Raw genomic sequence first — 57,671 nt, forward strand, 5'->3', positions numbered from 1 at the left:
AACCTGAATCCAAACGAACAGAACGCGGAAAACGGATTTGGAATAAATACGGTATGCCTGGCCTCGCCTTACTCGGTCCGATTCTCATCGGAACCCATATCGCTGCATTTATCGGGTTACTATTTGGTGCGACGAAAGTAAATACAACGGTCTGGATGACGATTAGTATCACACTATGGACGCTCGTTTTCGGGCTCGCGACAGCAGCCGGTTTTGATATTTTTGTGCGGAACTTTAATTGATCGTTCGAGAAAAGTCCAGATTATGAAATGAAATGAAATGGAGAAGCGAGTAGGGGGGATTCCTGTACTCGTTTTTTTGTGGGCTTCTCTCAGAGATTTATTGCTTTTCGATAAGAGGCGTGAGTGTTGCGGTGCGAACAGTTTATGTTGCGATACGTTTGGAGTATTGTGATGCGAAGGCTGAGTGTTGTGATACGAGCCGTTTACGTTGTGATGCGCGGGGTTTATGTTGTGATGCGGTTGGAGCATTGTGATGCGAAGGCTGAGTGTTGCGATACGAGCCGGTTAACGTTGTGATACGCACAGGTTATATTACAATTGCATAATCACCTCTAGATCCAGGCGGTTCATCTCCACCTAAAAAGCACGATAAGAAGTTGCTTCTCATCGTGCCGTTCATCCTATTGGAGCTTTCAATGATTGTCTACTTAACCAGCTGTAAATGCTTGAGCGAGTTCGCCGGTGATTTTTGCTTTTTCCTGCTCGTCCGCATTGACCCACAACTTTTCAAAGAACACGCCTAATCCTGGCAAAAGGTGCTCTTCGCCACGGTTCAATGCATCTTCTACTACATTTCGAATATCGTCCGCGGAATTGTTTGTCATGTTTGCTGTAATCGCGTCACGAATTTGAAAGTTCATATTATCAATCCTCCTGCAATCATTTTGGACACAATGATCGCCAACTATACAGACATTTGTTACACTGAGAAAAAAGATAAAAAGGATGTCAACAATACATGAAAAGAATTGAATCCACTCAAAATGGGCTTGTGAAACATTGGAAAAAACTTGTCTTGTCAAAGAAAGATCGGGACAAATCGGAAGAATTTATCGTTGAAGGCTTTCATTTGGTGGAAGAAGCGCTAAACACCAATGGTACTGTTGTCCATTTAATGGTGACTGAAGGAATAGAACTCCCTGCTAATTGGAATACGGAAAACGTGCAATTGATTGAAATGACAAAAGCTGTTGCTAAAGAGCTCATTGAAACGGAGCAATCACAAGGCGTATTTGCTCACTGTAAACAGCCTCATTATTCGCCTGAAGAGGTCAAGCATTGGAAAAAATATTTATTAATTGATGCGGTGCAAGATCCAGGCAATATCGGGACAATGATTAGAACGGCGGATGCTGCAGGAATTGATGCGGTTATTCTTGGAAAAGGCTCCGCTGATCCGTATAATCCCAAAACCGTCCGATCTGCTCAAGGTTCACATTTTCATATACCGGTCATCAAGGGTGATTTGAATGAATGGTTAGCGCAACTAAAACAAGCAGGTATACGCATTATCGGAACGGGCTTGCAACAAGCATCCGAACATTACGCAATTGAACCGATGCAAGCATTCGCACTTATTGTTGGGAATGAAGGAAGTGGTGTATCTGAAGACTACTTGCGACAAGCAGACGAAGTCGTGAAAATTCCGTTGTATGGCAAAGCGGAATCTTTAAATGTAGCGATCGCAACGGGCATTCTCGTCTATTCATTCGGAAGAAGATAAACCTTAACCCAATCTTGATGAATGAAACGGAATAGGCTATACTAATACTTATTATACATTGTAAAAGCTGTGACCGGGAAAAGTAGACGGTATTTCTCCTACAGGAAGTTAGTGCCTTGACTGTGAGTGCTAATAGGAAGAGAGCTGTTGAAGTTCACCCCGCGAGCTGCCGCTTGGACCAGCGAGAGCTGTAAAGGTGTGCCGGTAGAGGGCCGTTACTCCAAATGAAGTGATTATGCGTTTCTTTGCATAATAATCAGGGTGGTACCGCGAACTCGTCCTCGTCCCTTTTTGGGGGCGAGGTTTTTTTATTTTGAAAGGAGAATGACGATGGAACAACAGTTGCAGCAATTAAAAGATGAAGCGTTGGGGAAAATTCAAGATGCTCAGTCCGTAAAAGAGTTAAATGACGTTCGTGTCGCTTATCTTGGGAAAAAAGGACCGATTACTGACTTATTGAAAGGAATGGGTAAGCTCCCTGCTGAGGAGCGTCCGAAAATGGGTGCACTCGTCAATGTCGTGCGTGAAACCGTAACGGCATCTTTAGAAGAAAGAATGGCGTTGCTGGAAGCGGAAGCAATTAATACGCAATTAGCGAAGGAAGCAATCGATGTTACACTTCCGGGTCGTCCAGTGCAAGCAGGCAATCACCATCCACTAACGCGTGTCGTTGAAGAAATCGAAGACTTTTTCATTAGTATGGGATACGAAATTGCAGAAGGACCGGAAGTGGAAAAGGATTACTACAATTTCGAAGCGCTCAACTTGCCAAAAGGGCATCCTGCGCGTGATATGCAGGATTCCTTCTATATTTCTGAAGATATTTTGCTGCGTACACATACATCTCCTGTGCAAGCTCGGACGATGGAGGCAAAAGGTGGAGAGGCGATTAAAATCATTTGTCCGGGGAAAGTGTACCGACGTGATAATGATGATGCAACACATTCACATCAATTTACACAAATTGAAGGTCTTGTCGTTGGTGAAGATATCCGCATGAGTGACTTGAAAGGTACACTTGATTTATTCGCGAAAAAGATGTTTGGTGCAGAGCGTGAAATCCGCCTACGTCCTAGCTTCTTCCCATTCACTGAACCGTCCGTTGAGATGGATATATCTTGCTTTAAGTGTAGTGGTAAAGGATGTAATGTGTGTAAAAAAACAGGCTGGATTGAGATTTTAGGTGCCGGAATGGTGCATCCGAATGTATTGGAAATGGCGGGTTATGATCCGTCTGCTGTTACTGGATTTGCATTTGGTATGGGACCTGAACGAATTGCAATGTTGAAATATGGCATTGAAGATATCCGTCATTTCTACACGAATGACAGCCGGTTCATATCACAATTCCATCGGACGGAAGCGTAAGGAGGAGAAAACATGTTAGTTTCAACGAAATGGCTAAATGAATATGTAAATACAGGCGGGATTACACCTGCAGAGTTAGCGGAAAAAATCACACGTTCAGGTATCGAAGTCGATTCCATTATCGATCGCTCTCACGGTATGACAAACGTCGTTGTCGGGTATGTAAAAGAATGTGTCAAACATCCTGAAGCGGATAAATTAAATATTTGCCAAGTGGACGTCGGAGAAGAAGTGACACAAATCATTTGTGGAGCTCCTAACGTCGCTGAAGGCCAAAAAGTGATTGTTGCACGTCCAGGCGCAGTTCTGCCTGGCGGTATGAAGATAAAGAAAGCGAAACTTCGTGGCGAGGAATCGAACGGCATGATCTGTTCATTACAAGAACTCGGGATTGAAGGGAAACTTGTTGCCAAAGCATACGCTGAAGGGATTTATGTGTTACCTGAAGGAGCGGTACCTGGTGAAAGTGCGTTGCCTTTACTCGGTTTGGATGATACTGTCCTCGAATTTGATTTGACACCGAACCGGTCAGATGCATTAAGCATGTTAGGTGTAGCTTATGAAGTGGCGGCAATTTTATCTGAAGAGATCCATCTCCCGGAAATTGATTACAAAACATCAGAAGTAAAAGCCGAAGACATGTTGAAGCTGCGTGTCGATGCACCTGACGTCAACCCGATGTACGTTGCTAAAGTCGTGAAAAACGTGAAGATTGCTGAATCGCCACTTTGGTTACAAAATTACTTAATGGCTTCAGGCGTGCGACCACACAATAATGTCGTCGATATTACAAACTATGTACTCATGGAATACGGTCAACCGCTTCATGCATTTGACTATGACCGATTGGAAACGGGTGAAATTGTCGTCCGCCATGCACTTGAAGGGGAGAAAATTACGACGTTAGATGAAGTGGAACGTACGTTACAACCACATCACCTCGTCATTACGAATGGTCAACAACCAGTAGCACTTGCTGGTGTAATGGGCGGAGCCAATTCCGAAGTGCATGATGGTACAACAACAGTTGTCATTGAATCTGCTTATTTTGCAGGGTCTTCTGTCCGACAAACTTCTAAAGACGTCGGTTTGCGAAGTGATGCAAGTACGCGATTTGAAAAAGGAGTCGATCCGAACCGTGTCCTTGAAGCAGCTGAACGCGCTGCGCAATTAATGTCGGACATTGCTGGCGGAGAAGTATTGGCAAACTCGGTCCTGTTTGATGAACTCGACAAAACAGCTGAGCGCATTACCATTTCACCAGACTATATTAATAGCCGTCTCGGCATGAAAATTTCGATGGATGAAATGCTCACAATTTTGGAGCGTTTGCGTATACCGACACAAGCAATCAATGGTCAACTTGTCATTGACGCGCCAACTCGTAGACAAGACTTGCGTATTAAGGAAGACATTATCGAAGAAATCGCCAGAATGCATGGCTATGATGAAATTCCTAAAACACTACCAATAACGGAATCAACACCTGGTGGACTTACTCCTTATCAGGCGAAACGCCGTATTGTGCGCCAATATCTTGAAGGTGCGGGCTTCTATCAAGCCATTACGTATTCATTAACTTCCAAAGAGCAGGCTCAAGCGTATGCGTTAGAAACTGCGCCTGTAACGGAATTGCTCATGCCGATGAGTGAAGAACGAAGCGTATTGCGCCAAAGTTTGGTTCCTCATTTACTAGAAGTGGCAACGTATAACGTCGCACGTCGGATTGATTCTGTTGCATTGTATGAAACGGGTTCTGTATTCCTTGGGATGGAAGAAGACGGCCTCCCACGTGAAGTGGAGCATGTAGCTGCAGTGATGACAGGAAAATGGGTCGATCATGCTTGGCAAGGCGAAACGAAAAAAGTCGACTTCTTCGTGCTGAAGGGCATTGTGGAAGGGATGATGAACCGTCTCGGACTAGCAGATCGCCTTTCATTTGAACAATCGGTTGTAGACGGTATGCATCCTGGCCGTACGGCGACGATTTTGTTGAATGGTGAGCGTATCGGTCTAATTGGACAGATTCATCCGACAGAGCAAAAGAAACGTGACTTGAAAGAGACGTACGTGATGGAAATGAATCTCAAGCAAGTGTTGACAGTAGCGACGGAAGACTTGATCTATGTTCCAGTCCCACGTTTCCCATCGATTTCAAGAGATATCGCGCTAGTTGTTTCAACCGAAACATCTGCAGGTGCTCTCGAATCGGTTATTCGTCAAGCAGGTGGAAAATTACTGAAAGACGTCAAGTTATTCGATTTATATGAAGGTGAGAACGTTGAAGAGGGCAAAAAGTCACTCGCGTTTTCATTGACATACTTCGATCCTGAACGGACATTGACGGACGAAGAAGTCGTTAAAGCGCACGATAAAGTGCTGAACGCTTTAACAGAAGCGAATGCTCAACTTAGAGGATAACTCACAAGGGTAAGGAATATCCTGCTGAATCTGTGATAGAAAAGAGAAATGGAATTGCATTCGTGCAATTCCATTTTTAAATTCTCTACGTGAGTAGCGATTTTATCAATCAAAGTTTCTAGCAGCAACACTTCAAAAAATATAACATTTTGTCTTAAGGTCACTGGAAGAGTTCCCAAAAGAGGGCTTATCCTAGAACTGTTGATTTGCATTCCGTGCGGACGCTTTCCGGGGGCTTGCCCTCAGCCTCCTCGCCGCTTCGCGTCTGCGGGGTCTTCACGCTGCGCTGATTCCCCAGGAGTCGTCGCTCTACACTCCAATCAACGTAAATCGCCTATATTTAAAGTGAAAAAAATACAGTGATCTTTTTAAAAGGAAAGAATCACTGTTTTAATTGAATTATCATAGTACCAAGTTAAGATTGTATGTTGCGTCACATTGGGTGCTAATTCGTTAAAATTCCACCTAACGAACATCAAAACCAATATTTACTCGCATGTCATAGCTATTAGGATTCTCTCCTTCAATGCTGCTTTCCACATAAAACTGAGCTGAACCACTCACAACGTATTTTCCAGTCGGAAACCCTTTGTCCACAATCGTTTGAATGAACTCGCGTTTTGCAGCTTCATCCTCGTCACTATACCCACCGGCAAATTCATATTTCACCTTGAGAGGGACACCCTTTTTCAACGTTGTGTGAATCAATGGCTCGTTCATCGCATAATCGATCTCGTAATTACGAGTTAGCTCTTTAATTGGGAAATAAAAAGGGGAGGCGGCGTGTGAAATGACGATGGATTCTTGATCACCTACGTACGTCAACTCTGCGTAAATTGCAGTCTCTTCGAATTCATTATACGTTTCTTTTTCCGTATATAATTTGTATACGAAATCATCCGCTTGCATTTCCGCCTCTTGAGGGTAGGAAACGTTTTTACTAGGGGTATTCCCCTTAATAGACACACTACATCCGGCTAATAAACCAATGATTGCTAAACTTACTAATCCCTTTTTCAAGTAGAATCACTCCTTGTTTAGTAGACGGTAGCCTATCAAATAAGTTACATTCTCTTCATTGCTGCAAGTTTTTTCGCTTTTTGTGCATTTGCAAAGTGCCATTTGGTCATGGAACGTAATGCTGCTTCTCCGTCCTTTAGAAGAATTTTAGCAGCAACTTCATCCACTCGGGGACCCGCCCCTTTAGGCAATGTCATGCCAGCGAGTTGACTGAGACGATCCATCTCTTCTAAAAAAGCGACACGCGCGATGATTGATGCGGCTGCTACCGAGACGTGCAATCCTTCTGCTTTGGTGGAAAATAATACATTTTCACGGATAATCTCAGGTTCGTTCTTAATGTGGTTATAATAGATTCCACGTTCTGCGAATTGATCAATCAAAATATATTCCGGTTTTTGTCCATCCATTTTGCGTAAAACGTGTTTCAGTGCTTGGTTATGCAAGAGTGCTTTGATTTTTCCTTGTGACCAGCCTTTTGCTTGCACGTCATTGTATTTCGGGTTGGATAAAGTTAATACACTATGCGTCAAAGTCGCTTGTAAGTCGTGGGCTATTTGTCTCATCAGATCATCCGTTAGTTGTTTTGAGTCTTTTACACCGAGTTCTCGGACAAGATTGATCTGTTCAGTACGCACATAACAAGCTGCTACAGTAACTGGACCGAAAAAATCGCCTGTTCCTGTTTCGTCTGATCCTAGTACTGATAACCCAGCAAAATTATCTGGCAACAATTCACCTTTAGGAGATGCTACCTTTTTAGCTGTAGACGTCGAACTTGCATGTTGTGTTGCCTTTGACTTTCCCCATTGTGTAGCTTCACGTTCAGCTCCATTACCTTGAAAGAGCACTTTTCCGGATTTGTAAACTGTAATGGCGGTATCTGGAAGTTTTGCTGCAAATAAAACCCCTGGAGCATTTCTCGTCACTTTAAATGACAGATAATGTTGTGTTAGTGCTGAAATGGTTGACTCATCTAATAGAAGTACGCTTTGTCCCATTGTTTTCATCCTCTCGATTCACTTGTCTATATTGTACAGGAACAGAACGTGTAGGTCTGTCTATAAAGTCGTTACAGATCCCAAAACTATCCCTTCTCTTTTCAAGTAAAAGAGTTTCATGGTATGATTGGGTACAGAGTCGTTATTTGGGAGGTTTCAACATTGGCAGACGAACAGAAGACGCGCGTTGCGGTTGACATATATGGGCAAACTTATACAATTGTCGGCAGTGAAACAAGTAGTCACGTTCGCCATGTCGCTTCGATGGTTGACGCAAAGATGAAGGAAATTAGTGCCCGTAATCCTTACTTGGACAGTTCCAAAATTGCTGTGCTCACCGCTGTCAACAGCGTTCATGACTATTTACTGTTAAAAGAACGTGTCGAAGAGTTGGAAGAAGAATTGAATAAGTTGAGAGGTTGACTGACGTATATGCTAGATTTACTCATTGTGTTCCTATTAGTAGGAGGATTGATTACTGGGTTCCGTCGAGGGCTCATCGTGCAACTCATCCATATGACAGGTTTCATCATTGCACTTATCGTAGCGTACATATATTATAAACCGTTAGCTGATAAATTCGTATTATGGATCCCTTATCCAGGGGTGACAGCTGGATCGAAATTGAGCTGGACAGTAGAGCAACTTGATCTTGACCAAACTTTTTATCGGTTATTAGCATTTGTAATTATTTTTATTGTGGTGAAATTTGTTCTGCAATTGATTGCCTCAATGTTTGATTTCCTGAAATACTTACCAGTACTAGGTTTCGTTGCTCGATTTGGAGGGGCTGCATTAGGATTTGTAGAGTTTTATATACTAATTTTCCTTGTCCTCTATTTAGTTGCAATGCTCCCGCTAGATTTCATACAAAATTGGATTGAACATTCAATCTTAGCAGAAGCGATGTTCGAGCATACACCGATTTTTTCGGAGACTGTGAAAAATTGGTGGTACATTTATACGAAGTGATCTTTGTTGAAAATCGAACTGTTCACGGCTTCCCCCCTTCGCTGGAGGGAAGCCTTTTTCACAGCAACTAACAACCCAATGGAGGTATGGATGATGAATAAAAAGACGATCATTCGCACGTTCGAAAAAATTGCATTGTATATGGAATTACTAGGCGAGAATCCATTTAAAGTAGGTGCTTTTCGTAAAGCGGCGAATGTTCTCGAGCTCGATCCTCGTAGCTTATCCGAAATGGATGATATTTTGAAGTTGAAAGGGATTGGGAAAGGGACAGGCGCTGTAATCATTGATTTGCTTGAAAAGGGTGAATCGGATCTATTGAAAGAGCTGGAGCATGAAGTACCAAAAGGCTTGCTCCCCTTATTAAAAGTTCCTGGCCTAGGTGGCAAGCGCATTGCGAAACTTCGTGAAACGCTTGGCATCGATTCAGTGGAATCCCTACGCCAAGCTTGTGAGTCAAATAAAGTAAGTGAATTGCCGGGTTTTGGTAAGAAGACAGAAGAAAAGCTGCTACATGAACTACAACAACTCGGTACACGTAAAGAGAAGTTGCCAGTTTGGCAAATTGAGTCAATTGTTCACGCTATTGAAGAAGAGTTAAGAGGAATTCCCGAAATTACTCGCTTTTCGGTTGCTGGAAGTTTCAGGCGTGCTGAAGAAATGAGCAGTGACGTGGATTTCATCATCGTTACAGACAATCCGGCCGTTGTAAGGGAAAAGGTCGTTGCTGCTTTACCTGTTGAAGAGACGGTAGCGGCGGGAGATGCAAAGCTATCGATTGTGCTGGACATGACAGATGCGGTCGACGTCGATTTTCGCTTCGTGACGGATGAACAGTTTGCTACCGCACTTCATCACTTTACAGGCTCGAAAGACCACAATGTAAAAATGCGGCAGTTGGCGAAATCTAAAGGGATGAAAATTAGTGAATACGGTGTAGAGCAGGAAGACGGGACAACGAAAACATTTAGCTCTGAAAAAGCGTTTTTCGCGTTCTTTGATCTGCCTTATATACCTCCTTCCGTTCGGACAAATGGTACTGAAATTGACCGAGCGGATGAAATTGCAGAACTTGTAACGGTACATGATATTCGTGGCGATTTCCATATGCATACAACGTGGTCGGACGGTGGCTACTCCATACGTGAAATGGCGGAAGCGTGTCGAGCGAAGGGGTACACCCACATAGTTATTACAGATCACACGCACTATTTAAAAGTAGCAAATGGTCTTACACCTGAGCGCGTCCGTGAACAAATTGCGGAAATTCGAAAAGTGAATGCAGAATTTGATGATATTGAGATTTTTTGTGGCACTGAGATGGATATACTGCCGGATGGAACGCTTGATTTTGAAGATGATTTATTACAAGAATTGGATTTTGTCATTGCATCAATCCATTCGAATTTCAATCAATCACAAGAGCAGATTATGGAAAGACTATATGCTGCGATGAAAAATCCATATGTTCATATGATTGCGCACCCAACAGGTAGAATAATTGGCCAACGTGAAGGTTATAACCCGGACGTTATGCAACTCATCGAGTGGGCAAAAGAGCATCATAAAATCCTTGAATTGAATGGAAATCCCCATCGTTTCGATTTGTGTACGGAGTATTTGGTTGCAGCCCAAGAAGCTGGCGTGAAAATTGCAATCAATACGGATGCACATGCAATTGACCAATTGAATTATATGGACATTGCAGTAAATTATGCACAAAAAGCTTGGTTGAAAAAGGAGACGGTCGTCAACACGTGGCCGCTCGAACAATTTATCCGTGAAATTATTCGGAAGTGAAGGGGAGTGTAAGACATTGGAGACACGTGTCTTAAAAACACTTGAATTTGACAAAATAAGAGAGATTGTAGCGACCTATTGTACGTCAACGATTGGTCGTGACCTTTTGCAAAAGTTAGAACCAGTCAGTGACTTCAATACAGTTGTTGAGTTGCTCGATGAGACAGATGAAGGGCTTGCGATATTACGTCTGAGGGGCAATGTACCGATGGGCGGCATTGCTGACGTCAGACCTCATGCAAAAAGAGCACAAATTGGTGGTGTACTGAGTGCTTACGAGCTTATGGAAATTGCCAATACGATTCGAGCGAGTCGTATTCTTCGGCAATTCATCGAAGCAGTGAATGAAGAGGAAGATATCGAGTTACCGAAGTTTTTAGCCAAAAAAGAAGCGTTGCCTATACTGACAGGGCTTGAGCATGAAATTAATGCTGCAATCGACGATAACGGTCACGTTGTGGATAGCGCATCAGGAACTCTCCGTTCCATTCGACAAAACCTTCGTATGCAGGAAGGTCGTGTGCGTGAAAAGTTGGAAGGATACACTAGAGGCCGTAATGCAGCGAAAATGTTGTCCGATTCAATTGTAACAATCCGAAACGATCGCTTTGTCATCCCTGTAAAAGCTGAATACCGGTCACACTTCGGCGGTGTCATTCATGATATGTCCTCTTCAGGACAGACGCTGTTCATTGAACCAGATGCGGTCGTTCAAGCGAACAACGAAATTAGGAATTTGAAAATGAAAGAACGGGAAGAAATCGAAAAAATCCTTCAAGAACTATCGATGAAAGTGCAAGAAATCGCACATGAATTGTTTGTGCTTGTAGGTGTTTTAGCGGAAATTGACGTAATTTTAGCGAAGGCGAAATATGGAACTGCGCACAAATGTACGAAACCGACTGTCAATGAAGAGGGGTATATTCGATTAGCGAAAGCGCGTCATCCACTGTTGCCGATTGAAGAAGCCGTAGCAAATACAATTGAATTTGGTAAAGAGATTACGTCTATTGTCATTACAGGTCCGAACACGGGCGGAAAAACCGTTACACTCAAAACAGTCGGCTTATGTACGTTAATGGCGCAAGCTGGTCTACCCATTCCTGCATTGGATGGTTCTGAAGTTGCTGTGTTTGAATCGGTTTATGCGGATATTGGGGACGAGCAATCCATTGAGCAAAGCTTAAGTACGTTCTCCTCCCATATGGTGAATATTGTAGACATCTTGAAAAAGTTCGATTCCCGCTCATTACTCATCTTTGACGAATTAGGGTCAGGCACCGATCCGCAGGAAGGCGCTGCGTTGGCAATTGCCATATTGGATGAAGTGCATGGTACGGGGGCTAGGGTGATGGCGACGACGCATTATCCAGAACTGAAAGCGTACGGCTACAATCGGCCCGGTGTTGCAAATGCGAGTGTTGAATTTGATATTGATACGTTAAGCCCGACGTATCGGTTACTCATCGGCGTCCCGGGACGTAGTAATGCATTTGAAATTTCCAAACGTCTTGGTTTGCACGAGCACATTATCGGCCGCGCTAAAAAATTCACGGGAACTGACCGGGGAGAAGTCGATTCAATGATCGCTTCATTGGAAACAAGTCGGGTGCAATCAGAAAAAGATGCAGAACAAACACATGCGTTACTCATTGAAACAGAAAAATTAAAGCGTGAACTGGAAACGAAACTCGCTGAATTTGACGACATGAAAGAGAAGCTTGTTGAAAAAGCGAAAGAAAAAGCAAAGACGATTGTGGATACAGCAAGAACAGAATCTGAAGCTGTTATAGCAGAACTGCGCGCCCTTCGAATGAATGCGGGTGCACAAGTGAAAGAGCATGAATTGATTGAAGCACGCAAAAAATTGGATGAAGCTGCACCGCAAGAAAAGAAGAGGAAGATTGTAGCAAAAGCTGCTGCAAGACCACTACAAGTCGGTGATGAAGTGAAAGTCGTCACATACGGACAAAAAGGAACGTTAATAGAAAAAGTTTCAGCAAAAGAATGGGTCGTACAAATTGGTATATTGAAGATGAAGCTCGATGAATCCGTATTGGAATATACGAAGCCAGAGAAGTTGAAAGAACCTGTCGTGTCCGCTTCGGTGCGCGGTAGAGATTCCTATGTGAAGTTGGAACTCGATTTGCGTGGTGAACGGTATGAGGATGCCTTGCATCGAACAGAAAAATATTTGGATGATGCACTGTTATCGAATTACCACCAAGTGTCCATCATTCATGGGAAAGGGACTGGCGCGTTACGACAAGGTGTCCAATCCTACTTGAAAAATCATCCACGGGTAAAAAGTTATCGCTATGGCGAAGCGGGTGAGGGTGGCCACGGTGTGACAGTTGTTGAGTTAAAGTGAAGTAACCGCTTATAGGTAAATCATTCGTAACGATCCAACCCGTTGAGAGTCAGTCGGTTAAAAAAGAGGCGTCTCGTGTCTTTCTTTAACTGTAACTGACCCGTCAAAAGTCAACATGAATTAAAAAAGATCTTGAGAAATGAATCTTTTTCGACCGCTATACGTAGAGGAAGGAATGATCGATTCATAAAGGAGCCAAACAAATGACAAAAACAGGGTTTTGGAGCCATCCACTAGTAGAAACAGCAGGCTACTTCAGTGTTGTAGTCCTTTGCCTCATCGTATCGATGGTCTTATTTGAACTTGTTACGAAATATAAAAACTGGGAAGAAATCCGAAAAGGGAACATGGCTGTAGCAATGGCGACCGGTGGAAAAATTTTTGGTGTCGCGAATATTTTCCATTATTCGATCGAACAACATAATACGTTGCCCCAAATGATTGGGTGGGGGTTATACGGGTTTATTTTGCTTGTGTTTGCGTATTTGCTTTTCGAATTTTTAACACCAAAGTTCCAAATTGACAAGGAGATTGAAGAAGATAACCGCTCTGTCGGCTTTATCTCGCTGACCATTTCAGTCGGCCTGTCCTTTGTTATCGGAGCAAGTATTTCATAGGAGACTTCTAATGGAGAAATTATCTAAAATATTGATTGTTGTTTGTATCCTCTTTGTTATCATCGGCATCTACTGGATGATGACGAACACGCCTTGACTAAAATTTGCCGGTCAAGGCATTTTTTTGTGGAGTTTTTAATATTCTATTTGAAAGCGGATTCATTTATCGATATACTATATTAAGAATGAATTTTCTATAAACTATTAAAAAGAAGGAGGTTTTGCAAATGACGGAAAAACCATGGCTCAGCATGTATCCACCAGAGATTCCGAAGACGATTGCATATGACCGGATTCCCATCCAACAATTCTTAACAGACTCGAGTAACAAGTTTCCCGATAAGACGGCCATTCATTTTCTAGGGAAGGACATTTCATTTAAAGAGTTTCATGATTCGGCCTTGAAGTTTGCCAATTATTTACGCTCTCTCGGTGTGGAAAAAGGAGACCGGGTGGCGATTATGCTTCCGAACTGCCCGCAAAGTGCAATTGCTTACTATGGAATCCTTTACGTCGGTGCTGTTGTTGTTCAAACTAATCCTTTGTACACGGAAAGAGAACTTGCTTATCAAATGAAAGATTCCGGTGCGAAGGCGATTATCTCCCTTGATATTTTGTACGGAAGAATTTCAAAGATTGTTAAAGAAACAGACTTGGAACATATCATCATTACCGGCATCAAAGATTATTTACCATTCCCGAAAAACCTTGTCTATCCGTTCATTCAAAAGAGGGAATATGGAATTGTCGTCAAAGTGGAACATCGAGGCATGAATCATCTTTTTACAGAAATTATGAAAATCGCAAAAGCAGAGCCAGTTTCATATGAATTTAATTTTGATGATGACCTCGCGTTGCTCCAATACACAGGTGGAACAACAGGACCTCCAAAAGGCGTCATGTTAACCCATGCGAACTTGATCAGTAATGTCCAGATGTGCAATGCGTGGTTATATCAATGTAAAGAAGGCGAAGAAACCGTTATGGGGATCCTTCCGTTCTTCCATGTCTATGGTATGACAACAGTCCTTATTTTATCGGTAATGCAAGGGAATAAAATGGTGTTAGTGCCTAAATTCGATTTTGAAACAGCTTTAAAAACGATTGATAAACAAAAACCGACGTTGTTTCCGGGTGCACCAACAATTTACATCGGCTTGCTCAACCATCCACAATTGGCGAAATACGATTTGTCATCCATCAAAGCTTGTATTAGTGGATCTGCCGCTTTACCAGTTGAATTACAAGAAGAGTTTGAAAAAGTGACGGGCGGTAAACTTGTGGAAGGGTATGGCCTTACAGAAACTTCGCCAGTTGCTATCGCGAACTTTGTATGGGAAAAACGTAGGGTGAGTGGTTCTATTGGTGTTCCATGGCCAGATACGGATGCACGCATCGTTGGTCCGGAAACGACTGAGCCTTTACCGAATGGTGAGGTAGGAGAAATTGCCATTAAAGGTCCTCAAGTAATGAAAGGGTATTGGAATAGACCTGAAGATACCGCGCAAACCTTTAGAGATGGATGGTTTTTAACAGGAGATCTCGGGTATATGGATGATGAAGGTCACTTCTATATCGTCGATCGTAAAAAAGATATGATCATCGCAAGTGGTTTTAACATCTATCCACGAGAAATAGAAGAAATCCTTTATGAACATCCTGCCATTTTGGAATGTGTTGTTGCAGGTGTACCGGATCCATACCGCGGTGAAACGGTGAAAGCTTATATCGTTCTTAAAGAAGGAAAATCGATTACAGAAGAAGAATTAGATACGTATTGCCGAAAACAGTTGGCATCTTATAAAGTTCCAAGACTCTATGAGTTCCGTAAAGAGCTACCGAAAACGGCAGTCGGAAAGATTCTCCGTAGGTCGCTAATCGATGAAGAAAAGAAAAAGTTGGAACAATTGAAAACGATATCATGAAATGCTTGACGACAGTTCAATAAAAGATTACTATGAAAATATGAATGAACAATCATTCATATTTTCTTCTTTTTGGTGGTGAAATAAAATGAAGCGTGATAAACCGAAATACAAACAGATTATTGATGCTGCTGTCATCGTCATAGCAGAAAACGGTTACCATCAAGCGCAAGTATCCAAGATTGCGAAGGAAGCTGGCGTGGCAGATGGCACCATATATCTCTATTTCAAGAATAAAGAGGACATCCTTATTTCGGTCTTTAGAGAGAAAATGGGCATCTTCGTAGAAAATGTGAAGGAGATTGTGAAAAAAGAGATTTCCGCAACAGAAAAATTGTATAAATTGATTGATAATCATTTCTCATTACTTTATCACGACCGCCACCTTGCTATTGTGACACAATTAGAGCTTCGACAATCCAACAAGGACCTACGATTTCGAATTAACGAAGTACTAAAAGAATATCTCGTATTGCTTGATTCGATCTTACGAGAAGGGATTGATAGCGGTGAATTTGACGAAAAAATCGATATTCGGTTAGCTCGGCAAATGGTTTTTGGCACAATTGATGAAACAATCACTTCTTGGGTGATGAACGATCAAAAATATGATCTTATCAAATTGGCTCCCCAAGTGCATAAATTGCTATTAAAAGGTATGAAGTCGTAGACGTAGTAAACGCTTAGGGAAATCGTAGCAGTATCACTATTCATACGAAAGGATGGGGTAAAATGGAATTCTTATCAATGACCATTGAGGAACATGTTGCTATTGTATCCATAAATCGTCCGCCAGCAAATGCATTATCGAGCGGCCTTATTCGTGGGATTGACCAAATGCTCGATGCAGTTGAACAAGATGATGCTGTAAGAGTCATCGTCTTGCACGGGGAAGGGAAATTTTTCTCGGCAGGTGCAGACATTAAAGAATTTACAACCGTTTCTACGGGTGAGGAATTTTCAAAACTATCATCAGCGGGTCAACATGTATTTGAGCGGTTGGAGAATTTTTCAAAACCGATCATTGCCGCTATTCACGGAGCCGCGTTAGGTGGGGGCCTTGAACTGGCAATGGGCTGTCATATCCGTCTGGTGACTGAGAAAGCAAAACTTGGTTTACCTGAATTGCAACTCGGCTTAATACCTGGGTTTGCTGGATCACAACGTTTGCCCCGATATGTCGGTACGGCGAAAGCTGCTGAGATGCTCCTCACGAGTGAACCGATCACTGGGACGGAAGCAGTGCGTCTCGGTCTTGCAAATCATGCATATCCAGAAGAGGAATTGCTTTCTAAAACTATGGAGCTCGCGCGAAAAATTGCTAAAAAGAGCCCTGTTGCGATGAAAGCAGCATTACGCATGCTTCAATATATGAAAACAGACAGTTATTATGAGGGTGTAAAAGCTGAAGCCGATTCATTCGGGGAAGTGTTTGTGACAGCTGATGCAAAAGAAGGCATCCAAGCTTTTATTGAAAAAAGGGAACCACATTTCAAAGGGAATTAAAAACGTTGAGGAGGATTGTACGATGAACATTTATGCATTAGTAAAACGTACATTTGACACGGAGGAGAAAATCGCGGTTTCAAACGGAAAGATTGTGGAAGATGGTGCAGAATTTATCATTAACCCGTACGATGAGTATGCAATTGAAGAAGCAATTCAATTGCGTGATGCAAACGGTGGGGAAGTAACTGTCGTAACAATCGGCAACGAAGAAGCCGAGAAACAATTGCGTACAGCACTTGCTATGGGTGCTGACAAAGCAGTTCTTATTAATACGGAAGATGATCTTGACGAAATGGACGAGTTTTCGGCTGCTACCATACTTGCTGAATACTTGAAAGATAAAGACGCTGACCTAATCCTTGCAGGGAACGTTGCAATTGATGGTGGTTCTGGTCAAGTAGGTCCTCGTGTAGCAGAACTGTTAGGAATTAATTATGTGACAACAATTACAAATATTGAAGTCGACGGAACATCCGTCAAGATTGTTCGTGATGTTGAAGGGGACTCAGAAACGATTGAAACATCGTTACCGTTACTCGTCACTGCACAACAAGGCTTGAACGAACCGCGCTATCCATCTTTACCAGGAATTATGAAAGCGAAGAAAAAGCCGCTTGAAGAACTGGAATTAGATGACTTGGACTTGGACGAAGAGGACGTTGAAGCAAAAACGGAGACGGTTGAAATCTTCTTGCCACCTCAAAAAGCTGCGGGTCGTGTACTTGAAGGCGATCTGTCCGACCAAGTGAAGGAACTTGTTGAGCTTCTACATAAAGAAGCAAAAGTGCTTTGATGGAATTCAAATTGTAATGGGAGGAACATAATATGTCTAAAAAAGTATTTGTACTCGGTGAAGCTCGTGAAGGAGCATTGCGTAACGTTTCGTTTGAAGCAATCGCAGCAGCTAAGACAGTTGCTGGTGGAGGCGAAATCGTCGGCTTGCTTTTTGGTGATTCGGTTCAATCATTAGGGGAAGAAATGATTAAGTTTGGTGCAGACCGCGTCATTACGGTTGAACACCCACATTTAAAACATTATACGTCTGACGGCTTCGGCCAAGCGTTCATGGCAGCGTATGAACAGGAGCAGCCTGATGCAATTGTCTTTGGTCATACTGCCTTAGGGAAAGACTTGTCTCCGAAAATTGCTAGTAAACTAGCAGTAGGATTAGTGTCAGATGTTACCGCGATTGAAGGCGATGGGGATGACGCAGTATTCGTCCGTCCGATTTATTCAGGAAAAGCATTTGAAAAGGTGAAAAACAAAGAAGGATTGTTATTCATTTCCGTGCGACCGAACAATATTGCGCCGCTTGAAAAGGATGACAGCCGCACCGGTGAAGTGGCATCATTATCTGTCGACATTACAAACCTACGCTCCATTATTAGTGAAGTTGTCCGTAAATCGACAGAAGGTGTTGATTTATCTGAAGCGAAAGTGGTCGTGGCAGGTGGACGTGGCGTGAAAAGTGCAGACGGATTTGCGCCTTTAGAAGAGTTAGCGAAACTATTAGGTGGAGCGGTAGGTGCTTCTCGTGGCGCTTGTGACGCTGACTATTGTGACTATTCTTTGCAAATTGGCCAAACAGGTAAAGTTGTCACGCCGGATCTCTATATTGCTGCAGGTATTTCAGGCGCAATCCAACATATGGCAGGTATGTCAAACTCCAAAGTGATTGTTGCGATTAATAAAGATTCTGAAGCAAACATTTTTAAAGTCGCGGATTACGGAATCGTCGGTGATCTCTTCGAAGTCATCCCGATGATGATTGAAGAAATCAAGAAAATCAAGACGAACTGATTGTGTGACTTGTAAAATTGGAAATAACTGTAGACACCAAAAGTGTGGTGTCTGCAGTTTTTATATGAACCAATAGACATAAGTAGTGGTTTTAAAAACCGTAAAACGGGCAAACCAAGAATGTAAGCATAAACTTCGCCCGCCTTAAACCGGCATGCTATAATTCAACCATAGTTGGATTTACTAAAAGGAGGAAGAAATTACATGGCAGTACTTCATGCGACAGATCAAGATTTTAAAGAGCAAACTAAAGAGGGCCTTGTGCTCGTTGACTTTTGGGCAACTTGGTGTGGACCTTGTAAAATGATCGCTCCGGTTCTTGAAGAACTTGACGCGGATCTAGCAGGCAAAGCGAAAATTGTAAAAGTGGACGTGGATGAAAACCAAGCAACTGCTGGTGAGTATGGCATTATGTCAATCCCTACACTTGTGCTTTTCAAGGATGGCGAGATTGTTGACAAAGTTGTCGGTTTCCAACCGAAAGAGCAACTTGCTGAATTGATTGAAAAACACGCGTAAGCATTACGTAAAACCGGGCCTTCAGGAGGACCCGGTTTTTTGGTAGGTGAAGAAGATGAATGAAATAATTGAGCACAAACTAAGCTTATTGCCAGACCTTCCAGGATGTTACTTAATGAAAGACCGACAAGGAACAATTATCTATGTCGGTAAGGCAAAAATCCTGAAAAATCGGGTGAGAAGCTATTTCACAGGTTCCCACGATGCGAAAACGCAACGTCTTGTTGGTGAAATTGAGAATTTCGAATATATCGTTACAAGTTCTGATATTGAAGCACTCATATTGGAATTGAATTTAATTAAACAATACGACCCGAAATATAACATCATGCTGAAAGATGATAAAACGTATCCGTACTTGAAAATTACAGCGGAACGTCATCCCAAATTGATTGTCACGCGGCAATTAAAAAAAGACAAAGGGAAGTATTTTGGTCCATATCCGAACGCTACTGCTGCACATGAAACGAAGAAATTATTAGATCGGCTTTATCCTTATCGTAAATGCCATAAACTTCCTGATCGCGTATGCCTATACTTTCACCTCGGACAATGTCTTGCGCCGTGTGTAAAAGATATACCACACGAAACCTATAAAGAAATGGTTGATGATATTAGCAGGTTTTTAAACGGTGGGTACAAGACCGTTAAAAAGGAACTGACGGAGAAAATGTCTGCGGCAGCTGAAAACCTGGAATTTGAACGCGCAAAGGAATACCGTGATCAAATAGCGAATATCGAGGCGGTTATGGAGAAGCAGACGATGATGATGAACGACTTCACGGATCGGGACGTTTTTGGTTATGCAGTTGACAAAGGTTGGATGTGTGTCCAAGTATTTTTTGTGCGTCAAGGGAAACTAATTGAACGGGATGTATCCCTTTTTCCTTTGTACCAAGATCCAGAGGAAGAGATGTTAACATTCATCGGACAATTTTACGGGAAGTCCGGGCACCTTTTGCCAAAAGAAATTTTACTTCCTGAAGGGGTTAATCACGAATTGGTCCAACAGTTGTTAAAAGTGAATGTATTAATCCCGCAACGAGGAAAGAAAAAAGATTTACTGAAGCTGTCGATGAAAAATGCTGAAATTTCCTTGCGAGAAAAGTTTCAACTTATCGAAAAGCAGGAACAGCGAACGATTGGAGCTTGCGAAGACTTAGGAATTGCAATGAATATCGCAACACCCTTGCGCATTGAGGCGTTCGATAATTCGCATACAGGTGGAGTTGATCCGGTTTCTGCTATGGTTTCGTTTGTTGACGGAAAACCGAATCGGAAAGACTATCGAAAATATAAAACAAAGACAGCTGCTGCGCACGACGATTATGGAGCAATGCGAGAAGTAATTCGAAGACGCTATACACGTGTCTTGAAAGAAGACTTGCCACTGCCTGATCTCATCATTATTGACGGGGGGAAAGGACAGATGGAGATTGCACGTGAAGTCATTGAAGATGAGTTAGGTTTATCCATCCCGATAGCAGGCTTGGCAAAAGACGATAAACACCAAACGGCTCAATTATTGTATGGATGTCCGATTGAGGTAGTACCTTTGAAACGGACGAGTGAAGCGTTTTATTTGCTTCAACGAATTCAGGACGAAGTGCACCGATTTGTCATAACGTTCCACCGTCAAAGAAGGGATAGCCAGTCAATGATGTCGGCGTTGGATGGATTGCCAGGAGTTGGACCAAAACGGAAAAAACAATTGTTGCAACATTTTGGGTCAATGAAAAAGATAAAAGAGGCATCCACGGAACAGCTGAAGGAAGCAGGTTTGCCAATAAAAGTAGCGGAATCCGTTCATTTGTACTTTACAAAAGAGAAATGATGGGTTCAATAAGTAGCTAGAACCCATTCATTGTCTATTTTTTACACGGTTGTTTTCGTGTCCCACTTTACAATAAAATGGATTTGTTTTTTTTTCACTTGTTTTTCAGCGTAGCACTCTGCTAAATAGCCGTTAAGCTTTTGGAATTGCTCGGCAAGGAATCCTGCCTCTAGCTGATACGATCTTTTTTCCAGGACCGTGAGATCGGGTTGTTGTAAAATTAGCCAGGCTTCATCTTTAGGCTGTTTATTCGAAGAAAAGGTTAGTTGCCCCCAACCTGCTTCCGAAAAAAATGCAGGGAGTTCATCGGTTGAGAACATGGGAAATTTCCGTGCAATGTCTTTTCCTGCCCAATAAAGGATTTCATTCTCGTGTTTACCTAATATTGTTGGAAGTACATGATCTCTAATTATTTCATAACCGAGACGAGTCGGTTGTTCAGTCGTGTCATTGTTCAAGGGATATGCAGTCCTTTCAAGCGGATTCTGAATCGTAAAGGAACTTTTCGTTGTCGACAAGAAAAGTTCACATGTCCTTGACCTCCTTAAATGTGAGGAGTACAATGAACATGTTATAATATTGTACCATGAAGGGGCATGCCGTCAACGTTCTCAAAAGTATATAATTAGGTAACGTTCGATTGGCGTATCCCATTAATAAGGGAGGGTAAAGACTTGTCGAGAGAATCAGATTTTTACTTGCGCCGACTGCATTCATTGCTCGGAATTATTCCGGTTGGGTTGTTCCTGACTCAACACTTGGTCATTAACCATTTTGCAACTCGCGGTGAAGAGGCATTCAATAACGCATCCAACTTTATGGGCAACTTGCCATTCGTGCTTTTCTTGGAATGGTTTGTCATCTATATTCCACTCATGTTTCATGCGTTTTATGGTGTGTACATAGCTTTCACTGCGAAAAACAATGTTCAGCGCTACGGAACTTTCCGCAACTGGATGTTCCTGCTACAACGTATCACAGGTGTTTTTCTTGTGATCTTCATCGCTTGGCATATTTGGGAAACAAGAATCCAAAAAGCTTTGGGTGCTGAAGTGAACTTTGACATGATGGCTGAAATTTTATCTAGTCCATTCATGCTCGTGTTTTACATTGCAGGTGTTATTGCAGCAACTTTCCACTTGGCAAACGGCCTTTGGTCATTTGCAGTTACTTGGGGGATTGCACAATCACCAAACTCACAAAAAATTGTTTCATACATTACAATACTAGCTTTCTTAGTACTATCAGTAATAGGCATTCAAGCGCTATTTGCATTTGTCTAATTGATCGTAGATAAATTACAGAACATGTAAAAATTGAGGAGTGAAACAATAATGGCAAAAGGCAGATTGATTGTCGTAGGTGGCGGACTCGCCGGCTTAATGGCAACTATCAAAGCTGCGGAAGAAGGGGTCGCAGTTGACCTGTTCTCGCTCGTTCCGGTTAAACGCTCCCACTCCGTTTGTGCACAAGGTGGCATTAACGGTGCAGTGAATACGAAAGGTGAAGGCGATTCACCAGCCATCCACTTTGATGACACTGTATATGGAGGAGACTTCCTTGCGAACCAGCCTCCTGTAAAAGCAATGGCAGAAGCGGCACCTGGAATTATCCGACTCATGGACCGTATGGGTGTAACGTTCAACCGTACACCAGAAGGTCTTCTCGATTTCCGCCGATTTGGTGGAACATTGCATCACCGTACAGCGTTTGCGGGTGCAACGACAGGTCAACAACTTCTTTATGCATTGGACGAGCAAGTCCGTCGTCATGAAGTGGCCGGGCTCGTTCAGAAATACGAAAACTGGGAATTCCTAGGAATTATTATGGATGATGAAGGAATTTGCCGTGGTATTAAAGCGCAAGATATGAAAACGATGGAAATCAAAGCTTTCCCAGCGGATGCAGTCATTATGGCAACTGGTGGCCCGGGAATTATCTTTGGTAAATCAACAAACTCAGTTATCAACACGGGTTCTGCTGCCTCAATCGTTTATCAGCAAGGTGCTAAGTATGCAAACGGTGAGTTCATCCAAATCCACCCGACTGCTATTCCAGGAGATGACAAACTTCGTCTCATGAGTGAATCAGCACGTGGTGAAGGTGGACGAATCTGGACATACAAAGACGGTAAACCATGGTATTTCCTAGAGGAAAAATATCCGGATTACGGTAACCTCGTTCCACGTGACATCGCAACACGTGAGATTTTTGATGTGTGTGTCAATCAAAAGCTCGGTGTAAACGGTGAAAACATGGTGTATTTGGACCTTTCTCATAAAGATCCAAAAGAACTTGATATTAAACTTGGTGGAATCATTGAGATTTACGAGAAGTTTACTGGAGACGATCCACGTAAATTACCAATGAAAATCTTCCCAGCTGTTCACTATTCAATGGGCGGGCTGTGGGTGGACTATGAACAACAAACGAATATTCCTGGTCTATTTGCTGCTGGTGAATGTGATTACTCACAACATGGTGCAAACCGTCTTGGAGCGAACTCACTTCTATCCGCTATCTATGGTGGTATGATTGCAGGTCCGGAAGCAGTTAAGTATATGCGCGGCGTGAAACGCACTGCGGATGAATTACCTTCTTCGATTTTCGATGCAGCCATCAAAGATGAGCAACAGAAGTGGGATGCAACATTGAAGATGGATGGAACAGAAAATGCGTACATGCTTCATAGAGAACTCGGTGAAATCATGACAGACAATGTAACGGTTGTTCGTTACAACGATAAATTACAAGCGACTGATGATAAAATTCAAGAGCTCTTGGAACGTTATGAAAACATCAACATTACTGATACGCAACAATGGTCGAACCAAGGTGCTACATTCACACGCCAATTAAAGAACATGCTTTACTTGGCACGCGTAATCACGTTAGGTGCGCTTAACCGTAATGAAAGCCGTGGAGCACATTACAAGCCAGACTTCCCGAACCGTGATGACGAAAACTTCTTGAAAACGACAATTGCAGAGTTCGATGGTAAATCTGCACCGATCCTTTCTTATGAAGAAGTGGATGTATCCTTAATTCCGCCACGTAAACGTGACTATTCTGCGAAGAAAGGAGATTGACAGAAGTGAGTGAGCAAACAACAGCTGTGCAAGAACAACCGACTGCAACGAAGACTGTGAAGTTTGAAATACAACGTCAAGATACGCCGGAATCTACACCTTATATGGAAAGCTTTGAGATCCCGTATCGTCCGAATATGAACGTGATTTCAGCGCTTATGGAAATTCGTCGTAATCCGGTTAATGCAAAAGGTGAAAAAACGACGCCTGTTAACTGGGACATGAACTGTCTAGAAGAAGTTTGTGGTGCGTGCTCGATGGTCATCAATGGACGCCCTCGTCAATCATGTACAGCATTGGTCGATCATTTGACACAACCAATCCGTCTTGAACCGATGAGAACGTTCCCGGTTGTACGAGACTTAGTCGTAGACCGTGACTTCATGTTCGATTCCTTGAAGCGTGTAAAAGCATGGATTCCGATTGACGGTACGTATGATCTTGGTGAAGGTCCACGTATGCCTGAGCGGAAACGCCAATGGACATATGAATTATCGAAATGTATGACGTGCGGCGTTTGCTTGGAAGCATGTCCGAACGTGAACGACAAAACGAATTTCATTGGTCCAGCATTGCTTTCACAAGTTCGTCTCTTCAACGCACACCCAACAGGTGCGATGAACAAAGACGAACGTCTAGCGACAATAATGGCAGACGGTGGAATCGGAGAGTGTGGTAACTCTCAAAACTGTGTAGTGGCATGTCCGAAAGGAATTCCATTGACAACATCTATTGCGGCATTAAACCGTGATACAACTGTACAAATGTTCAAGAACTTCTTTGGAAGCGATCATATGGTTGATTAATTCAACTTCCAACAACCCTTTACGTATCACTGATACGCGAAGGGTTGTTTTTTGTTTGCTGTTCTTCTTTGTTCGAGTATAATAAAAGAATGAATGTTCATTCATTTCAGCCTGTTGACAAACGCTCGCATCCGTTGTTGCTCGTCTTGCTCGTCCGCTCATGAACTTTTGTTCTATTCGCGTCTTCGCTCGACTTCGCGCCTAGGCTGACAAGCGTTTTCAATCAGGCTGAAAAAATTACTATGTATTATTTACTTCGATAATCAAGGGGGAGCAGTACATGAGGATTGCATATATTGAGGATATGGAGAAATGGATTCAATCATTTACGTTTTCAGTACCTGTTTCAGTACGTTTTTCTGAAACGGATATGTATGGTCATCTGAACAACACAGTCACTTTCACTTATTTCGAGTACGCTAGGATCGAATTTTTAAAAACGATTGGTCATATGGAAGAGTGGCTTGATCCAAAAGGTGCAGCAATTCCTGTTGTGGCAGATCTACAATGTGACTATATGAAACAAGTATTTTTTGATGAACAATTGTCGATTTTTGTGAAAGCTGCTGCTATCGGAAACAGCTCTGTCGATCTCCATTATATGGCGAAGAACGCAAAAAATGAGGTTGTTTTTACAGGGAGAGGCTCGATCGTCCAAATCGATAAATTCACGGGGAAAGCATTGCCTTGGAAAGAATATCAAAAATCTGCGTTTTCTCTCTAAAATGATGAACGAGCCGGCACAGCCTAGACCGTCCTCACATATTGTAAAGTGAACGTGGATAGGAGGGGGCGCGTCTTGACAGGAGAAATGAAAAATCGTTCTTTGCTTACAGCTAGAGAACGGGAAATCTTCGATCTATTAGTAAACGATCATACGACGAAAGAAATCGCAGGGCGGCTCGGCATTAGCGAAAAAACCGTCAGGAACCATATTTCGAATACAATTCAGAAATTAGGGGTTTCTGGAAGGGCTCAAGCAATTGTCGAATTACTGCGATTAGGGGAGTTGAAATTAAACTAGATTACATGGATAGTAGCATTCGCAAATGCACGAAGAAGTGATAAGTAAACACGCTTATCATCCCTGGAAAAAATATATACATGACAATCATGTAAAAAAAGTTGCGTTATGTGTCGAAAAAGGTGACAATAAGTAGACAGTATTCGTTTTCAGGGAGCTGGTATTCGTGACAACTAACAATGAGCATAATCGAGATAGTTTGGATAACATTGCACAGATGGAAAAAGAACTGCGGTATATATCCGGAATTATTAAGCAACAAGGTCGTAAAATATTAAGCAATTATTCAATTACTCCTCCACAATTCGTCGCTTTGCAATGGTTATTCGAGCATGGTGATATGACGATTGGTGATTTATCCAATAGAATGTATTTAGCTTTCAGTACAACTACTGATCTTGTAGACCGTATGGAAAACAACAAGCTCGTAAAACGTGTGCGTGACGAACAAGACCGTCGGGTTGTGCGTATACATCTATTGGATGAAGGCGAAAGAATCATTGAAGAAGTAATTGATAAACGTCGTAAATACTTAGGCACTGTCCTCGACGATTTTTCGGAAGAGGAAATTACACAGTTCCTGCAGTTGATGACGAGATTGCATGAAGAGATGAGCAAGGATTGAAGGCCACAAAACAAGCACCGATCGGCGTCATCGATTCAGGTGTGGGCGGGTTGACCGTCGTAAAAGAAATGCTTAACCAATTACCGGCAGAACGAATCATCTACATCGGCGATGATGCAAGATGTCCTTATGGGCCACGTTCAGTCGAAGAAGTGAAACAATTCACGTTAGAAATGGCGTATGCATTGTCAAAAATGGGTATAAAAATGTTGGTAGTTGCTTGCAATACAGCGACCGCAGTAGCACTGGATGATTTGCGCAACCAATTTGCGTTTCCTGTAGTAGGAGTCATTGAACCCGGTGCAAGAGCTGCAGTACGCGTCTCGACTACAGGGAGAATCGTAGTGTTGGGAACGGTAGGAACGGTGAAAAGTGGAGCGTATGAACATGCCATTACGGCAATTTCAAATGCTACCCAAACATACCAGCTTGCCTGTCCGGATTTCGTACCTCTCGTAGAAAGTGGACAGTATAAAAGCTTGGATATTCGTCCGATTATGGAGAAATCGTTAAATCCACTCGTTCATATCGATTTTGATACGGCGATTTTAGGCTGCACGCACTATCCCCTTTTGCATGACCACATCCAAGCACAATTGCCCAAAGGAGTCGCCATTGTCTCATCTGCGAACGAAACGGTTCAGGATGTACGTAACACATTGGATCATTTCGGGTTGTTGAATGAACAAAATACAGGGATTGCACCCTTATTTTATACAACAGGCTCATTGGAAGGCTTTTCATCCATTGCGATGGATTGGCTAGAATTGCAAAATCCAGATGTTCGACATATTATTCTCTAGACCGGATACCAATTCAGGTGTCCGGTTTTTTGCTTTGATGAAAATGGTTATGATAAGATGAATGCTGAACTTGAAATGTGGAGGTAGCCGACATGAGACATGATGGAAGAACTGCTGATAGAGGAAGAGATGTAACAATTGAAACGGATTATTTGCTTCATCCCGAAGGCTCAGTGCTCATTTCTGTTGGAAATACGAAGGTGATTTGTACGGCGTCCATTGAAGAGCGAGTGCCTCCTTTTCTTAGAGGAAGTGGACAAGGATGGGTGACGGCGGAATACTCAATGCTTCCACGGGCGACAGGGCAGCGTACGCAGCGTGAATCTTCCCGAGGGAAAGTAGGTGGAAGGACAATGGAGATCCAACGTCTAATTGGCCGTGCGATGCGTGCAGTCGTTGACTTGGAAGCACTCGGGGAGCGAACAGTTTGGATTGACTGTGATGTCATACAAGCAGATGGCGGAACGAGAACGGCTTCGATTACAGGTGCCTTTGTGGCAATGAGCATGGCAGTCGCTAAGTTAGTGAGTGAAAAGGAACTGAAAAAGTTCCCAATCCGTGATTACTTAGCTGCCGTCAGTGTTGGGAAGACAGAGGAAGGCATGCTTATCCTAGACCTTGATTATGTGGAGGATTCTGCAGCTGCAGTCGATATGAATATCGTTATGACAGGCGCGGGTGAATTTGTTGAATTGCAAGGGACTGGTGAGGAAGCGACGTTTACTAGGCAAGAAATGAACGCGCTCGTTGAATTGGCTGAAGTAGGCATTCAACGTCTAATCGAAATTCAACAAGACGCTTTAGGTTCCATTCATGAGCAGATTAAACAAAAGGAAAGTGATGAAGCATGAAAAAAGTATTGATTGCCACGAACAATAAAGGCAAAGCAAAAGACTTTGAGGTGTTATTTGAGCCGTATGGCATCCAAGTAATGACTTTGAATGACTTAGAACAAGACATAGACGTGGAAGAAACGGGCACGACATTTGAGGAAAATGCGGTGTTGAAAGCGGAAGAAGTAGCGAAACAATTAGGCATCATGGTCATTTCCGATGATAGTGGCTTGGAAATCGATGCACTAAATGGTGCGCCTGGCGTCTATTCTGCTCGTTATGCCGGTCCAGCGAAGAACGATGATGCGAATATCGACAAAGTGCTAGAAGAGCTTCAAGAGGTGCCTGAAGACGAACGGACAGCACGGTTCCGTTGCGTACTCGCCATAGCAGGCCCAAATCAAGAGACAAAGACATTCTCGGGTAGTTGTGAAGGTTTCATTTTGAATGAAAGACGGGGAACAAACGGATTCGGATATGACCCGATCTTTTATACACCTGCGAAGCAACGTGCGATGGCTGAATTGACACCTGCTGAAAAAGGGGAAATTTCTCATCGTGGTGCAGCGCTCGCTCAACTGAAAGAACAACTCCCTACACTCATGGCATCATTCGGTGAAGTACAATGAAGATTATTGTAATGAGTGATTCTCACGGTGATGTGGAGACGGTGAAAACCGTTTCCACTCTGCCGGCGGATGCAATTTTTCATTGTGGCGACAGTGAACTGTCACTTGACGATCCGCTTTTGCATAACATACATGTGGTAAGAGGGAATTGTGACCGAGACGGCCGGTTTCCTGAATCACTCCTCGTCCAAGTAGGCGACAAACGAATTTTCGTCGTACACGGACATGAACATGATTGTAAACGGTCGATGCTCCCCTTGTATTACGAGGCGCTGGAACAACAGGCAGACATTGTTTTATTCGGGCATTCTCACTTGTACGGTGCTGAAATGAAAGAGGGGATCTTATTTGTCAATCCAGGGAGCACTTTGTTGCCGAGAGGTGGCAATGAACCATCGTTTGTGGAAATCGAGTGGGACCACGAAGTCGAGGATCTTGCTTACGAGGGAATTTCAAGTGACGTTAACACGTTAGAAAACGAGAAAAAGTTGCGCATAACCATTAAAAATCTTCAGCTTGAAACAATTCATTCCGTTGAAATGAAAAATTATACAAGAAAGCGTTGACTTTTTTCGAAATCCTGCCTATAATAATATTTGTCCTTTGCGAAAAGTAATCGCAAATTGAACATGTCTCAGTAGCTCAGCAGGATAGAGCAACAGCCTTCTAAGCTGTGGGTCGGGGGTTCGAATCCCTCCTGGGACGTTTTTTATCGAAACATGCTTATAAAAGAGTATGAACGTAAACGTTTGAAACCTTGTCGCATCAAGGCTTCAGGCGTTTTTTGTTTGTATTGAGAGTCCGACTGAATATGATTTAATTTGATTTGAAATTTTGGTATACAAAGTATACGTTAACTCGCATAGATTTTTATGGCGATTTCTTCATCGCGTTTTTCCGTCTCTTTTAATATATGTGCATAGTGATCTAGAGTGGTTTGAATATCTGCATGCCCAAGTCTATTGGAAACTGAATGTATAATTGCACCTTTATACAACAAAACACTACCGCAATGGACTATAACGATGTATTGGCTCGTTTGAATAATAAGCGATTCAACTACTTGGCCATTCCACAAATCGAAGCAGCAGACGCAACTATCATAGCTACATGGATCAAGATTAAACGTTAAGAAAGCCTGGTTAGAATAGGAGGTTGTAATATGAATTACTTAGAGTATGAAAGATTTTCAAAACAAGTTGTTGAAATTCATGAAACTGAACCAATCCTGGCTCCGGGTTATGGTTTTGCTACATCTGCAGAATTTCTACCTGTTGATGAGTTTGAATGGACAATCTGGGTCAACGATGTTGATGAAAATAAAAACCTAACTAGTCATTCAGCGATTAGGAATAATCCGAACGCCAAACGTTTACTACGTGAGAATGAACAATTGAAACACGAAAATCAATTACTAAAAGCACAAAACAATGCATTATCCGAAAGAGCGAGTTTCATCGAGGACGTCGTGGCCGAAATGGCGACACAGGTCTATCAATGATTACCCGCTTTTTGTTTTGGCTTTTATTGAGAGTGGAAGGGTGTGATATTATGATGGCGATGTTTTTTGCCCAACGTGTGATTCTTGGAAAGGCTGCTTATAGCGAAGTTCCTACTTCTCTGCAACCAGGAGTAAAAGAGATTCTTATTGATAGTGGAGTTGGTTATTTGGTTGATGGCGAGTAAGAATGATTTCCATCCCCTTTTGTCGTAATATAGATGAAAGGGGATGAAATACATTGAAAAATGAAGATAATTCAAGAACATATTTTAAAATGCATAAAAATCCAACTACTAGTTTGAAAACTAAAGAAGATTATTTGAGATGGTCGGAAAATTGTCTGAAAGAAGCTAATGCATATCATGAAGTCTCATTTCGATGTAAAGATATGATGCTTAGCCAACACGGAAATGCTGTTTTTACAAATATTTCATTTGCATGTGAACTGTATTTGAAACACTTACTTTTAGCGCATAATATTGATTGTAGAAGAGAGCATAATCTATATAAGTTGTTTAAGAAATTACCTGAGGAAACGCAAGAACACCTGAAGAATAAACATCCTTGCGGAAATATTCTGATAGAAAATTTTGAACTTGAACTTGACGATGTTGGCCAAGCATTTATGATTTTCCGTTACATGTATGAGCGCGGGAATATGGCGTCTAACATTCAGTTTTTGATTGAATTATTATTTACGCTTCATAACGTCGCTAATAATAATGTAAAACGGTAAGAGATTTTACATCACATTTGGAGCATAATGTGTCGTAAAGCAATTTAGGAAAGCACAAAAATGACTCTCTCATTCTTGTGTTGTAAGCTTATTGCTAGAATGAAAGGGGACCTAACATGAAAATGACTCTGCGGGATATAACCGAATATAGAAGAAATGAAAAATGCTACTTAATTGAACATGATGATGGAGACTACTTCGTAGTATATGGATCTAAATATCGAGAGGTTATTGGTGGTGAACTGTGGGATCTAATTACGGCTTTCGTAAATGAAAAAATAAATTGGAAGCAAGTTTCCAATAGGCTGATATTCAATCGAGATGACGAGTTTAGGGAAGGTCACAAACATAAATGGAGCCATTTCGATAACGAATCTAAGAATAAAGTGCTGGATGTCCAAAAACTATACATCGATGGTGAGAAGCGAGAACTTGATTCAATTATTAACAAGGATTTTAAGTTCTGGGATTAGACTAGTAGCGGAGAGCTTTTGCTAACAAGCAGGACTTCCTCTCCCCTCTGTCGAACGTTAAAGAATGAGGGGAGGGGATAGGCTTGGTTTTTGGAAGAGAACATTTGTCACAATACAATCATGCTAAATCACCATGGTTTCAAGTAGCTATTAATGGTAAAGTCGATATAGGCATTGAAATTGGTAATGAGCAAAAGGTTGGTTTAAGTAGTGAAGGAATGTTTACGTTGGTCAATGAATGGCTAGACAGTAGCCACAGTTTAACTAAGGCTCAGAAAGCTATTCTATTAGAAAAGTTGGAAAAATGAGAACGTCCACACGGGCGTTCTTTTTAAATTGAAAAACGGAGGTGCACGATGAATATTGAAATCGGAGTGATCGGCGCATTATTCGGTTTCCTAATTAGCTATTTCAGCTTTCTGAGAAGTCGAGACAAAGATGTGAAGAAAGAAGCCACGGAGAAAGTTGTAACTAATACCAAGCTAGATCACATTGGAGCGGGGGTTAATTCAATCCAAGTCAAGATGGAAGTTAAAGATGAACGGATGACGGCATTAACGGAAAAAGTTATACGAATAGATGAGAGTGCAAAATCTGCACATAAAAGAATCGATAAAATAGAAAGGGACGATGAAAAATGACAGAGGTATTATTCTTCGCAACAATCTTAGCACTAGTGGAATTAATTAAGCGCACATCCGAAGTGAATAAAAGATTTCTTCCGCTCATTGCAATGGCCTAACAAAACGAAGTCCAATACTGCCCGAATTCCATACAGTAAATGAAGCGGTTGCATGGGAGTAAGGTTATGGCTCTTACCCGGGGAGGTCTTACAGGGGTTCCCGACAAGAGGGATGGAATATCCCACAGGAGCAAACCGGTCAGTGATGTCAGGTTGAACTGTAAGAAGTCAGCAGAAGCCATAGTAGTCCATTAGGATGAAGGGCTGAACAATAACAATTCTGAAATTAAATGGAGGTAAAGACAGTGCAAAGACCACAGAAAACATCGTCAGATGGCTGGCGGCCAAGGGATAGGTTTAAAACTGAAGAGTATGCGGGAGCGTGCAGTCCTGTCTTTACAGAAATGGAACGACAGGATGGTATCGATTTGATTGATAAAGTAGTCGACATCAACAACCTCTTTAACGCATGTAAGAAAGTGAAGGCAAATAAAGGGGTGCCCGGTGTCGATGAAATGACAGTAGATGAGCTATTTGGACATGTAGCCAAATACCGAACCCAACTGATTCGGAAACTGAAAGACGGCTCGTACGAACCACTACCAGTAAAACGTGTTGAAATCCCAAAGTTAGATGGCTCAAAGCGGAAACTTGGCATACTGTGTGTACGGGACCGAATGGTTCAACAAGCCATCTATCAGGTGATTGGTAAAATCATTGCCCCTCATTTTTCAGAGGGGAGCTATGGTTTTCGTCCAAGACGGAACCAACATTAAGCTATTAAGCAATCCATCACGTATTATGAACAAGGTTACAAGCGTCGATACTTAAGTTATTGAACCGCCGTATACGAGAACCGTACGTACGGTGGTGTGAGAGGTCGGGAGTTAACTACTCCCTCCTACTCGATTTTTCTGACCGTATCTTTGGTTACAAAATACATTTATTCTTGAGAAATTGTTTGACCAATCTAAATAAATCGTGCTACTGTGTATATGAGTATAATCAGTATAACAGTTAAAAAGGAGTGCTAATATATGAATGAGTGGAAACAAGCATATCGGTTGGCAGCTTTTGAGATTACAGTTTCAATGAAGAAATTTTTGCTGATATTGGTTTTCAGTATAGCCATGGGCTTGATTTACATGCTGTCTTTCCAATCCTATCTGGAAGGTGAATTTGAATTTTTTGACGTATTGTTTCTGCTGATTTTCATGATGTTCCCAGCTTGGATGAAAAATAAGGAATTTCAGATGCGGAAAATGGATGGAGACTTATGGACATCGCCGTCGATAATTATGTTGCAGCACCTGCCTGTTCCCCAAAAAATCATCATCAAAAGCCGCTTCATCATTCATTCGTTCCATTCGTTCCCGTTCCAGTTGATCCTTCTCATCGCGATGCCGCTGATGTCAGTGAATTTCCGAGACACAATGTCGCCATTCGCGTATATCGCATTTGTGCTGATCTGGTTATCCTTATCGATTGCTGTCGGATTTACCATGGCAGCAAGTGAAGCAGGAGGAAATTACAAAACAAAAACTATCGTCCTATCATTTTTTTACCTGTTGATAGGCGTCAGTGCATTTTACTTCCTTTTCCCGATATTGTTGGATAAAGGCTTAATCGAATGGACTATGTCAATTGCCAAAGATTGGACGTTGCTGTCCATCATTTTCGCAGTGCTCTTAAGCATCGGGAGCTGGAAATACTGGCAGACCGAAATGCGAAAAACTATGAAGAAAACTGATTATCTGTGAGAGGAGGATCTGCTTTTGCTCCCAATACGTATATCAAAAGATTCTCGTGAACCCATTTACCACCAAATTGAAAAGCAGTTGAAGGCTTTGATTGCGGGAGGGCATTTAGCTGCCGGGACACCGCTTCCCTCAATCCGAGTGTTATCGAAAGACCTGGAAATCAGTGTCATAACAATACGGCGCACCTATCAGGATTTGGAAGCGCAGGGCTTTATCCAGACCGTCCATGGCAAAGGTACCTTTGTCGCGGAGATAAACAACAACACGAAACAGGAAGTGATGACCACTTCGGTTCAAGAGGAATTCGAACGGGCTATCCGAAATGCGATGGACTATGACTACACAGCAAATGAAATCAAAATAGTTTTTGAAGAAACTTTGAAGATGCTTGAGAAAGGGGAATGACAGATGCTCCCGTTGATAGAATTAAAAGAAGTTAGTAAACAGATAGATGACTTCCGGTTGGGGCCGATCAGCTTAGCGGTTGAACCGGGAACCATCACCGCATTTGTCGGCAATAACGGATCTGGCAAAAGTACATTGCTAAAGCTGATTATGAATCTTGCTAATTTAGATGGGGGAGAGATCCGGGTCAACGGTAAACGGGTAGATGGTAAAGACGAAAGCTGGAAAAAGGATATCACATTCCAGCCGCAAAGATCAGTCGGGTGGGACGCTTATACAGGAACCGATTTGAAAAAGCTGATTGCTCCATTATACACAAAATGGGATGAAGCGCTTTTTGAACGCATGATTGCACTTTTCAATGTTCCACTTGGTAAGCGTTTCGACAAGCTATCACCCGGAATGCAACAGAAGCTGAGCCTGTCTCTTTCATTACCTCGGAGTACGGATATCCTTATGCTTGATGAACCGACTGCATCACTAGATATCCCCTCGCAAAAATTGGTAATGGATTTGCTTGTTGATTGGATGGAGAAGGAGAATCGCGTTATTATTCTGACGACCCATCAGCCGGAAACTCTACGGAAGCTGGCGGACTATCTCTTGCTGCTTCAGAACGGGCAGGTAATCGGTCGGTACGAGAAAGACCTGCTTTTTACCGGCTTCCGCCGATATTGGCTCAAAGAAATGCCGACTTTGCCGGTGCCGGGGGAACTTTCACGTTCAGGTAAACAGCTCATATCGGAAAATCCCGATGCTACGGAACGGTATTTTATGGAGCGAGAAAGCGACATCATTGATGACAAAGCTTTGGAACTGGAAGAAGTTATTAGCCTATTACTGAAATGAAGATTTAAGAGAGGATGAAAGAAATGGAAACGATGCTAGTCGTAGAAGGATTGGGAAAATCATTTAAAGACAAGAAAATTGTCTCGAATATTTCTTTCGAAGTAAAAAAAGGGGAGATTATGGCGCTGCTCGGGCCGAACGGAGCAGGTAAATCGACGACGATTCGCAACATCATGGGCATTATGTATCCTGATGAAGGAGCAATCTCTTTCCAAAACAGCACGACTAGAGAAATCCCCCGCAATAAAATCGGCTATTTGCCAGAAGAGCGGGGTCTATACAAAAATGTCAAAGTAATGGATATCCTACTTTATCTTGCGGAACTCAAGGATTATCCACTGTATCGCGCCAAAGAACGTGCGCTGAAGTACTTGGAGAAATTTGGTTTGGAAGGCAAGGAAAAAGTATCAGTGGAGGAATTGTCAAAAGGCATGGGGCAGAAAGTCCAGTTTATCGCATCAATTCTCCATGAGCCGGAGTTGTTGATTCTGGATGAGCCTTTTTCAGGACTTGATCCGGTTAGCCAAGAACTATTTAAGGAGGAAATCCGTTCGCTGGCAAATAAAGGCACGGCGATTCTGCTGTCATCGCATCAGATGAATCTAGTAGAGGAAATGGCGGACCGACTGTTCTTAATCCATAGGGGAAGCAAAGTGATCTATGGAACCTTGAGTGATGTGAAAAAGGAATACGCCAACTTCAAATGCACAATCAACGGCAGTAACAGTCGAAGCCTGCTTGAAAGCCTGCCGGAAGTCGAACGGGTTGAGCAAAGTAGTGAAACGGCTGTGCTTTATCTCTCGAAACACGTTCAACCGGCGGTCTGGCTGAAAAATCTTCCAGAAGAACTTGACATCCAAGAACTGTCAATCGATAGGATTTCGCTCCATGAAATCTTCATAGACATCGCTACAGACAAGAATCTATTGAAGGAAGCGGGTGACCTGCATGCATAACACAAAGAAAGTCGCCAAATGGGAAATCAAACGCAATATGAAAAACAAGTCGTTCATCATCGGCATGTTTCTAACACCGATTATTTTTCTGGCATTTTTCTTGCTGCCCGATCTGTTCGGTTCGGATGATGAAGCGGCGACAACGACTGTCTATGTCAATGACCAGCTAGGTGTCTACGATCAGTTGGTAGTAGCCGCTTCGAAAACCGAATGGCTGATGAAACCGACAGACATCATAGAAAAGGATGCAACTGTAGCACTTGAAAGCTTAGGTGACGCAGCGTATATCTTTATCGATGAGCGGGCGGTTGAAACCGGTAATGTATCAGTGTACACAAACGAAGATACAAGTTCCGCATTCATGGATGAAGTTCAGCTTCTTGGCAATCCTTTGCAGATGGTGCAAATTGAACAGCTCGGTCTGACACCGGAGGAAGCGGCGGTTGTCGCACAAGGCATCGTCTTTGAAGACGTATCTGAGGAAACGAAAGAAAGTGGTCTGTTCAATGACCAGTTGCTGGAACGAGTGGTCCCAGGTGCATTCGCCGCTGTAGTGATGCTATCTATTGTTTTCACAGGCATGGCAATTTTTCAAAGCGCCTCCCAGGAGAAAAAAGATAAGATTGCCGAAATCATCCTGTCGTCCCTTACGCCAGCAGAACTGATGCAAGGCAAGATTATCGGCTATTTCGTCCTCGGCATCATTCAAGTAGTTGTCTTTATCGTCATAGCACTGCCCGTGCTCATCTGGAAAATCGATTTTCCGGTCATCGAGTATCTGTTTGTGCCGGAGTTGCTCTTGCTCTTGCTCATTTCGGTTCTCGGGTACTTGTTGTATGCGGCTTTATTTGTCGGAATCGGCGCAACAATGGCGGATATCTCGACTGCTGGAAACTTTCAAGGCATGGTTATGATGTTACCGTTCAGTCCATTCCTTTTCATCGGTCCAGTCTTTAGTGATCCAAGTGGATTCTGGGCGCAACTAGGAAGCTATATCCCATTTACATCACCTGGCGTTCTCATTATGCGCCTATCTCTTCTTGAAAAATATCCTTGGGTGGAAATCATTATCGCCATCTTAATACTTGCTGTCAGTGTCTGGATCTTCATGAAAGTTGCTGGCAAAATCTTTAAGATCGGTATACTGATGTACGGAAAAAACGCCACACCAGGAGAAATCTGGAAATGGATTCGGGCGTAACAAGATTTTAACGCATTACAAAGTATAAGCCGTCAATTAAATGTATTTAGATGATAAATGATGTAGAAACTGAACTCATTATGAAGAAAAAATGACCGTAAACGTTGATATCGTTTAAAGCGTGTTTAATGACGTGCTGAGTTCGTTTTTTTGATTCTCCCATGTCATTAAAGCGCATTTAATGAACGCGCCAGCACTCTAATTGAGTCTAACGTGACTTTATTCTATATGTCATCTAGATAAATGTTTGTACTTGGAAATTGAAAGGGGTAGGGGATGAAAAAGAAGCTTGCCATTGTTTCCTTGTTTGTGATAGGTGTGCTTGTTGATTCGCAGCCTATTTTTCATATGGAAATAACAAGGGATTCCAAATTTACCTATGCCTAGGACAGCTCATTTGCTAAATAATGAAGAAGGCATCTTACTTTATTGTTGGTCAAAAGCCTTTGAAGAGAATGGAATCCCGTTTAGCTATGAACTCATCATCAAATCTAAAGGCTGGAATAGTTTAGGGAGAGAAGGAGTGTTAACATCTTATAAAAAGATGGAAATCAAATAAATTTAATATCTCAGAATGGTCAATTTACTATAATTACAAGATAACTGATATATTCTCAATACTTATTTGACGACGAGGTTAGGGCAAAACAGAAAAAATGCAAGAAGGCTAATTCTGGCCGTCATGCATTTTTTCTATTTTTACAATGTTACCTTTTCATAATCATAAGTAGATTGGAGCGGAAAAAGACCTACTCCTCAAATGCTGGCTCAATTCCTTCACACGATGCTTCTTCGAGAAAGACTATTCATTGTCCAGAAGGATTTAGCGCGAATGTTGAGTCCCATAGGGAAAGCCGTCACGTAGAACGGCATGTGGGAGCCAATCGAAATCTTCGTTGATCGATTGGCTCGAGCGCGCCCCGCAGAAAGCGTGTCTTTTGGAGCGCAGAGGAATGGCTATTTAGAGTTTTGTCCCAGCCTTGTTTTGTTTATTACATGTACAAGGTTTCATAGAAAGAAAGGTTGGAATGTGAACGGTCTTCAAATTTGTTGCATATTAATCAATTCCTTATACATTAACAAGTATTAGTTGTATTAGTACGAGTAAATTTTTGTGATTTGAGAAGCTAGCTAAGAATTTGTAACAAAAAGAGTCATTGCGCGTCTGACTACTATAATACTATTTTAAAAACTAGGAGGAGTCTACTATGAGCAAAAGCCGCTTTTTTTATATAGCGATTGTATCTGTCACAACAATAATAAATGTGTTTGCCGTTTTATGCATTCTTTTTCCGTTCCTTGCTCAACAAGTACAAAATCTTTCTCCACTTGTTTACGTTTATATGTATCTTGATCATTTACAGTTCACGACGTTTGCATGTAGTGTCTTGCTGGCATTGCCTATAATTTATGTACTGTCAAGACGTTTCCGCCCGCATAAAGCGCAGTTAATTGTCATAGGTATTCAACTTGTATTGTTAACGTCGCTAGTAGTTATCGTGTATTTCAACCTGGATTATTTAAATGAAATAATGCTTCGACCGACATATGAATGATTATTGTTTTGTGTAGTCGGTTGTGCAGTCAATTACCGATGAGCTAAGTCATGAGATGAATTTTAGGTAAGTGCAGACTTTCTGCATATTTAGGGGGTAGAGGAGACAGGAACTCAATCATTTCATGAAAGGAGATCTACAGTATGAAAAGTTACGGAAGGTTTGCGATGATGATTGTGACATCCACAGTTATCATGTTTGGATTGATGTATTTGAACACATATGCACTCGACCATGTATTCTTCAGTGAAACACGACTGTATATGGCTTTGCTGATGGGAGCTACAATGGCAATGATTATGATGGCATTCATGTGGAAAATGTATGCGAATAAAAAGTTGAATGTTGGAATTTTAGGCGTAAGTGTAATCGTTTTTGCTTTGTCATTGTATTTAGTCCGCAGTCAGGCGACTATTGAAGATACATCTTGGATGAAAGCGATGATTCCGCATCATTCAATTGCCATTTTAACGAGCGAACGCGCAAAGTTATCAGATCCACGTGTGAAAGATTTAGCGGACAAAATTATTGAAGCGCAGAAGAAAGAAATTAAAGAAATGAAGGTATTAATTGAAGAGTTGGAGCAACGTGAATGAATTGTCTACTATCGTTAATTTAAATATGAGCAACAAAGGATAAAAAGACGTCAATGAAGGCGTCTTTTTGTTTTAATTATTTAGAATAAAAACACATTAGTATAGAACTAAAGAATACGGTAAATTTTTCCGATAGTAATATTGTATGCTAATAACAATTTTGTGTTTTAGGAGGAAAGTCATGTTAACGATGCAAACATTAAGTAAACAGTACATTAATGGCTCCTGGAGAGATGGAGGAAGTCGTAATAAGCTTGTAAATGTTGATCCATACTCGGGTGAAGAACTTGCAAGTATGAAGATCGGGACAATAGAGGATGTCGACCAAGCTTATAATGCGTCATTTCATAGTCAGAAAGAATGGGCGCACGTAAATGCCTATAAGAAGCGTACCATTTTAGAAAAGGCGGTCGCTTATATCGAACAGCACGAAGAGGAAATTACAGAGATAATTATTCAAGAATTAGGCGCAACTAGGCTTAAAGCGGCTTTTGAGATTGGACTAGTCAAGAACATGATTAAAGAGGCAGCTACGTTCCCGCTAAGAATGGAAGGGAAGATATTGCCTTCGACAGAAGATCATAAGGAAAATAGATTGTACCGTGTACCGGTTGGAGTTGTGGGTGTCATCAGTCCATTTAATTTTCCTTTTTTCCTATCCATGAAATCTGTTGCACCTGCTTTAGGTGCGGGGAATGGCGTTGTCCTTAAACCACATGAAGAAACACCTGTCACTGGTGGGACACTAATTGCTAAGATTTTTGAAGAGGCTGGATTGCCTTCTGGGCTATTAAATGTTGTCGTAACAGATATTAAAGAAATCGGTGATGCTTTCATTGAGCATCCGATACCTCGAATAATATCGTTTACTGGGTCGACTCAAATTGGACGACATATTGGTCAAGTTGCTATGAAAAATTTCAAAAAACCTTTGTTGGAATTAGGTGGAAATAGTGCATTCATCATTATGGCGGATGCAGATATTAATTATGCTGTAAATGCGGCCACTTTCAGCAGGTTCACGCATCAGGGACAAATTTGTATGTCTGCAAATCGGATTGTTGTCCATAAAGATGTATATGAGGAATTTATCAAGAAATATAAAGAAAAGGTTTCATCCCTAAAGGTCGGTGATCCGAAAGAGGCTGACACCATTATTGGACCAGTTGTAAATAAGCGACAGGCATCCACATTGAAGTCGTACATTGATAAAAGTATTGAAGAAGGGGCTTCTATTATATTAGATGGTTCAATTACTGGTAACTTGGTTGCGCCAACAATTATAGGAGATGTTACACCGGATATGACGGTAGCTCAGGAAGAGTTATTTGGACCAGTTGTGTGCGTCATGCAATTTGAAACGGAACAAGAAGCAGTTAACATTGCAAATGATACACGTTTCGGATTGAGTGGAGCGATCCATACGAGCAATCTTGAAAAAGGTGTTGAAATGGCTAAGAAAATTCATACGGGTATGATTCACATCAATGATGTAACGATAAATGACGAGCCGATTGTTGCGTTTGGAGGAGAAAACCAATCTGGAATAGGACGGCTAAATGGGCAATGGAGTTTGGATGAGTTTACTACAATGAAATGGATATCATTAAATTTTGGACAACGAACCTTTCCATATTGAAGTAGGGGGTACAGACAATTGACGAAGCATGATACAGCGACGAATGTTGAGATTTTAGATGCTTTCATAAAGATAGCACCTTATTTAAATCGCTTAATACAAGATGATATTACAATAGGGATTTACGATACAAAACAATTGTTGTTAAATATACCAGGGGAAACGTTTGCATTGGATGTGTCTGTTGGTGATCCGTTAGCGCCGGGAGATATTATAACAGAAGCTCTAAGAGAAAATAGTGACAAAGTCGCCATGGTGCCCAAAGAGCTTTTTGGATTTCCATTGATTGCTCGGGCCATTCCCCTTCACGATGATCACGGCAATATTGTCGGTGGAGTAGGAATAGGGACAAGTCTTCAAAAATCTAATGAATTGTTCATGGTTGCCGATAGCTTATCTGCAATTGTTGAGGAAACCGCTGCTTCTCTCGATGCCATTGCAAATTCTGTTACCAATTTAGCAGATCAAGTAGTCGATGCAAATGAAATAATCGCGGAAGTAATGACAGGAACTGACGAAATTGGAAACATCTCTTCGGTTGTTAAAGGAATATCTGATCAAAGCAATCTCCTTGGGCTGAATGCTGCGATAGAAGCAGCAAGGGCTGGTGAACAAGGTAAAGGATTTTCAGTAGTAGCTGACGAAATCCGTAAACTCGCAACCAATTCAAAAGAGAATGTTTCGCAAATTGATCAAGTTATCCAACGAATTACTTCTGCTGTAGATGCGTTAAACAAATCATTCTCAACGATTAATGAAGTATCTTCCAATCAAGCGGCAGCGATCGAAGAAATTTCAGCAACTGTTCAAGAAATCAGCCGGAATGCTCAAAGTTTATCTTCCATGGCAGAGAATACATTAGAGAATCAATAATGAAGTACAAAACGACCGGAACTTAACTGCTAAGTTCTTGGTCGTATTTTTTTGCTGATAATAAATTATTTAATAGTCAGTGCATGGTGAGAGAGGTAATTTCGCAATTTCCGTTATCACCTATTACGTTTGTACAAGCGACACAGCTTTCATTGAATATAGTAAGAAAGAGTAAAGAGGGAGGTGAATTGAATGAGATATCTCTATAAACCTATTCGATGTGTGCAAGCTACTCCAGTTGATTCTTGTTTTAATCCATGCAGAGCTTGCCCGCCAGGTCAACGAGGCCCACAAGGTCCTGAAGGTCCACAAGGTCCAGCGGGTCCAGCAGGCCCAGAAGGTCCGGCGGGTCCAACGGGTCCGGCAGGCCCAGAAGGTCCGGCGGGTCCAACGGGTCCGGCAGGCCCAGAAGGTCCGGCGGGTCCAACGGGTCCGGCAGGCCCAGAAGGTCCAGCGGGTCCAACGGGTCCGGCAGGCCCAGAAGGTCCAGCGGGTCCAACGGGTCCGGCAGGCCCAGAAGGTCCAGCGGGTCCAACGGGTCCAGCAGGCCCAGAAGGTCCAGCGGGTCCAGCGGGTCCTCCTGGAGGTGTGCTTGGTGCAGCTTATATTTATGACACAACCCTACAGACGCTTGAAGAAGGTGACGCTGTAACATATGATACAAACGGTAATATCACGCCTCCAGGATTTGTCACACATACACCAGGTGCTGCTGAAATCACAATTAATGAAACAGGAACGTATTTAATCACGTATGAAGTTACTCCTCGTACTGGGACATCTGCATTTGCGTTATTCAACGGCGTATCGCAAATTGGTGGGACAGCCTATGGGACAACTGCGGGTAACCAACCATATGTAGGACAGCAAATTGTGACGTTAACCGCTGGTGATGTTCTTACTGTAAGAAATCTAGATGGCCAAACGGTATTAGACAATGAAATTTCACCAGACATTCCAGTCATCAGTGCTTCTATTGTGATTGTGCAATTAGCGTAAATAGTTGACTTGTTTATGTGGCAAATCATACAGAAAGCCGAACAGATTGTATACTCTTATTCGAGTATACAGTCTGTTTTTATCGGTTATATATTTACTCTACCTGTAATAATTTCCTAATTTCTTTAGCTGGAAGTGGTTTGTAGAGAAAAAAACCTTGCACAATTGTACAGTTGTGGTCTTTTAAAAACTCTAATTGATCCAAAGTTTCCACACCTTCAGCGATGACTTCCATTCCTAAATTGTGTGTCAAGTCTATGATTGTTTGTACAATGATGGCGTTATGTTGATCCTTCATCATATCTGCAATGAATGACCGGTCAATTTTAATGAAATCGATTGGAAGATGTTTGAGGTAATGAAGCGAATTGTGTCCTATCCCAAAATCATCAATACTAATCGCGATACCGATCTCTTTTAGCTTTCTTACAACGTTAATGGAGGATTCGTCTTCCATAGCTATATATTCTGTAATTTCAACGCCTAAGTATTGAGACTTTAGCCCAGTTTCTTCTAATGTTTGTTCGATGAATTGTACGAGGTTCGTTTTATTGAACTGTTGTGAAGAGAGATTGACATGGACTTGGATGTGTTTCAAACCGTCGTCCTGCCACTTTTTGTTCTGTTTACATACTTCAGCGATAACCCACTCACCAATTTTTGTAATGTACCCGTTTTCCTCAGCTAACGAAATGAAACGATTAGGTGCGAGATGGCCGAGTGTCGGATGCTGCCAACGAATTAACGCTTCCAACCCAACGATCTCTTGCGTACAACTATGAAGTTGAGGCTGATAATACAGAATAAATTCGTTTTGTTCAAGTGCTCTTCGCATGTCCATCTCAAGTATAGAGTCACCCATCAGATCAGTTAACGTATCTGTGGAATGAAGAGCATAGCGATTTTTCCCAAGAGACTTCGCTTGATACATGGCATTATCCGCATAAATAAGAAATTTTTCTTTAGGTATAGGGTGATCGGGATATATTGCAATTCCTATACTCGCTGTTGTGTAAATTTTTTCGTCATGTACATAAAAGGGTTCTTGGAAAAGCTTAATAATCGTATCGGCTTTATTAGCTATATCAGTTGCGTCTTCAAAATCTCGCAGTAACATGACAAACTCATCGCCACCCATTCTGCCAAGTATATCTTTTTTTCCTAAGCACCCAGCTAAGCGTTTGCTTACTTCGATCAAGAGCTCGTCTCCATATGAATGACTAAAATTATCATTTATGATCTTGAAGCGATCAAGATCAATGAACAATAAAGCTAATTCATTACCTTTTCTAAATGCTTTATGTTCTTCAATAAAAGCAGATAGTTCCTTGTTGATGAAGCGCCTGTTAGGTAAATTTGTTAACTCATCATGAAACGCTAAATAGTTATATTTCTCCTCCAGTAAGTACCGTTCAGTAATATCTCTGAACTGTCCATAAGCCCCAATTAAGCGCGTGTTTTCAAAAATAGGATAGGCATCAAACAAACAGACAACAGTATTTTCTTCTGCGTTTAGGAAAGGTATCTCTTCATCTGTAATAATTTTTTCCTGTTCAAGTACTGCTTTAAAATAGTGACCGACTAAATGAAATTGATGTATAGGAAGCCCAAGTAAAGATTCCTTTTGATTTAAGATTTGTTCTGCGAATAGGTTGGATGTTGTTACAACTCCATATTCATCTGTAATGATAATTCCGTTTTTTGTTCGTGTTAGGAGGATTTGATTTAATATATCGAGTTTTTTATTTTGTTTTCGAAGCAAAAGCTCTCTTTCAATCGAATCAACAGTTAGTGCTAGCATTGTTAATAATAATGGGTTCTGAAATGGAAGAGGTGTCATAATAGAAATACTGCCAAGTAGTTTCGTCTCGCCTTTTACATGAAAAGCCGTTCCATAACATGCCACATCGTGTAGAACAGAATGGTAATGCTGGTCGCCGATAATGCTAACAGGGTGTTTTTGTTCCAAAGAGAGTGTCACGACGTTTGTACCTGTATCCTCTTGAGAAAATTGACTGCCTGCAACAATCCCAAATTGTTCAATAGCTACTTTGATTGTTTCGTCTCCAGTTACGTCAATCAAGTAACCATCTGCATCAGAAACGACTACAAGAATAGGTGTTCCTTTTAAAGAATCAAGAAGCTTGTTAGAAAAGAAGCGGACCACTGATAAAATTTCGCGATAGAAAGTCAATTTCTCTTCAAAAGCTACTTCGCATAGAAATTTTTTTGGTTTTGCTACTTTGTCTGGGTCCATTCCAGCCAATTTACATTTTATTTTTGACTCTTTTATGTAATGTGGTTCTGTCATGTGGAATGCCTCCATCGTGAGTGATAAGGAATCGTGACGTCGAAGATATTGTTTATTTCTCAGGAAATAAATGTCTGTGTATCTGGTTGTTTAAGATGTCGTGAAAGCAGTGTATCCAGTATACATGGCAACTAAACTGAAAGTGTTCCTAATTCTGTGCTTATAAACAGGATGTAGACTTGTGTATAGACAAATAATGTTCAATCGTAGTTAGTTAAAATGAATATCAAAAATGTGGCCGGTTATTGAATGTCCATCAAACCTTTCTGCATATCTTTTTCATAATCATTTTCTATAATAGATTGAGATGTATTGGGAGGTGAGGATGTTGAAGAGAATTTCCACAAAACTAGCTGCCTACTTTATCTTGTCATTTCTTTTGCTTGAATCGATTCTTATGATCTATCTGCACCAAACGATAATTCACGCGCGAATTGAAGAAGAGTTTGAGAGAGTGATGGCTAATGGCTCTAACCATCGTGAGGTGTTAGAGGATTACTATTCTGAAGAGACGATGAATCATATCGTCTTAATGGAATACGGCAAGGAAAGCGAAGTAGTTATCACGGGAGAAAACGATGAGGTTATTCAGAGTTCAGCCGAAAACATTCTTGCTTTGAATAAGTATTTGAAGCTATTGGACGGTTCTCGCCGAGAAGATGATCAGTTGCTGTTAGATGATTGGAAAAACTCGGAGTATATTGTGAGTGTTCATCCTTATCAAATAGCGGATTGGTCAGGTCATGTAGTGATGTTCCAAAAGACTGAACCTATTCAACGATTAGTCGACCGTGTCAACTTGCATTTCGGTTTAGCAGGCGGTGTAAGCATAATCATTTTGTTTGTCATTTATCTTGTCCTATCCAAGTTTTTAACGCGTCCGCTCGTACATATGAAAGAAGCAACTGAAAAATTACGTGAAGGAGATTTTCGTGTTAGTTTGCCGAATGCAGGAAAAGATGAACTCGGAGAACTGTCTATGGCCATTATGAAACTGGCGACGGACTTGGAAACTATGAAAACGGAGCGAAATGAATTTTTAGCGTCGATTTCCCATGAACTTAGCACGCCCCTGACGTATATGATCGGCTACTTGAAAGTGGCGATGAGAAATGAGCTTACGGATGAGGAAAGAATGGAATACTTGAAGATCATTGCGGAAGAATCGAACCGAATGAAGGAACTTGTGAAAGATTTAATGGAGTTAGCGAAAATGGATGAATTGTCTTTTACGGTTGAAAAGACGTATTTCTCGGCACAACGATTTGCAAAGGAATTATATCGTCTCGTACAACCTTCATTTGAACTGAAAAACATCAACCTAACCATTTTATGTGAAAAAGACTTTCAACTGTTTGCAGATCCCTTACGCTTGGAACAAATTCTATTGAATTTGTTGGATAATGCATTGAAATATTCAGAAGCGAATACGGACGTAACGATGACCGTATACGAGGAGGGTGCTAATGCAGTCCTACAGGTCTCTGACGAAGGAATTGGTATTCCTCATGATGAAATTGACCGGATTTTTGACAAGTTGTATCGAGTTGAGAAATCTCGTTCACGTACGTCTGGAGGCTCAGGATTAGGACTAGCGATTGTGAAGGAGCTAGTTGAAGCGCACGATGGTGTCATTTATGTAGAAAGCCGCGTTGGTACTGGCTCCACTTTTATAGTGAAACTATAAGTTGAAAGGGGAGATTACATTGCGAAAGATCCTACTCATCGATGATGAACAAAGAATGCTTAATTTACTTGAATTATTTTTAACTCCACATGGATTTGCCTGTTTGAAAGCGGAGAGTGGTGAAAAAGGGATTGAAATGATCCAGTCACAACAAATAGATCTTGTCATTTTGGATATTATGATGCCTTTCATGGATGGCTGGGAAGTATGTGAAATGATTCGCCAACAAGTAAATGTGCCGATTATTATGTTGACTGCAAGGGCAGATAAATTAGACGTTGTTCGAGGATTAGATGTTGGCGCTGATGACTACGTTACAAAACCGTTTGATGAAGGTGAACTCGTTGCAAGAGTGAATGCGTTACTTCGAAGAGTGCATAAACAGGAAGACGAAAATACAACGGTAAATGGTGAATTCATCTTAAGTCACGACACGTACTCGTTGAAATATAGGCATGTTGAAGCCTATCTGACACTGAAAGAGTATTCCATTATTAATACGTTAATTAGCAATCCGAAAAGGACGTATACGCGAGAGCAGTTACTGCGTACTGCATGGGATTACAACACCTACACGGACATTCGTACAGTAGATTCACACATTAGAAATCTACGGGAAAAATTGAAAGCGGCTGGTTTTCCAATCGAGGAATTTCTCCATACTGTGTGGGGGATTGGTTATAAATGGGGATAAAGAGATTTTGGTGGAATCGATTACTGAAAAAGTAAAAGAAATAAATCAAGTCGCTAAGAAATATAGGAGGTGTTTTACATTTGTATGGAATCTTATCTGAGATAAGTGTAAGTATTACCGAGCCAATGACTCGACTCATCAATTCATTTTGGGATTACCCCCTAGTTGTTGCACTATTACTCGGTGTAATTGGTGCGGCTGCTCCTTGTCAGCTCACAGGCAATATAAGTGCGATGACCCTGTATGGGCAACGATCTGTACAAACAAAGAGTGATTGGAAAGAAGTCCTGTTTTTCATACTGGGTAAAATTGTTGTTTTTAGCGTATTTGGGCTTTTCGCATGGTTGTTTGGCCAACAATTTGAATCATCCTTAGTAGGCTATTTTCCAATCTTTCGAAAGGTTATCGGTCCCCTCATTGTCCTTACAGGTCTTGTACTTCTCGGGATTGTAAAGATGCGCTTTTTAAATCGATTAGCGATACATGTCCCTCAACGGTTACGTGACGGGAAGTTTGGTTCTTTTCTGTTTGGTGCAAGTTTTTCAGTCGCATTTTGTCCGACAATGTTCATTTTGTTTTTCGGTTGGCTTATGCCTGTTGTCACTGCCACGTCCTATGGTTTAATTCTTCCAGCTGTTTTTGGTATAGCTACTGCATTTCCTCTTATTTTGTTGTTTGTCTTTATTTGGTTTTTTAACGTAGACAAACGGATTATGCGAACAAGTGTCAAGATTGGTGTTGCTATTCAAAAAGTGGCAGGTGTCATGCTTATCATCATCGGATTATTGGATACTGTGACTTACTGGAGTTAAATTTTACTTGAAATGACTCGTGTAAACAGTTCCATCCTCTCAAGTGTGATTACTAGATATGATAACTCCTTCCTATTTGTGATGAATTGATTACGATATGCATAGATTTTCCTTATTTATTTGCTACGCTACGTAACGAACGATGGTGAAGGATTGGAGGAAACGATGATGAATAGCAACAAACTCGCACTGATGATGTTAGGGGGCTTCCTAATATTGAGCGGCTGTGTGAAAGAGGAGCCTGCAGAAGTCCGTACGGATCAGACAATGATGAATCATGATGAAATGGAAGACGGTATGAGTCATGGTGAAATGGAAGGCCATATGAGTCATGATGAAGTAATGCAATTAAAAGATTCTACAGGTGAAAATGAATTGATTGTCCCACCGGTTCTTGAGCGGAATATAGATGGTGATGTCACTTACACGGTAAAGGCTCAAAAAGGGGAAACTCAAATATTTAATGGAAGTAAAACGAAAACGTATGGCTACAATGGAACGTTTTTAGGCCCCATGCTCCAGTTTACAAAAGGAGAAACGATTAAAATCCGGACAATTAATGAACTTGATCAAGAGACAACTTTCCATTGGCATGGGTTGGAAGTGGCTGCTGATGCAGACGGTGGCCCTCATGATGCACTACAACCGGGTGAGGAGAGAGTAATTGAGTTTAAGGTGACACAAGAAGCGGCAACACTGTGGTTTCACCCACATCCTCATGGAAATACTGCAGATCAAGTATACAACGGATTGGCTGGTTTGATTTTTATTGAGGATGAAAACTCAAAGCATCTCAATGTGCCGGATGACTACGGGAAAAATGATTTTCCGTTAATCATTCAAGATAAGCTGTTTGATGAGAACCATCAATTGAATTATCGTGAAGCTCGAAATGAAGACGGCACAATCGGTGATACGTTACTCATAAATGGAACGGTCAATCCGAAGTTGACAGTGGAGAAAGAGAAAGTACGGTTGCGAATCGTAAATGGCTCGAATGCGAGAAATTACACATTCAAGTTAAATAGTGGGGATTCGTTTGTTCAAATTGGTACGGATGGCGGTTTTTTGAACGAGCCTGTAACCGTTCAGGAAGTCACTTTGACACCTTCTGAAAGAGCGGAGATTGTCATTGACTTTCAAGCAATTGATGCAACTTCTGATTTGGCATTAGTGAATGAAGATGGCTCCGTGCTGTTGCCTTTTGACATTTCTCATTCAAATGGAGTGGCAAGCGAATTATCGACACAGTTAAATGATTTCACGCTGACTGCTGAGGAAAAGAACTTGCCAGTTAATAAGACGGTAGAATTATTCGGGATGATGGATCATGTGACGATTAACGGGAAGAAATTCGACCCGGACCGTATCGATTTCACGCAAGAGCAAGGCGTCACTGAAGTATGGGAAATTTATAATAAGCCGGACATGATGGGTGGAATGATTCATCCGTTCCATGTTCATGGTGCACAATTCAAGATTATTAGCAGAGATGGCGCTGCACCTCCAGAAAATGAACAAGGATGGAAAGACAGCATTGCTGTACATCCCGATGAGACAGTGAAGATTGCCATTCAATTTAAAAATAAAGGGTTGTATATGTTCCATTGTCATATACTCGAACATGAAGATAATGGAATGATGGGACAAGTTTTAGTAGAGTGATCGAAGAGGTTTTACACCTTCTTATGCGGGGAAGAGAGTAACGAACTTCATAAAAGGAGCTGAGCAAATGAACGTGAACTATGAAGAATGTCTCCAAGCCTGTTTGGAATGCTTGGAAGCGTGCAACAGATGTTACGATGCTTGCCTAGGTGAAGAAAACGTGAAGATGATGGCGGACTGCATTCGTCTAGACCGTGAATGTGCAGATATATGTGCGTATACGGCACAAGCAATTACACGTAATAGTCCGTTTGTAAAAGAAATTATGGAGTTGTGTGCGAAAATTTGTGAGCAATGTGGAGAAGAATGTGACAAACATGACCATGAACATTGTAAACAGTGTGCAGAAGCGTGCCGTAAATGCGCAGAGGCGTGTAAAAAAGCTGTCGCTTAACAGCAACTTTCGATAGAAGGAAGAAGGGGTAATCCACTTCCTTCTTTTTTCTTGTCAAATGGAAGGAATGAAAGTCCTGTTGTAACGTAATATTCATCGAAAGCTGATGCATAAATCGATTCCAGTTGGAAAATGCTATGTGGTATAGTGGAGAGGATGAAAGAAGGTGAATGTCGTGCGAAATAAGTATGGGAAATTGCTGAAAAAAGATAATATCGTTGTATTTCCAGGCGCATTGGATGGGCTGATTGAAAAAGGACTGGATGCCGTTGAGGATGTGGACTACGAACTTGCGGTTGAATCCTTTGACCAGGTTTATCATTTTGACCCGGACAATATGCGTTTGTTGGCACCGTATGCCGTTTCTTTATATGAAACGAGAAACTTTGAAAAAGCGAAAGAAATCGCTACGAAATTATTACATAGTGGAGCAGCAGAGTATTTAGATGCGATGGAATTGTATTTAGCAATCAGTATTCAATTGCAAGAGTATGAAGAAGTGGAAATGACCATCGCTACACTGCTCGAGGAAAATATTGTACCACCAGACATGATACAGAAGTTCAACTATTTACGTGATTTAAATAATCGATTAGCGAGCCGCTACGCTATCTCTGAAGAACCAATGATAGAACTACAAGAAGCACTGACAATTGAAGAGTTTTTAGCGAACACACCTGAAGTGCAACAACAAATAGTAGCGTCAATGGAGAATCGCCAGGTTGAGGCGGAAAGTTTAAAACTACTCGCTGAGATTGCCGAACATGAAGAGATTCATCCTCTAGTTGTTACATATGCGCTCGTTCTTTTACGTGACGCTGCTTGCGATAAAACATTGACTGTGAAGAAATTCGGATTTGAAAAAGCGGTCGTACCCACTGAATTACATTTGCCCAACCAAGATGAAAAAACACGGGAAGTAATTGATCGGATAAGCGACCTTAACGAAAAAGATCCATCGAGGATGCAAATGGCGATTGAAGCGAGCTTGCGTTATGGCATCATTGCATACCCATTCAGTTGGGAAGGCTTTTCTGCGGAAGAAGTTGCGCAAGGCTATATTCATTACATAGACGGTTTGTTTACTGGGGAAAAGTGGATTGATTCGGAATTAATGAACTTGATCGAATCAATTGATGAACAAACTGAACAATAAGTAGCAGTAAATCTGTTGAAAGATCGAAAGACTATGATATACTATAGTGGTTGTAAATGGCGTATTAACATGCGATATTATACTTGTCATAAATGATTCGGAGGTATTTACTAATGTCAGTTAATTGGGAAAAACAAGAAGGTAATAAAGGTACACTCACAGTTGAGGTGCCAGCAGAAAAAGTGAACGCTGCGATCGATGAAGCGTTTAAAAAAGTTGTAAAGAAAGTTCAAGCACCTGGATTCCGTAAAGGGAAAATGCCTCGTAAAATGTTTGATAGAATGTACGGAGTGGAAGCTCTTTATAATGACGCACTTGATATCATCCTACCGGAAGCTTATGGCAATGCACTAGACGAGTCAGGTGTGGAGCCGATTGCTCAACCTGAAATTGAAATCGACGAAATGGAACAAGGCAAAGCGCTTGTATTCAGAGCGATTGTTACATTAAAGCCGGAAGTTTCACTTGGAGACTACAAAGGTCTTGAAGTAACTCGCCAAGAAACGGCTGTGACGGATGAAGAGATTGAGGAGCAATTGAAAGATCGTCAACAAGCACTTGCAGAGATGGTAGTTAAAGAAGATGGAGCAATTGAAGACGGCGACACTGCGAACATTGACTTTGAAGGGTTCGTTGATGGTGAAGCGTTTGAAGGCGGGAAATCTGAAGGATACGACTTGCAAATTGGATCTGGTTCATTCATTCCAGGTTTTGAAGAGCAATTAATCGGCCTTAAAGTGGGCGAAGAGAAAGACGTAGAGCTTTCATTCCCTGAAGAATACCATGCTGCTGAATTAGCAGGTAAACCAGCTGTATTCAAAGTGAAAATCAATGAAATCAAAACAAAAGAAATTCCTGAACTAAACGACGAACTAGCTCAAGAAATTGACGAAGAAGTCGAAAGCCTTGAAGCACTTCGCACAAAGTTAAAAGAAAAGACTGCTGAAGAAAAGAAAAATGCTGCTGATGCTGCATTGCGTGACGAGCTTGTCGAAAAAGCTGCAGCGAACGCAGAATTCGAAGTACCTGAAGTAATGGTAGATTCTGAAGTGGATCGCATGATGCAAGAGTTCGGTCAACGTTTGCAAATGCAAGGTATGAACCTTGACCTATACTTCCAATTCTCTGGTCAAGACGAAGCAGCTCTTCGTAGCCAAATGAAAGACGATGCACTTAACCGTGTGCGTGTATCATTAACACTAGAAGCAATTGGCAAAGCTGAAGATCTTCAAGTAACTGAAGAAGAAGTGAACGCAGAACTTGAAAAGATGTCTAAGCAATTTGGAATGGAAGTTGACCAAATTAAACAAACACTAGGTGGAACGAAAGTTCTTGAAAACGACTTGCGTTTGAATAAAACAGTGGAATTCCTCGTTGACAACGCAAAAATCACTGAATAAGTAGACACAATCATACAAGGTGCGGCTTTCCCGTACCTTGTTTTTCATAGGACGAATTGAACCTGTGGGAAAAGAGGATAAGTTCTAATTAGTTGATAAAAACGGGGGAATCTTGTAAGATTGTCACTTGATAGGGGTGAGCTTGATGTTCAAATTTAACGATGAAAAAGACAACTTGAGTTGTTCATTTTGTGGTAAAACCCAAGACCAAGTAAGGAAACTTGTTGCTGGTCAAGGTGTTTATATTTGTGATGAGTGTGTCGAGCTCTGTGCTGAAATCGTTGAGGAAGAAGTAGGCCTTGAAGAGCACTTTGAGCTTAAAGACGTACCGAAACCACGTGAAATACAAAGTATTCTTGATGAATATATTATCGGTCAAGATAGAGCTAAGAAATCATTGGCTGTGGCGGTATATAACCACTACAAACGGATTAATACGAACAGTAAAGTAGATGATGTGGAAATTGCAAAGTCAAACATTGTCTTAATAGGACCTACTGGAAGCGGGAAAACACTATTAGCTCAAACGTTGGCACGTATTTTGGACGTTCCATTTGCGATTGCAGATGCAACTTCCCTAACTGAAGCCGGCTATGTCGGTGAAGACGTGGAAAATATTTTGTTGAAGCTTATCCAAGCTGCTGATTTCGATATTGAACGAGCTGAAAAAGGAATTATCTATATTGATGAAATCGATAAAGTTGCTCGTAAATCCGAAAATGCTTCGATTACACGAGACGTTTCTGGTGAAGGCGTACAGCAAGCGCTTTTGAAAATCCTTGAAGGAACGGTAGCAAGTGTACCGCCACAAGGAGGAAGAAAGCATCCACATCAGGAATTCCTGCAAATCGATACGACAAATATTTTATTTATCGTAGGTGGAGCATTTGACGGGATGGAAGAAATCATTAAGCGTCGTACGGGTCAAAAAGTGATTGGATTCGGAACGGATATTGAGAAAGCTGATGAAGAAGCTTCCTTACTTTCTAAACTGATTCCTGAAGACTTACAACGCTTTGGATTGATTCCAGAATTTATCGGTCGTCTACCGGTTATCGCTACTTTGGAGCAATTAAATGAAGATACGCTGTATCAAATTTTAACGGTTCCAAAAAATGCAATTGTCAAGCAGTACCAAAAGATGGTTGAACTCGATGGCGTTGCGTTACGTTTTGAAGAAGATGCGCTTCTTGAAATCGCTAAAGAGGCGATTGTTCGAAAAACAGGTGCTCGTGGATTGCGTTCTATAATTGAGAATATCATGTTAGATATTATGTATGAACTTCCTTCTTTGGAGGAAGTAACAGAATGCATCATTACGAAAGACGCTGTTCTGAAAAAGTCCAGCCCGATTCTTTATCGGGAAGATGGATCTGAATTTGATTTGGATCCAGAAAAGAACACGGCATGATAACAGGAGGGACAAAGCCGACTCCGGCGAGGCGATTCATTCGCTCATCGGTTGTCGGCTTTTTCCACCTTATATGAATTGCGAATATTGGACATACATAAGATAGGAACTTTCGGAGGTGACTACTGCATGGATATTGAAACAAAAGCAAATGTTCCACTGTTACCATTACGCGGAATGTTAATGTTCCCAAAGATGGTTTTACATATTGATGTTGGTCGTGAACGATCCGTGTTTGCAGTCGAACACGCCATTGCAAATGGGAATATCATCATGCTCGCTTCTCAAAAAGATACGAGTGTCGAAATACCTGAAGCGGATGATCTGTACACAATTGGTTTGTTGGCCCATGTAAAATCGTTGAATGAACTACCGAATGGTACATACCGAATCCAACTTGAAGGCTTGGAACGAGCGGAATGGAGCAATTATGAAGAAGCAGATCTATATTCTGTCGTCGATGTGAAGGTTATTCCTGCAAAGGAAGAGAACGATGCAGAAATGATAGCGCTAAAGCGTACATTGCTCCCGTATTTCAAGAAGTACGCCAAAAATTCATCAAAAATCTCCCAAGAGACGTACGATTCGATTGCATCGATCGAAGAACCAGGAAGATTCGCAGACACAGTTGCTTCCCATCTACCGTTAAAGCTGGCAGCTAAGCAAGAAATTCTTGAAATGAGTAATGTCAAAAAACGATTGGAATTTCTCGTACACAAACTCCATGATGAGCAAGCGATATTAGAATTGGAAAACAAAATAAACAATCGCGTAAAGTTGGCGATGGAACGGACTCAGAAAGAGTTTTACTTACGTGAACAAATGAAAGCCATTCAAAAAGAGCTTGGTGATAAAGATGGAAAAAACATTGAAATTGTTGAGATAACAGAGAAAATTGAAGCTTCAGGGATGCCTGAACATGTAAAAGTTGTAGCCTATCGAGAATTGCAGCGTTATGAAAAAGCGCATTCGGCTTCAGCCGAAAGCGGTGTAATTCGTAATTATCTTGACTGGCTTGTGGCACTGCCTTGGACAGATGCGTCTGCAGACCAACTTGACATTAATCGATCTGAAGTGATTCTAGAACGTGATCATGAAGGGCTTGAATCTGTTAAAGAACGTATTTTAGAATACTTAGCTGTCCGTCAAATAACAAATTCACTAAGAGGGCCAATCCTATGTCTGGACGGACCACCAGGTGTTGGTAAAACTTCACTTGCCCGTTCCATTGCAGAATCGTTAGGCAGGGATTTTGTGCGTATTTCCCTTGGTGGCGTTCGAGATGAGTCTGAAATTCGGGGTCATCGACGGACATACGTTGGGGCCATGCCTGGTCGAATCATTCAAGGGATGAAAAAGGCAGGAAAGATTAATCCTGTTTTCTTGTTAGATGAAATTGATAAAATGTCAAATGATTTTAGAGGAGATCCTTCTGCAGCGATGTTAGAAGTGTTAGATCCTGAACAGAACCATTCGTTCAGTGATCATTATATTGAGGAACCATATGATTTGTCAGGTGTTTTATTCATTGCAACATCAAATGATGTCAATGCCATCCCGGGTCCATTGAGAGATCGAATGGAAGTCATTTCAATTCCAGGTTATACAGAGGTTGAAAAGCGGGCAATCGCAAAAAATCATTTGATTCCTAAACAATTGAAGGAACACGGTTTAACGAAATCACAAGTTCGTTTTAATGATGAAGCGATTATGCATATCGTCCGCTACTATACGCGTGAAGCAGGCGTCCGTGGACTTGAACGTGAAGTGGCACGCGTATGTCGTAGGGCAGCTAAACAAATCGTGACAGGCGAAAAGAAAAGTGTGACCGTAAGTGCCAACACTTTGGAGTCACTACTTGGTAAGAGAAAGCACGATTATGGTCAAGCGGAACTGAAAAATCAGATCGGTGTTGCGACCGGTTTAGCGTATACATCCGTAGGCGGAGATACTTTACAAATTGAAGTTTCATTATCGCCCGGGAAAGGTAAACTCATCTTGACTGGGAAATTAGGGGACGTCATGAAGGAATCTGCCCAAACAGCGCTTTCGTATGTCCGATCGAAAGCAGAGCAGTTTAACATCGATCCGGAATTTTACGAAACGAAGGATATTCATATCCATGTTCCACAAGGGGCGGTACCAAAAGATGGTCCATCTGCAGGTGTGACCATTGCAACTGCGCTTGTCTCTTCGTTAACGAACAAGCCTGTTCGACGTGAAGTCGGCATGACAGGCGAGATTACGTTAAGAGGACGTGTTTTACAAATTGGTGGTGTGAAGGAAAAATCGCTCAGTGCCCATCGAGCAGGTTTAACAACCATTATTTTACCGATGGCGAATGAGCGTGATATTGAAGATATACCGGAAAGTGTACGTAGTGAGCTGTCATTCAAGCTTGTTTCGGATGCTGAAGAAGTATTAGCAATTGCATTAGAGGAGGCTTCCGAATGAAAGTCAATCAAGTAGAAATGATTATGAGTGCCGTAAAACCTGAGCAATATCCAGATGATGGATTCCCGGAATTTGCATTAGCGGGACGCTCCAATGTTGGAAAATCGTCTTTCATCAATAAGATGATCGGTCGAAAAAGTTTAGCGAGAACATCTTCCAAACCAGGAAAGACACAAACGCTAAACTTTTATAAAATCGAAGAAAAATTGTTTTTTGTAGATGTACCTGGATATGGCTATGCAAAAGTGTCAAAATCCGAGCGAGAAGCATGGGGTAAAATGATTGAGCGGTATTTGACGGGACGAGAACAACTACGTGCAGTTATTCAAATCGTCGACCTTCGTCATCCCCCAAGCGCTGATGATTGCGTCATGTACGATTTTTTAGGGCATTACAATATCCCTACCATCATTATTGCAACGAAAGCTGATAAAATTCCAAAAGGAAAATGGGAAAAACACAAAAAGATTGTCCGCGATACATTACATGTAAGAGCTGGAGATCCAATTGTTTTGTTCTCATCTGAAAAAGGAATTGGTATGGAACAAGCTTGGAGCGAAATTGAAAGTCGGATGTAAAGATGACAGGTTTGTAAATTAACCACTTAATTATAAGTATACTTCTTCGAACCGTTTCGCTTTCGTTTCGGCGTTTTTTGCAGAATAATATCCTAGCTCTAGATACTGTTTTTTAGGATTAGAGCGTAAGGCGGCGACTCCTGCGGGAACAGCGCGAGCTGAAGACCCTGG

Annotated in this window: 58 protein-coding genes, 1 tRNA gene and 1 other annotated feature (1 of these 60 running past the window's edge); of the genes, 54 read left to right on the plus strand and 5 right to left on the minus strand. The window is 41.6% G+C overall.

Going from position 1 to position 57,671, the window contains the following annotated elements; all coding sequences use genetic code 11:
• Positions 1–242, plus strand: partial view of a small multi-drug export protein gene (locus tag NRI27_RS02375; RefSeq protein WP_371389393.1) — the 3' portion only. Its footprint begins 208 nt before the window's first position; the window shows 242 of its 450 coding nt (coding positions 209–450); its start codon lies off the left edge, out of view; it ends in the stop codon at positions 240–242.
• A gap of 428 nt (positions 243–670) precedes the next feature.
• Here NRI27_RS02375 and sspI read toward each other — a convergent pair whose 3' ends face one another.
• The gene (gene sspI, locus NRI27_RS02380; protein WP_317942940.1) at positions 671–883 is read right to left on the minus strand and encodes a small acid-soluble spore protein SspI; all 213 of its coding nucleotides are present in this window, start codon (positions 881–883) and stop codon (positions 671–673) included.
• A gap of 98 nt (positions 884–981) precedes the next feature.
• On the opposite strand from sspI, the gene NRI27_RS02385 reads away from it, so the two are divergent.
• From NRI27_RS02385 to pheT, 3 genes are all read left to right on the plus strand, one after another.
• Positions 982–1,746: a TrmH family RNA methyltransferase gene (locus NRI27_RS02385; protein ID WP_371389394.1), complete on the plus strand. Its 765-nt coding sequence runs from the start codon at positions 982–984 to the stop codon at positions 1,744–1,746.
• Between the two features lie 60 nt (positions 1,747–1,806).
• Positions 1,807–2,038: a binding site (T-box leader), on the plus strand.
• Between the two features lie 38 nt (positions 2,039–2,076).
• Positions 2,077–3,114 carry a phenylalanine--tRNA ligase subunit alpha gene (pheS, locus tag NRI27_RS02390; RefSeq protein WP_371389395.1) on the plus strand — a complete coding sequence of 346 codons (1,038 nt, stop codon included), beginning with the start codon at positions 2,077–2,079 and terminating at the stop codon, positions 3,112–3,114.
• A gap of 12 nt (positions 3,115–3,126) precedes the next feature.
• Positions 3,127–5,535, plus strand: coding sequence for a phenylalanine--tRNA ligase subunit beta (pheT, locus tag NRI27_RS02395; protein ID WP_371389396.1), 2,409 nt, complete (start codon positions 3,127–3,129; stop codon positions 5,533–5,535).
• Between the two features lie 465 nt (positions 5,536–6,000).
• Here pheT and NRI27_RS02400 read toward each other — a convergent pair whose 3' ends face one another.
• Entirely contained in the window at positions 6,001–6,555 is a 555-nt protein-coding gene (locus tag NRI27_RS02400; RefSeq protein WP_371389397.1) for a hypothetical protein, read from the minus strand.
• Between the two features lie 44 nt (positions 6,556–6,599).
• Positions 6,600–7,556, minus strand: a complete 957-nt coding sequence (gene rnhC, locus NRI27_RS02405; RefSeq protein ID WP_371389398.1) for a ribonuclease HIII — start codon at positions 7,554–7,556, stop codon at positions 6,600–6,602.
• A 123-nt stretch (positions 7,557–7,679) separates the two neighbouring features.
• Between rnhC and zapA the strand changes: the two genes are divergently transcribed.
• The 12 genes from zapA (at position 7,680) to uvrC (ending at position 20,903) form a co-directional block, all read left to right on the plus strand.
• Complete coding sequence (gene zapA, locus NRI27_RS02410; RefSeq protein WP_371389399.1) at positions 7,680–7,979, plus strand: cell division protein ZapA; 300 nt, start codon at positions 7,680–7,682, stop codon at positions 7,977–7,979.
• 9 nt (positions 7,980–7,988) lie between these two features.
• Positions 7,989–8,528 carry a CvpA family protein gene (locus NRI27_RS02415; protein WP_317942954.1) on the plus strand — a complete coding sequence of 180 codons (540 nt, stop codon included), beginning with the start codon at positions 7,989–7,991 and terminating at the stop codon, positions 8,526–8,528.
• 93 nt (positions 8,529–8,621) lie between these two features.
• Positions 8,622–10,328, plus strand: a complete 1,707-nt coding sequence (gene polX, locus NRI27_RS02420) for a DNA polymerase/3'-5' exonuclease PolX (RefSeq protein ID WP_371389400.1) — start codon at positions 8,622–8,624, stop codon at positions 10,326–10,328.
• A 16-nt stretch (positions 10,329–10,344) separates the two neighbouring features.
• Positions 10,345–12,699, plus strand: a complete 2,355-nt coding sequence (locus NRI27_RS02425) for an endonuclease MutS2 (protein ID WP_371389401.1) — start codon at positions 10,345–10,347, stop codon at positions 12,697–12,699.
• A 203-nt stretch (positions 12,700–12,902) separates the two neighbouring features.
• Positions 12,903–13,316, plus strand: coding sequence for a DUF350 domain-containing protein (locus tag NRI27_RS02430; protein WP_371389402.1), 414 nt, complete (start codon positions 12,903–12,905; stop codon positions 13,314–13,316).
• A 227-nt stretch (positions 13,317–13,543) separates the two neighbouring features.
• Positions 13,544–15,241, plus strand: coding sequence for a long-chain-fatty-acid--CoA ligase (locus tag NRI27_RS02435; RefSeq protein WP_371389403.1), 1,698 nt, complete (start codon positions 13,544–13,546; stop codon positions 15,239–15,241).
• Between the two features lie 88 nt (positions 15,242–15,329).
• Positions 15,330–15,911, plus strand: a complete 582-nt coding sequence (locus tag NRI27_RS02440) for a fatty acid metabolism transcriptional regulator FadR (RefSeq protein WP_371389404.1) — start codon at positions 15,330–15,332, stop codon at positions 15,909–15,911.
• A 62-nt stretch (positions 15,912–15,973) separates the two neighbouring features.
• On the plus strand, positions 15,974–16,747 hold the full coding sequence (locus NRI27_RS02445) for an enoyl-CoA hydratase (RefSeq protein ID WP_317942964.1): 774 nt from the start codon (positions 15,974–15,976) through the stop codon (positions 16,745–16,747).
• Positions 16,748–16,769: 22 nt separating this feature from the next.
• On the plus strand, positions 16,770–17,543 hold the full coding sequence (locus NRI27_RS02450) for an electron transfer flavoprotein subunit beta/FixA family protein (protein WP_371389405.1): 774 nt from the start codon (positions 16,770–16,772) through the stop codon (positions 17,541–17,543).
• Between the two features lie 32 nt (positions 17,544–17,575).
• Positions 17,576–18,550, plus strand: coding sequence for an electron transfer flavoprotein subunit alpha/FixB family protein (locus NRI27_RS02455; RefSeq protein WP_317942968.1), 975 nt, complete (start codon positions 17,576–17,578; stop codon positions 18,548–18,550).
• A gap of 204 nt (positions 18,551–18,754) precedes the next feature.
• Positions 18,755–19,069 carry a thioredoxin gene (gene trxA, locus NRI27_RS02460; protein WP_371389406.1) on the plus strand — a complete coding sequence of 105 codons (315 nt, stop codon included), beginning with the start codon at positions 18,755–18,757 and terminating at the stop codon, positions 19,067–19,069.
• A 55-nt stretch (positions 19,070–19,124) separates the two neighbouring features.
• Positions 19,125–20,903 carry an excinuclease ABC subunit UvrC gene (gene uvrC / locus NRI27_RS02465; RefSeq protein ID WP_371389407.1) on the plus strand — a complete coding sequence of 593 codons (1,779 nt, stop codon included), beginning with the start codon at positions 19,125–19,127 and terminating at the stop codon, positions 20,901–20,903.
• Positions 20,904–20,944: 41 nt separating this feature from the next.
• Here the strand turns inward: uvrC and NRI27_RS02470 are convergent, their stop codons facing one another.
• The gene (locus NRI27_RS02470; RefSeq protein WP_371389668.1) at positions 20,945–21,361 is read right to left on the minus strand and encodes a YslB family protein; all 417 of its coding nucleotides are present in this window, start codon (positions 21,359–21,361) and stop codon (positions 20,945–20,947) included.
• Positions 21,362–21,577: 216 nt separating this feature from the next.
• On the opposite strand from NRI27_RS02470, the gene NRI27_RS02475 reads away from it, so the two are divergent.
• The 28 genes from NRI27_RS02475 (at position 21,578) to NRI27_RS02610 (ending at position 42,938) form a co-directional block, all read left to right on the plus strand.
• Complete coding sequence (locus NRI27_RS02475; protein WP_317942973.1) at positions 21,578–22,186, plus strand: succinate dehydrogenase cytochrome b558 subunit; 609 nt, start codon at positions 21,578–21,580, stop codon at positions 22,184–22,186.
• A 51-nt stretch (positions 22,187–22,237) separates the two neighbouring features.
• Positions 22,238–23,992: a succinate dehydrogenase flavoprotein subunit gene (gene sdhA / locus NRI27_RS02480; protein ID WP_317942975.1), complete on the plus strand. Its 1,755-nt coding sequence runs from the start codon at positions 22,238–22,240 to the stop codon at positions 23,990–23,992.
• Positions 23,989–24,798 carry a succinate dehydrogenase iron-sulfur subunit gene (sdhB, locus tag NRI27_RS02485; RefSeq protein ID WP_317942977.1) on the plus strand — a complete coding sequence of 270 codons (810 nt, stop codon included), beginning with the start codon at positions 23,989–23,991 and terminating at the stop codon, positions 24,796–24,798. The genes sdhA and sdhB overlap by 4 nt, the downstream gene beginning before the upstream one ends.
• A 280-nt stretch (positions 24,799–25,078) precedes the next feature.
• Positions 25,079–25,522: an acyl-CoA thioesterase gene (locus NRI27_RS02490; RefSeq protein ID WP_317942978.1), complete on the plus strand. Its 444-nt coding sequence runs from the start codon at positions 25,079–25,081 to the stop codon at positions 25,520–25,522.
• An 87-nt stretch (positions 25,523–25,609) separates the two neighbouring features.
• A complete protein-coding gene (locus tag NRI27_RS02495; protein WP_371389669.1) occupies positions 25,610–25,822 on the plus strand; it encodes a helix-turn-helix domain-containing protein in 213 nt (70 codons plus the stop codon).
• A 217-nt stretch (positions 25,823–26,039) separates the two neighbouring features.
• Positions 26,040–26,447 carry a MarR family winged helix-turn-helix transcriptional regulator gene (locus tag NRI27_RS02500; RefSeq protein ID WP_371389670.1) on the plus strand — a complete coding sequence of 136 codons (408 nt, stop codon included), beginning with the start codon at positions 26,040–26,042 and terminating at the stop codon, positions 26,445–26,447.
• On the plus strand, positions 26,444–27,250 hold the full coding sequence (gene racE / locus NRI27_RS02505) for a glutamate racemase (protein WP_371389408.1): 807 nt from the start codon (positions 26,444–26,446) through the stop codon (positions 27,248–27,250). Before NRI27_RS02500 ends, racE begins: the two co-directional genes overlap by 4 nt.
• Positions 27,251–27,342: 92 nt before the next feature.
• On the plus strand, positions 27,343–28,101 hold the full coding sequence (gene rph, locus NRI27_RS02510; protein ID WP_371389409.1) for a ribonuclease PH: 759 nt from the start codon (positions 27,343–27,345) through the stop codon (positions 28,099–28,101).
• Entirely contained in the window at positions 28,098–28,712 is a 615-nt protein-coding gene (locus NRI27_RS02515) for an XTP/dITP diphosphatase (protein ID WP_371389410.1), read from the plus strand. The genes rph and NRI27_RS02515 overlap by 4 nt, the downstream gene beginning before the upstream one ends.
• On the plus strand, positions 28,709–29,278 hold the full coding sequence (locus NRI27_RS02520; RefSeq protein ID WP_371389411.1) for a metallophosphoesterase: 570 nt from the start codon (positions 28,709–28,711) through the stop codon (positions 29,276–29,278). The genes NRI27_RS02515 and NRI27_RS02520 overlap by 4 nt, the downstream gene beginning before the upstream one ends.
• Before the next feature lie 65 nt (positions 29,279–29,343).
• Positions 29,344–29,417, plus strand: a tRNA-Arg gene (locus NRI27_RS02525).
• A gap of 457 nt (positions 29,418–29,874) precedes the next feature.
• On the plus strand, positions 29,875–30,213 hold the full coding sequence (locus tag NRI27_RS02530) for a hypothetical protein (RefSeq protein WP_371389412.1): 339 nt from the start codon (positions 29,875–29,877) through the stop codon (positions 30,211–30,213).
• Positions 30,214–30,263: 50 nt separating this feature from the next.
• Complete coding sequence (locus NRI27_RS02535) at positions 30,264–30,398, plus strand: hypothetical protein (RefSeq protein ID WP_371389413.1); 135 nt, start codon at positions 30,264–30,266, stop codon at positions 30,396–30,398.
• A gap of 53 nt (positions 30,399–30,451) precedes the next feature.
• Entirely contained in the window at positions 30,452–30,949 is a 498-nt protein-coding gene (locus tag NRI27_RS02540; RefSeq protein ID WP_371389414.1) for a HEPN domain-containing protein, read from the plus strand.
• 116 nt (positions 30,950–31,065) lie between these two features.
• Positions 31,066–31,422 carry a hypothetical protein gene (locus tag NRI27_RS02545; protein ID WP_371389415.1) on the plus strand — a complete coding sequence of 119 codons (357 nt, stop codon included), beginning with the start codon at positions 31,066–31,068 and terminating at the stop codon, positions 31,420–31,422.
• A gap of 83 nt (positions 31,423–31,505) precedes the next feature.
• Positions 31,506–31,730 (plus strand): hypothetical protein, encoded by a 225-nt coding sequence (locus NRI27_RS02550; protein WP_371389416.1) that lies wholly within the window; start codon positions 31,506–31,508, stop codon positions 31,728–31,730.
• A gap of 48 nt (positions 31,731–31,778) precedes the next feature.
• Positions 31,779–32,063 (plus strand): hypothetical protein, encoded by a 285-nt coding sequence (locus NRI27_RS02555; protein ID WP_371389417.1) that lies wholly within the window; start codon positions 31,779–31,781, stop codon positions 32,061–32,063.
• A 346-nt stretch (positions 32,064–32,409) separates the two neighbouring features.
• Positions 32,410–32,880 (plus strand): hypothetical protein, encoded by a 471-nt coding sequence (locus tag NRI27_RS02560; RefSeq protein ID WP_371389418.1) that lies wholly within the window; start codon positions 32,410–32,412, stop codon positions 32,878–32,880.
• A gap of 261 nt (positions 32,881–33,141) precedes the next feature.
• Entirely contained in the window at positions 33,142–33,864 is a 723-nt protein-coding gene (locus NRI27_RS02565; RefSeq protein WP_371389419.1) for a hypothetical protein, read from the plus strand.
• Between the two features lie 15 nt (positions 33,865–33,879).
• Positions 33,880–34,269 carry a GntR family transcriptional regulator gene (locus NRI27_RS02570; protein ID WP_371389420.1) on the plus strand — a complete coding sequence of 130 codons (390 nt, stop codon included), beginning with the start codon at positions 33,880–33,882 and terminating at the stop codon, positions 34,267–34,269.
• Between the two features lie 3 nt (positions 34,270–34,272).
• On the plus strand, positions 34,273–35,118 hold the full coding sequence (locus tag NRI27_RS02575; RefSeq protein ID WP_371389421.1) for an ATP-binding cassette domain-containing protein: 846 nt from the start codon (positions 34,273–34,275) through the stop codon (positions 35,116–35,118).
• Between the two features lie 23 nt (positions 35,119–35,141).
• On the plus strand, positions 35,142–36,074 hold the full coding sequence (locus tag NRI27_RS02580) for an ABC transporter ATP-binding protein (protein WP_371389422.1): 933 nt from the start codon (positions 35,142–35,144) through the stop codon (positions 36,072–36,074).
• On the plus strand, positions 36,067–37,275 hold the full coding sequence (locus tag NRI27_RS02585; RefSeq protein ID WP_371389423.1) for an ABC transporter permease: 1,209 nt from the start codon (positions 36,067–36,069) through the stop codon (positions 37,273–37,275). Before NRI27_RS02580 ends, NRI27_RS02585 begins: the two co-directional genes overlap by 8 nt.
• Positions 37,276–38,483: 1,208 nt before the next feature.
• Positions 38,484–38,831, plus strand: a complete 348-nt coding sequence (locus NRI27_RS02590) for a hypothetical protein (protein WP_371389424.1) — start codon at positions 38,484–38,486, stop codon at positions 38,829–38,831.
• Between the two features lie 143 nt (positions 38,832–38,974).
• Positions 38,975–39,427 carry a DUF305 domain-containing protein gene (locus tag NRI27_RS02595; RefSeq protein WP_371389425.1) on the plus strand — a complete coding sequence of 151 codons (453 nt, stop codon included), beginning with the start codon at positions 38,975–38,977 and terminating at the stop codon, positions 39,425–39,427.
• A 181-nt stretch (positions 39,428–39,608) separates the two neighbouring features.
• A complete protein-coding gene (locus NRI27_RS02600; protein WP_371389426.1) occupies positions 39,609–41,066 on the plus strand; it encodes an aldehyde dehydrogenase family protein in 1,458 nt (485 codons plus the stop codon).
• A gap of 18 nt (positions 41,067–41,084) precedes the next feature.
• Positions 41,085–41,939: a methyl-accepting chemotaxis protein gene (locus NRI27_RS02605; protein ID WP_371389427.1), complete on the plus strand. Its 855-nt coding sequence runs from the start codon at positions 41,085–41,087 to the stop codon at positions 41,937–41,939.
• A 192-nt stretch (positions 41,940–42,131) separates the two neighbouring features.
• Complete coding sequence (locus NRI27_RS02610) at positions 42,132–42,938, plus strand: hypothetical protein (protein WP_371389428.1); 807 nt, start codon at positions 42,132–42,134, stop codon at positions 42,936–42,938.
• Positions 42,939–43,032: 94 nt separating this feature from the next.
• On the opposite strand, the gene NRI27_RS02615 is transcribed toward NRI27_RS02610, so the two are convergent.
• Positions 43,033–45,249 (minus strand): EAL domain-containing protein, encoded by a 2,217-nt coding sequence (locus NRI27_RS02615; RefSeq protein ID WP_371389429.1) that lies wholly within the window; start codon positions 45,247–45,249, stop codon positions 43,033–43,035.
• Between the two features lie 325 nt (positions 45,250–45,574).
• On the opposite strand from NRI27_RS02615, the gene NRI27_RS02620 reads away from it, so the two are divergent.
• The 10 genes from NRI27_RS02620 (at position 45,575) to yihA (ending at position 57,500) form a co-directional block, all read left to right on the plus strand.
• Positions 45,575–46,936 carry a sensor histidine kinase gene (locus NRI27_RS02620; RefSeq protein ID WP_371389430.1) on the plus strand — a complete coding sequence of 454 codons (1,362 nt, stop codon included), beginning with the start codon at positions 45,575–45,577 and terminating at the stop codon, positions 46,934–46,936.
• A 19-nt stretch (positions 46,937–46,955) separates the two neighbouring features.
• The gene (locus NRI27_RS02625) at positions 46,956–47,630 is read left to right on the plus strand and encodes a response regulator transcription factor (RefSeq protein WP_371389431.1); all 675 of its coding nucleotides are present in this window, start codon (positions 46,956–46,958) and stop codon (positions 47,628–47,630) included.
• Between the two features lie 80 nt (positions 47,631–47,710).
• Positions 47,711–48,442, plus strand: a complete 732-nt coding sequence (locus NRI27_RS02630; RefSeq protein ID WP_371389432.1) for an urease accessory protein UreH domain-containing protein — start codon at positions 47,711–47,713, stop codon at positions 48,440–48,442.
• Between the two features lie 168 nt (positions 48,443–48,610).
• Positions 48,611–50,107, plus strand: coding sequence for a multicopper oxidase family protein (locus NRI27_RS02635; RefSeq protein WP_371389433.1), 1,497 nt, complete (start codon positions 48,611–48,613; stop codon positions 50,105–50,107).
• Positions 50,108–50,174: 67 nt separating this feature from the next.
• A complete protein-coding gene (locus NRI27_RS02640) occupies positions 50,175–50,501 on the plus strand; it encodes a four-helix bundle copper-binding protein (protein ID WP_371389434.1) in 327 nt (108 codons plus the stop codon).
• Positions 50,502–50,667: 166 nt separating this feature from the next.
• On the plus strand, positions 50,668–51,657 hold the full coding sequence (locus NRI27_RS02645) for a tetratricopeptide repeat protein (RefSeq protein WP_371389435.1): 990 nt from the start codon (positions 50,668–50,670) through the stop codon (positions 51,655–51,657).
• A gap of 113 nt (positions 51,658–51,770) precedes the next feature.
• A complete protein-coding gene (tig, locus tag NRI27_RS02650) occupies positions 51,771–53,057 on the plus strand; it encodes a trigger factor (RefSeq protein WP_371389436.1) in 1,287 nt (428 codons plus the stop codon).
• Between the two features lie 145 nt (positions 53,058–53,202).
• Positions 53,203–54,468: an ATP-dependent protease ATP-binding subunit ClpX gene (clpX, locus tag NRI27_RS02655; RefSeq protein ID WP_317942292.1), complete on the plus strand. Its 1,266-nt coding sequence runs from the start codon at positions 53,203–53,205 to the stop codon at positions 54,466–54,468.
• Between the two features lie 129 nt (positions 54,469–54,597).
• Positions 54,598–56,922, plus strand: coding sequence for an endopeptidase La (gene lon / locus NRI27_RS02660; protein WP_371389437.1), 2,325 nt, complete (start codon positions 54,598–54,600; stop codon positions 56,920–56,922).
• Positions 56,919–57,500, plus strand: coding sequence for a ribosome biogenesis GTP-binding protein YihA/YsxC (gene yihA / locus NRI27_RS02665; RefSeq protein WP_317942290.1), 582 nt, complete (start codon positions 56,919–56,921; stop codon positions 57,498–57,500). The genes lon and yihA overlap by 4 nt, the downstream gene beginning before the upstream one ends.
• Positions 57,501–57,671: the final 171 nt, after the last annotated feature.

This window comes from Sporosarcina sp. OR05 (assembly GCF_041414805.1).
Lineage (GTDB): Bacteria > Bacillota > Bacilli > Bacillales_A > Planococcaceae > Sporosarcina > Sporosarcina saromensis.

Excerpts from the sequence above, each read along its gene's own strand:
- sspI (WP_317942940.1), bottom strand. The coding sequence starts at position 883 with ATGAACTTTCAAATTCGTGACGCGATTACAGCAAACATGACAAACAAT.
- rnhC (WP_371389398.1), bottom strand. The coding sequence starts at position 7,556 with ATGGGACAAAGCGTACTTCTATTAGATGAGTCAACCATTTCAGCACTA.
- uvrC (WP_371389407.1), top strand. The coding sequence starts at position 19,125 with ATGAATGAAATAATTGAGCACAAACTAAGCTTATTGCCAGACCTTCCA.
- tig (WP_371389436.1), top strand. The coding sequence starts at position 51,771 with ATGTCAGTTAATTGGGAAAAACAAGAAGGTAATAAAGGTACACTCACA.
- polX (WP_371389400.1), top strand. The coding sequence starts at position 8,622 with ATGAATAAAAAGACGATCATTCGCACGTTCGAAAAAATTGCATTGTAT.
- NRI27_RS02495 (WP_371389669.1), top strand. The coding sequence starts at position 25,610 with ATGAAAAATCGTTCTTTGCTTACAGCTAGAGAACGGGAAATCTTCGAT.
- NRI27_RS02415 (WP_317942954.1), top strand. The coding sequence starts at position 7,989 with ATGCTAGATTTACTCATTGTGTTCCTATTAGTAGGAGGATTGATTACT.
- NRI27_RS02600 (WP_371389426.1), top strand. The coding sequence starts at position 39,609 with ATGTTAACGATGCAAACATTAAGTAAACAGTACATTAATGGCTCCTGG.
- lon (WP_371389437.1), top strand. The coding sequence starts at position 54,598 with ATGGATATTGAAACAAAAGCAAATGTTCCACTGTTACCATTACGCGGA.
- NRI27_RS02595 (WP_371389425.1), top strand. The coding sequence starts at position 38,975 with ATGAAAAGTTACGGAAGGTTTGCGATGATGATTGTGACATCCACAGTT.
- NRI27_RS02640 (WP_371389434.1), top strand. The coding sequence starts at position 50,175 with ATGAACGTGAACTATGAAGAATGTCTCCAAGCCTGTTTGGAATGCTTG.
- zapA (WP_371389399.1), top strand. The coding sequence starts at position 7,680 with ATGATTGGGTACAGAGTCGTTATTTGGGAGGTTTCAACATTGGCAGAC.
- NRI27_RS02445 (WP_317942964.1), top strand. The coding sequence starts at position 15,974 with ATGGAATTCTTATCAATGACCATTGAGGAACATGTTGCTATTGTATCC.
- NRI27_RS02620 (WP_371389430.1), top strand. The coding sequence starts at position 45,575 with ATGTTGAAGAGAATTTCCACAAAACTAGCTGCCTACTTTATCTTGTCA.
- NRI27_RS02530 (WP_371389412.1), top strand. The coding sequence starts at position 29,875 with ATGAATTACTTAGAGTATGAAAGATTTTCAAAACAAGTTGTTGAAATT.
- NRI27_RS02430 (WP_371389402.1), top strand. The coding sequence starts at position 12,903 with ATGACAAAAACAGGGTTTTGGAGCCATCCACTAGTAGAAACAGCAGGC.
- rph (WP_371389409.1), top strand. The coding sequence starts at position 27,343 with ATGAGACATGATGGAAGAACTGCTGATAGAGGAAGAGATGTAACAATT.
- NRI27_RS02565 (WP_371389419.1), top strand. The coding sequence starts at position 33,142 with ATGAATGAGTGGAAACAAGCATATCGGTTGGCAGCTTTTGAGATTACA.
- NRI27_RS02555 (WP_371389417.1), top strand. The coding sequence starts at position 31,779 with ATGAATATTGAAATCGGAGTGATCGGCGCATTATTCGGTTTCCTAATT.
- NRI27_RS02610 (WP_371389428.1), top strand. The coding sequence starts at position 42,132 with ATGAGATATCTCTATAAACCTATTCGATGTGTGCAAGCTACTCCAGTT.
- trxA (WP_371389406.1), top strand. The coding sequence starts at position 18,755 with ATGGCAGTACTTCATGCGACAGATCAAGATTTTAAAGAGCAAACTAAA.
- yihA (WP_317942290.1), top strand. The coding sequence starts at position 56,919 with ATGAAAGTCAATCAAGTAGAAATGATTATGAGTGCCGTAAAACCTGAG.
- pheS (WP_371389395.1), top strand. The coding sequence starts at position 2,077 with ATGGAACAACAGTTGCAGCAATTAAAAGATGAAGCGTTGGGGAAAATT.
- NRI27_RS02545 (WP_371389415.1), top strand. The coding sequence starts at position 31,066 with ATGAAAATGACTCTGCGGGATATAACCGAATATAGAAGAAATGAAAAA.
- NRI27_RS02615 (WP_371389429.1), bottom strand. The coding sequence starts at position 45,249 with ATGACAGAACCACATTACATAAAAGAGTCAAAAATAAAATGTAAATTG.
- NRI27_RS02590 (WP_371389424.1), top strand. The coding sequence starts at position 38,484 with ATGAGCAAAAGCCGCTTTTTTTATATAGCGATTGTATCTGTCACAACA.
- NRI27_RS02490 (WP_317942978.1), top strand. The coding sequence starts at position 25,079 with ATGAGGATTGCATATATTGAGGATATGGAGAAATGGATTCAATCATTT.
- NRI27_RS02585 (WP_371389423.1), top strand. The coding sequence starts at position 36,067 with ATGCATAACACAAAGAAAGTCGCCAAATGGGAAATCAAACGCAATATG.
- NRI27_RS02580 (WP_371389422.1), top strand. The coding sequence starts at position 35,142 with ATGGAAACGATGCTAGTCGTAGAAGGATTGGGAAAATCATTTAAAGAC.
- NRI27_RS02455 (WP_317942968.1), top strand. The coding sequence starts at position 17,576 with ATGTCTAAAAAAGTATTTGTACTCGGTGAAGCTCGTGAAGGAGCATTG.
- NRI27_RS02450 (WP_371389405.1), top strand. The coding sequence starts at position 16,770 with ATGAACATTTATGCATTAGTAAAACGTACATTTGACACGGAGGAGAAA.
- sdhA (WP_317942975.1), top strand. The coding sequence starts at position 22,238 with ATGGCAAAAGGCAGATTGATTGTCGTAGGTGGCGGACTCGCCGGCTTA.
- NRI27_RS02535 (WP_371389413.1), top strand. The coding sequence starts at position 30,264 with ATGATGGCGATGTTTTTTGCCCAACGTGTGATTCTTGGAAAGGCTGCT.
- NRI27_RS02435 (WP_371389403.1), top strand. The coding sequence starts at position 13,544 with ATGACGGAAAAACCATGGCTCAGCATGTATCCACCAGAGATTCCGAAG.
- NRI27_RS02575 (WP_371389421.1), top strand. The coding sequence starts at position 34,273 with ATGCTCCCGTTGATAGAATTAAAAGAAGTTAGTAAACAGATAGATGAC.
- pheT (WP_371389396.1), top strand. The coding sequence starts at position 3,127 with ATGTTAGTTTCAACGAAATGGCTAAATGAATATGTAAATACAGGCGGG.
- NRI27_RS02500 (WP_371389670.1), top strand. The coding sequence starts at position 26,040 with ATGGAAAAAGAACTGCGGTATATATCCGGAATTATTAAGCAACAAGGT.
- NRI27_RS02440 (WP_371389404.1), top strand. The coding sequence starts at position 15,330 with ATGAAGCGTGATAAACCGAAATACAAACAGATTATTGATGCTGCTGTC.
- NRI27_RS02515 (WP_371389410.1), top strand. The coding sequence starts at position 28,098 with ATGAAAAAAGTATTGATTGCCACGAACAATAAAGGCAAAGCAAAAGAC.
- NRI27_RS02635 (WP_371389433.1), top strand. The coding sequence starts at position 48,611 with ATGAATAGCAACAAACTCGCACTGATGATGTTAGGGGGCTTCCTAATA.
- NRI27_RS02385 (WP_371389394.1), top strand. The coding sequence starts at position 982 with ATGAAAAGAATTGAATCCACTCAAAATGGGCTTGTGAAACATTGGAAA.
- clpX (WP_317942292.1), top strand. The coding sequence starts at position 53,203 with ATGTTCAAATTTAACGATGAAAAAGACAACTTGAGTTGTTCATTTTGT.
- NRI27_RS02520 (WP_371389411.1), top strand. The coding sequence starts at position 28,709 with ATGAAGATTATTGTAATGAGTGATTCTCACGGTGATGTGGAGACGGTG.